General features: G+C 45.9%; 58 protein-coding genes and 1 pseudogene (1 of these 59 only partly in view). 24 read left to right on the forward strand and 35 right to left on the reverse strand.

Features of this window, described 5'->3' with window-relative positions:
- Positions 1–191, reverse strand: the start of a protein-coding gene (locus QZ938_RS11940) for an ABC transporter permease (RefSeq protein WP_325315485.1). Its footprint begins 604 nt before the window's first position; 191 of the gene's 795 nt are visible here — the first part of the coding sequence; its start codon is at positions 189–191; the stop codon falls past the left edge of the window.
- Positions 192–656: 465 nt separating this feature from the next.
- Between QZ938_RS11940 and QZ938_RS11945 the strand changes: the two genes are divergently transcribed.
- Together QZ938_RS11945 and QZ938_RS11950 are read left to right on the forward strand one after the other, a co-directional pair.
- The gene (locus QZ938_RS11945) at positions 657–1730 is read left to right on the forward strand and encodes a radical SAM protein (RefSeq protein ID WP_293142702.1); all 1074 of its coding nucleotides are present in this window, start codon (positions 657–659) and stop codon (positions 1728–1730) included.
- Between the two features lie 488 nt (positions 1731–2218).
- A complete protein-coding gene (locus QZ938_RS11950) occupies positions 2219–2422 on the forward strand; it encodes a hypothetical protein (protein ID WP_293349025.1) in 204 nt (67 codons plus the stop codon).
- Between the two features lie 232 nt (positions 2423–2654).
- Here QZ938_RS11950 and ndk read toward each other — a convergent pair whose 3' ends face one another.
- The gene (ndk, locus tag QZ938_RS11955; RefSeq protein ID WP_293142696.1) at positions 2655–3104 is read right to left on the reverse strand and encodes a nucleoside-diphosphate kinase; all 450 of its coding nucleotides are present in this window, start codon (positions 3102–3104) and stop codon (positions 2655–2657) included.
- Between the two features lie 507 nt (positions 3105–3611).
- Here ndk and QZ938_RS11960 point away from each other — a divergent pair.
- Positions 3612–4367: a hypothetical protein gene (locus tag QZ938_RS11960; RefSeq protein ID WP_293338337.1), complete on the forward strand. Its 756-nt coding sequence runs from the start codon at positions 3612–3614 to the stop codon at positions 4365–4367.
- 299 nt (positions 4368–4666) lie between these two features.
- Here the strand turns inward: QZ938_RS11960 and proB are convergent, their stop codons facing one another.
- The 8 genes from proB to QZ938_RS12000 form a co-directional block, all read right to left on the reverse strand.
- Positions 4667–5776, reverse strand: coding sequence for a glutamate 5-kinase (proB, locus tag QZ938_RS11965; RefSeq protein WP_293349022.1), 1110 nt, complete (start codon positions 5774–5776; stop codon positions 4667–4669).
- Between the two features lie 343 nt (positions 5777–6119).
- Positions 6120–6641 (reverse strand): YqeG family HAD IIIA-type phosphatase, encoded by a 522-nt coding sequence (locus QZ938_RS11970; protein WP_293142687.1) that lies wholly within the window; start codon positions 6639–6641, stop codon positions 6120–6122.
- A gap of 369 nt (positions 6642–7010) precedes the next feature.
- Positions 7011–8135: an endolytic transglycosylase MltG gene (gene mltG, locus QZ938_RS11975; RefSeq protein WP_293349407.1), complete on the reverse strand. Its 1125-nt coding sequence runs from the start codon at positions 8133–8135 to the stop codon at positions 7011–7013.
- 358 nt (positions 8136–8493) lie between these two features.
- The gene (locus QZ938_RS11980; protein WP_293142684.1) at positions 8494–9069 is read right to left on the reverse strand and encodes a DUF3727 domain-containing protein; all 576 of its coding nucleotides are present in this window, start codon (positions 9067–9069) and stop codon (positions 8494–8496) included.
- A gap of 29 nt (positions 9070–9098) precedes the next feature.
- On the reverse strand, positions 9099–9341 hold the full coding sequence (locus tag QZ938_RS11985; protein ID WP_293142681.1) for a hypothetical protein: 243 nt from the start codon (positions 9339–9341) through the stop codon (positions 9099–9101).
- Between the two features lie 36 nt (positions 9342–9377).
- Positions 9378–9839 carry a Holliday junction resolvase RuvX gene (gene ruvX, locus QZ938_RS11990; protein ID WP_293338347.1) on the reverse strand — a complete coding sequence of 154 codons (462 nt, stop codon included), beginning with the start codon at positions 9837–9839 and terminating at the stop codon, positions 9378–9380.
- 299 nt (positions 9840–10138) lie between these two features.
- A complete protein-coding gene (locus tag QZ938_RS11995; protein WP_293142675.1) occupies positions 10139–11458 on the reverse strand; it encodes a GNAT family N-acetyltransferase in 1320 nt (439 codons plus the stop codon).
- Between the two features lie 704 nt (positions 11459–12162).
- Positions 12163–13344 (reverse strand): F420-0:Gamma-glutamyl ligase, encoded by a 1182-nt coding sequence (locus QZ938_RS12000; RefSeq protein ID WP_293349019.1) that lies wholly within the window; start codon positions 13342–13344, stop codon positions 12163–12165.
- Between the two features lie 24 nt (positions 13345–13368).
- Here QZ938_RS12000 and QZ938_RS12005 point away from each other — a divergent pair, with 24 nt between their 5' ends.
- The 6 genes from QZ938_RS12005 to QZ938_RS12030 all read left to right on the forward strand — a co-directional run bounded on the left by QZ938_RS12005 (position 13369) and on the right by QZ938_RS12030 (position 19398).
- Positions 13369–13551 carry a hypothetical protein gene (locus QZ938_RS12005; RefSeq protein WP_293142669.1) on the forward strand — a complete coding sequence of 61 codons (183 nt, stop codon included), beginning with the start codon at positions 13369–13371 and terminating at the stop codon, positions 13549–13551.
- Positions 13552–13602: 51 nt separating this feature from the next.
- Positions 13603–13935: a DUF433 domain-containing protein gene (locus QZ938_RS12010; RefSeq protein WP_293142666.1), complete on the forward strand. Its 333-nt coding sequence runs from the start codon at positions 13603–13605 to the stop codon at positions 13933–13935.
- On the forward strand, positions 13932–14285 hold the full coding sequence (locus QZ938_RS12015) for a DUF5615 family PIN-like protein (protein ID WP_293142663.1): 354 nt from the start codon (positions 13932–13934) through the stop codon (positions 14283–14285). The genes QZ938_RS12010 and QZ938_RS12015 overlap by 4 nt, the downstream gene beginning before the upstream one ends.
- Positions 14286–14407: 122 nt before the next feature.
- Entirely contained in the window at positions 14408–14854 is a 447-nt protein-coding gene (locus tag QZ938_RS12020) for an SH3 domain-containing protein (RefSeq protein ID WP_293142660.1), read from the forward strand.
- Positions 14855–15321: 467 nt separating this feature from the next.
- Positions 15322–18114 (forward strand): hybrid sensor histidine kinase/response regulator, encoded by a 2793-nt coding sequence (locus QZ938_RS12025; protein ID WP_293349016.1) that lies wholly within the window; start codon positions 15322–15324, stop codon positions 18112–18114.
- 12 nt (positions 18115–18126) lie between these two features.
- Complete coding sequence (locus tag QZ938_RS12030; RefSeq protein WP_293142655.1) at positions 18127–19398, forward strand: response regulator; 1272 nt, start codon at positions 18127–18129, stop codon at positions 19396–19398.
- A 106-nt stretch (positions 19399–19504) separates the two neighbouring features.
- On the opposite strand, the gene QZ938_RS12035 is transcribed toward QZ938_RS12030, so the two are convergent.
- Complete coding sequence (locus tag QZ938_RS12035; protein ID WP_293349013.1) at positions 19505–20254, reverse strand: SIMPL domain-containing protein; 750 nt, start codon at positions 20252–20254, stop codon at positions 19505–19507.
- Positions 20255–20497: 243 nt separating this feature from the next.
- Here QZ938_RS12035 and QZ938_RS12040 point away from each other — a divergent pair, with 243 nt between their 5' ends.
- The 3 genes from QZ938_RS12040 (at position 20498) to QZ938_RS12050 (ending at position 24380) form a co-directional block, all read left to right on the forward strand.
- Positions 20498–20914, forward strand: a complete 417-nt coding sequence (locus QZ938_RS12040) for a YkvA family protein (protein WP_363318783.1) — start codon at positions 20498–20500, stop codon at positions 20912–20914.
- 317 nt (positions 20915–21231) lie between these two features.
- A complete protein-coding gene (gene pcrA / locus QZ938_RS12045) occupies positions 21232–23577 on the forward strand; it encodes a DNA helicase PcrA (protein ID WP_293349010.1) in 2346 nt (781 codons plus the stop codon).
- A 197-nt stretch (positions 23578–23774) separates the two neighbouring features.
- Positions 23775–24380 carry a hypothetical protein gene (locus QZ938_RS12050; protein ID WP_293349007.1) on the forward strand — a complete coding sequence of 202 codons (606 nt, stop codon included), beginning with the start codon at positions 23775–23777 and terminating at the stop codon, positions 24378–24380.
- Between the two features lie 133 nt (positions 24381–24513).
- Here the strand turns inward: QZ938_RS12050 and QZ938_RS12055 are convergent, their stop codons facing one another.
- The 8 genes from QZ938_RS12055 to QZ938_RS12090 all read right to left on the reverse strand — a co-directional run bounded on the left by QZ938_RS12055 (position 24514) and on the right by QZ938_RS12090 (position 32534).
- On the reverse strand, positions 24514–24714 hold the full coding sequence (locus tag QZ938_RS12055; protein WP_293182164.1) for a hypothetical protein: 201 nt from the start codon (positions 24712–24714) through the stop codon (positions 24514–24516).
- Positions 24711–25055: a hypothetical protein gene (locus QZ938_RS12060; RefSeq protein ID WP_293349004.1), complete on the reverse strand. Its 345-nt coding sequence runs from the start codon at positions 25053–25055 to the stop codon at positions 24711–24713. The genes QZ938_RS12055 and QZ938_RS12060 overlap by 4 nt, the downstream gene beginning before the upstream one ends.
- A 191-nt stretch (positions 25056–25246) precedes the next feature.
- A complete protein-coding gene (locus QZ938_RS12065) occupies positions 25247–26524 on the reverse strand; it encodes an FGGY-family carbohydrate kinase (RefSeq protein ID WP_293349001.1) in 1278 nt (425 codons plus the stop codon).
- 207 nt (positions 26525–26731) lie between these two features.
- Positions 26732–26941, reverse strand: a complete 210-nt coding sequence (locus QZ938_RS12070; RefSeq protein ID WP_293142635.1) for a type II toxin-antitoxin system HicB family antitoxin — start codon at positions 26939–26941, stop codon at positions 26732–26734.
- Positions 26941–27195 (reverse strand): type II toxin-antitoxin system HicA family toxin, encoded by a 255-nt coding sequence (locus tag QZ938_RS12075; protein WP_293338367.1) that lies wholly within the window; start codon positions 27193–27195, stop codon positions 26941–26943. Before QZ938_RS12075 ends, QZ938_RS12070 begins: the two co-directional genes overlap by 1 nt.
- 112 nt (positions 27196–27307) lie before the next feature.
- Positions 27308–28729, reverse strand: coding sequence for a serine/threonine-protein kinase (locus QZ938_RS12080; RefSeq protein ID WP_293338369.1), 1422 nt, complete (start codon positions 28727–28729; stop codon positions 27308–27310).
- A gap of 328 nt (positions 28730–29057) precedes the next feature.
- Positions 29058–30893 carry a biosynthetic-type acetolactate synthase large subunit gene (gene ilvB, locus QZ938_RS12085; protein WP_293142629.1) on the reverse strand — a complete coding sequence of 612 codons (1836 nt, stop codon included), beginning with the start codon at positions 30891–30893 and terminating at the stop codon, positions 29058–29060.
- 348 nt (positions 30894–31241) lie between these two features.
- A complete protein-coding gene (locus QZ938_RS12090; RefSeq protein WP_293142623.1) occupies positions 31242–32534 on the reverse strand; it encodes an MFS transporter in 1293 nt (430 codons plus the stop codon).
- Positions 32535–32885: 351 nt separating this feature from the next.
- Here QZ938_RS12090 and QZ938_RS12095 point away from each other — a divergent pair, with 351 nt between their 5' ends.
- Complete coding sequence (locus tag QZ938_RS12095; protein WP_006633346.1) at positions 32886–33224, forward strand: P-II family nitrogen regulator; 339 nt, start codon at positions 32886–32888, stop codon at positions 33222–33224.
- Positions 33225–33399: 175 nt separating this feature from the next.
- On the opposite strand, the gene rdgB is transcribed toward QZ938_RS12095, so the two are convergent.
- From rdgB to QZ938_RS12110, 3 genes are all read right to left on the reverse strand, one after another.
- Positions 33400–33990, reverse strand: a complete 591-nt coding sequence (gene rdgB, locus QZ938_RS12100) for an RdgB/HAM1 family non-canonical purine NTP pyrophosphatase (RefSeq protein ID WP_293142620.1) — start codon at positions 33988–33990, stop codon at positions 33400–33402.
- 55 nt (positions 33991–34045) lie between these two features.
- The gene (locus QZ938_RS12105) at positions 34046–34732 is read right to left on the reverse strand and encodes a metallophosphoesterase family protein (protein ID WP_293142617.1); all 687 of its coding nucleotides are present in this window, start codon (positions 34730–34732) and stop codon (positions 34046–34048) included.
- Positions 34733–34821: 89 nt separating this feature from the next.
- On the reverse strand, positions 34822–36249 hold the full coding sequence (locus QZ938_RS12110; protein WP_293348998.1) for a phosphoglucomutase/phosphomannomutase family protein: 1428 nt from the start codon (positions 36247–36249) through the stop codon (positions 34822–34824).
- 158 nt (positions 36250–36407) lie between these two features.
- Between QZ938_RS12110 and QZ938_RS12115 the strand changes: the two genes are divergently transcribed.
- Positions 36408–36545 carry a hypothetical protein gene (locus tag QZ938_RS12115; protein ID WP_293142611.1) on the forward strand — a complete coding sequence of 46 codons (138 nt, stop codon included), beginning with the start codon at positions 36408–36410 and terminating at the stop codon, positions 36543–36545.
- Between the two features lie 179 nt (positions 36546–36724).
- Here the strand turns inward: QZ938_RS12115 and folE are convergent, their stop codons facing one another.
- From folE to QZ938_RS12135, 4 genes are all read right to left on the reverse strand, one after another.
- Positions 36725–37459 carry a GTP cyclohydrolase I FolE gene (gene folE, locus QZ938_RS12120; RefSeq protein WP_293142608.1) on the reverse strand — a complete coding sequence of 245 codons (735 nt, stop codon included), beginning with the start codon at positions 37457–37459 and terminating at the stop codon, positions 36725–36727.
- A 157-nt stretch (positions 37460–37616) separates the two neighbouring features.
- Positions 37617–38342, reverse strand: a complete 726-nt coding sequence (locus QZ938_RS12125; RefSeq protein WP_293348995.1) for an SDR family oxidoreductase — start codon at positions 38340–38342, stop codon at positions 37617–37619.
- Positions 38343–38710: 368 nt separating this feature from the next.
- Positions 38711–39691: an acetyl-CoA carboxylase carboxyl transferase subunit alpha gene (gene accA, locus QZ938_RS12130; RefSeq protein WP_293142602.1), complete on the reverse strand. Its 981-nt coding sequence runs from the start codon at positions 39689–39691 to the stop codon at positions 38711–38713.
- A 260-nt stretch (positions 39692–39951) separates the two neighbouring features.
- Positions 39952–40113, reverse strand: coding sequence for a hypothetical protein (locus QZ938_RS12135; RefSeq protein ID WP_293142599.1), 162 nt, complete (start codon positions 40111–40113; stop codon positions 39952–39954).
- Between the two features lie 52 nt (positions 40114–40165).
- Between QZ938_RS12135 and QZ938_RS12140 the strand changes: the two genes are divergently transcribed.
- The gene (locus QZ938_RS12140) at positions 40166–40663 is read left to right on the forward strand and encodes a tellurite resistance TerB family protein (protein WP_293142596.1); all 498 of its coding nucleotides are present in this window, start codon (positions 40166–40168) and stop codon (positions 40661–40663) included.
- A gap of 206 nt (positions 40664–40869) precedes the next feature.
- Here the strand turns inward: QZ938_RS12140 and QZ938_RS12145 are convergent, their stop codons facing one another.
- Positions 40870–41892, reverse strand: coding sequence for a long-chain acyl-[acyl-carrier-protein] reductase (locus QZ938_RS12145; protein WP_293142593.1), 1023 nt, complete (start codon positions 41890–41892; stop codon positions 40870–40872).
- A 271-nt stretch (positions 41893–42163) separates the two neighbouring features.
- Complete coding sequence (locus QZ938_RS12150; protein ID WP_293142590.1) at positions 42164–42856, reverse strand: aldehyde oxygenase (deformylating); 693 nt, start codon at positions 42854–42856, stop codon at positions 42164–42166.
- Positions 42857–43035: 179 nt separating this feature from the next.
- Between QZ938_RS12150 and QZ938_RS12155 the strand changes: the two genes are divergently transcribed.
- Both QZ938_RS12155 and QZ938_RS12160 read left to right on the forward strand, forming a co-directional pair.
- Positions 43036–43854 (forward strand): carbohydrate ABC transporter permease, encoded by an 819-nt coding sequence (locus QZ938_RS12155; RefSeq protein ID WP_293142587.1) that lies wholly within the window; start codon positions 43036–43038, stop codon positions 43852–43854.
- Between the two features lie 225 nt (positions 43855–44079).
- Complete coding sequence (locus QZ938_RS12160) at positions 44080–44337, forward strand: transporter suffix domain-containing protein (protein ID WP_293348992.1); 258 nt, start codon at positions 44080–44082, stop codon at positions 44335–44337.
- 296 nt (positions 44338–44633) lie between these two features.
- On the opposite strand, the gene QZ938_RS12165 is transcribed toward QZ938_RS12160, so the two are convergent.
- Positions 44634–45662, reverse strand: coding sequence for a hypothetical protein (locus tag QZ938_RS12165; protein ID WP_293207686.1), 1029 nt, complete (start codon positions 45660–45662; stop codon positions 44634–44636).
- A 310-nt stretch (positions 45663–45972) separates the two neighbouring features.
- On the opposite strand from QZ938_RS12165, the gene QZ938_RS12170 reads away from it, so the two are divergent.
- From QZ938_RS12170 to QZ938_RS12200, 7 genes and pseudogenes are all read left to right on the forward strand, one after another.
- Positions 45973–46389: a XisH family protein gene (locus QZ938_RS12170; RefSeq protein WP_293348989.1), complete on the forward strand. Its 417-nt coding sequence runs from the start codon at positions 45973–45975 to the stop codon at positions 46387–46389.
- Positions 46377–46729: pseudogene (locus QZ938_RS33010) on the forward strand (XisI protein). Before QZ938_RS12170 ends, QZ938_RS33010 begins: the two are co-directional and overlap by 13 nt.
- Positions 46730–46822: 93 nt before the next feature.
- Positions 46823–47020, forward strand: a complete 198-nt coding sequence (locus QZ938_RS12180) for a DUF433 domain-containing protein (protein WP_293348980.1) — start codon at positions 46823–46825, stop codon at positions 47018–47020.
- Between the two features lie 9 nt (positions 47021–47029).
- Entirely contained in the window at positions 47030–47317 is a 288-nt protein-coding gene (locus QZ938_RS12185; protein WP_293142565.1) for a DUF433 domain-containing protein, read from the forward strand.
- A gap of 145 nt (positions 47318–47462) precedes the next feature.
- Positions 47463–49310 (forward strand): pentapeptide repeat-containing protein, encoded by a 1848-nt coding sequence (locus QZ938_RS12190; protein ID WP_293365522.1) that lies wholly within the window; start codon positions 47463–47465, stop codon positions 49308–49310.
- 57 nt (positions 49311–49367) lie between these two features.
- Positions 49368–49907: a hypothetical protein gene (locus QZ938_RS12195; protein WP_293348974.1), complete on the forward strand. Its 540-nt coding sequence runs from the start codon at positions 49368–49370 to the stop codon at positions 49905–49907.
- A gap of 21 nt (positions 49908–49928) precedes the next feature.
- Entirely contained in the window at positions 49929–50570 is a 642-nt protein-coding gene (locus QZ938_RS12200; RefSeq protein WP_293348971.1) for a hypothetical protein, read from the forward strand.
- 235 nt (positions 50571–50805) lie between these two features.
- Here QZ938_RS12200 and QZ938_RS12205 read toward each other — a convergent pair whose 3' ends face one another.
- The 6 genes from QZ938_RS12205 to QZ938_RS12225 all read right to left on the reverse strand — a co-directional run bounded on the left by QZ938_RS12205 (position 50806) and on the right by QZ938_RS12225 (position 57629).
- On the reverse strand, positions 50806–51075 hold the full coding sequence (locus tag QZ938_RS12205) for a hypothetical protein (protein WP_293348968.1): 270 nt from the start codon (positions 51073–51075) through the stop codon (positions 50806–50808).
- Between the two features lie 427 nt (positions 51076–51502).
- Positions 51503–52018, reverse strand: coding sequence for a DUF4112 domain-containing protein (locus tag QZ938_RS12210; RefSeq protein WP_293348965.1), 516 nt, complete (start codon positions 52016–52018; stop codon positions 51503–51505).
- 170 nt (positions 52019–52188) lie between these two features.
- Complete coding sequence (gene dnaK, locus QZ938_RS12215; protein WP_293142547.1) at positions 52189–54087, reverse strand: molecular chaperone DnaK; 1899 nt, start codon at positions 54085–54087, stop codon at positions 52189–52191.
- 130 nt (positions 54088–54217) lie between these two features.
- Positions 54218–54418, reverse strand: coding sequence for a zinc ribbon domain-containing protein (locus QZ938_RS33015; protein WP_293143285.1), 201 nt, complete (start codon positions 54416–54418; stop codon positions 54218–54220).
- A 210-nt stretch (positions 54419–54628) separates the two neighbouring features.
- Positions 54629–54850, reverse strand: coding sequence for a hypothetical protein (locus tag QZ938_RS12220; RefSeq protein ID WP_293348962.1), 222 nt, complete (start codon positions 54848–54850; stop codon positions 54629–54631).
- Positions 54851–55028: 178 nt separating this feature from the next.
- Positions 55029–57629, reverse strand: a complete 2601-nt coding sequence (locus tag QZ938_RS12225) for a CHAT domain-containing protein (protein ID WP_293348959.1) — start codon at positions 57627–57629, stop codon at positions 55029–55031.
- Between the last annotated feature and the right edge of the window lie 42 nt (positions 57630–57671).

A 57671-nucleotide genomic window follows, 5' to 3' on the forward strand; every position in this document is an offset into this window, starting at 1 on the left:
TCCCACGAATAGCCAGAAAAGCTGTAGCCAGTACGGTAAAACAGCGACAGGCCAAACCAACTACCAGCAAGGTTTCCGAGGCTGCTGAGGGTTGCGAGGACAAAGTTGATCCGGTATTCGAGCTCCGCTGCGATCGCTGCACCCCAGAACAATTTCAGTACGTGCAAATATCGTCCCATGTTTATCGCCATTTTTTGCCGTTGAAATACTTAAATTCCTTCATATTTTAAAGGTTGTGTGAAGTTAAATGCTTTATGGCCCACACACTTCATTATAACTTTAAGTTATTGGTACTGCATATTTAAGTAATTTCACTGAGAATAATTATTAAGTTATTTAACAAATCTTCAGTAAAATTTACAATTTATTAATTTAAGTCAATTTCAGGCTGATACTTTCTGCCACTTATTAAGCAGAATTCATCTTTAAACACAAATAATCACTTGATACATTTGAAATACTAATATGTTACAATGCTTCATATTATAAATTTTTTAAAATCATCTACCTATATCCAAAAGAGACGATTAGGATGGTGCATACGTATTCAAAAGTACGTACTCAAAAGAAATAGGTAACGAGGAATACGTAACCATACTTACCAAGCTCGATTTCATAACATTGACTTAAGTAACAACACCTAAGGAAACAAAAACATGGATGCTTTAACTTTATCCAGACTGGGCGTCAAACACACCAAGAGTGCAGTAGCCGAATCGCTGCGGATCAATACAGGGGTAGACATGACAACCCCAGTTACTTTTTACGGGATTGTCAACGAGCACTGCAACGTGAAATGCCGTCAATGCGAGTATTGGCGCCTCAAAGAATATAAAGACGAAATGACCATCGAAGATTGGCAAAATGCCCTGTTGAGTGTCAAAGAATTTATCGGCGAATTTTCCATCAACTTTAGCGGTGGCGAACCTTATATTAAGAAAGGTTTTCTAGACTTGCTGACATTTGCCAACAAAAATGGCATCCACGCCGGTGTCACCACAAACGGCTACTGCATGACTCGGGAAAATGCAGCGAAAACTGTAGCGGCGCGTCCTTTTAATGTGAATATGTCCGTTGACGGGCCGAACGCAGAATTGCACGATTATTTGCGCGGTCAACCCGGATTGTTTGACAGACTTTCCAAAGGAATCGGTTATCTGCGGGAAGAACAAGAAAAACAAAACGTCCTGTTTCCAATCAACGTCAAACCAACTATCAATCGGCTCAACTTCCGCCACCTAGAGGAAATTGTAACGTGGGCGAAAGGAATTGGAGCCACGACGGTGAACTTCCAACCAGTCAACCGCTGGACACCAGAAACCTATTCGGAATTGTGGGTAGAAGAAGAAGACAGGGAAGAATTTTCACAGGTAATTGAGCGCTTAATAGATATGAAGAAAAACGGCGCACCAATTATGAACAGCGATGAAGTATTGCGTTTGATGGTTCCTCACTTCCAGGAACAAAAAGCTCCTGATTCGACTCGGCCTTGTCGTGTTGGACTCCGCAATTACTGGATTGATACGCGCGGCGATGTAAAATTGTGCGATGAATATCCGGTGATTGGGAATGTGAAAGAAGCCAGTGCTCGCGAGATTTGGTACGGCGAAAAAGCTCAGGAAGTCCGCCGCGATACTTTGAATTGTGGCAAGTTGTGTCTGATTACTTGTGTGTCGCAAAAGACGATTTTTGACAAGGTGAAAATGGGCATGAAGTTATTGAAGAATTGAGGTTTGAGAGTGTTAAAATTGCTGGTGTTCATGGTAGCCGGGTTTTGGTAAAAACCCGGTTTTTTGTTTGATGAATTGTATTGAGGTTTGTAGTAAGGACTTTAGTCCTCAATTTTTTAAAGAGTTATAGTTGTAGTGTGTGTGACCGCGAAAAATCCTGATACATACCAGGGACTATGAATTGTCACGCACCCTTTTCTACCATTTTTACATAGTTTTCTGAGATTGGGTAAGTTTAATTCTCTCGCTGCGTGGCGAGAAACCGGGTTTCTGGGACAATTTTCGGTGGAGTACGAGAAATAAGGGAAGAAACCTGGTTTCTGGGATTTGGATGCGTTGAATTCTCTCGCTGGGTGGCGAGAAACCGGGTTTCTGCGACAATTTTCGGTGAAGTACGAGAGCTCGGGGAAGAAACCCGGTTTCTGGGATTTAGGTAGTTTAATTCTCTCGTTGGGTGGCGAGAAACCGGGTTTCTGCGACAATTTTCGGTGAAATACGAGAGCTCGGGGAAGAAACCTGGTTTCTGGGATTTGGATGCGTTGAATTCTCTCGTTGGGTGGCGAGAAACCGGGTTTCTGCGACAATTTTCGGTGAAGTACGAGAGCTCGGGGAAGAAACCCGGTTTCTGGGATTTGGGTAGTTTAATTCTCTGGCTGGGTGGCGAGAAACCGGGTTTCTGCGACAATTTTTGATGGAGTACGAGAGATAAGGGAAGAAACCCGGTTTCTGGGATTTGGGTAGTTTAATTCTCTGGCTGGGTGGCGAGAAACCGGGTTTCTGCGACAATTTTCAGTGAAATACGAGAGCTCGGGGAAGAAACCCGGTTTCTGGGATTTGGGTGGTCAAAAAGAATTATATAAATGCGACTTGATTATTATTAAAAACAAGAATATCTCCCGATTAACAATCGGGAGAACATCAAAACTACTCCACAGTCCAAGGACTCAAACAAGGAGTCCAAGCACTTAATTCTTCAGGTTTAAACCAGAGACTAATTTCCTGATTTGCAGTTTCCACAGCATCAGAACCGTGAATAATATTGCGGCCAACATTCACAGCCAAATCGCCGCGAATTGTTCCCGGTTCAGAATTCAGAGGATTTGTCGCGCCAATCATTTTTCTCGCCGACGCCACAACGCCGTCCCCTTCCCACACCATCGCCACCATCGGCCCGGAAGTGATGAAGTCTACCAGTCCCGCAAAAAACGGTCTTTCTTTGTGTACGGCGTAATGCTGTTCGGCTAGTTCGCGACTCGCCGTGATTAGCTTCATCCCAACTAGGGTAAAGCCTTTGGCTTCAAAACGACCGATAATTTCGCCGACGAGTCCGCGCTGTACGCCGTCGGGCTTAATCGCTAAAAAAGTCCGTTCCAAGATTAACTCCTATTGTTTTCTTAACCGATCCAAAAGACAGAGTAGCTCACAATGCACCTAAAGGCAATTCTGGGAAGAGCAAATTGTTATTTGTAGACTTACAGGACTCACGCATTAATTAGGTATTTCTGTCACGGCCAGCTACCCCTTGCGATCGCAAAATCTGTGTGTTTAATTGCAGGATCTATTTTTCATCGGTTCTGCTTAAGTCCTGACTTAGATCGTGTCCGTCTAAATACTTACCTGGGCTACGGTTATCACAGCAGAGAAAAGTAGTCTCCGATCCCTGCGATTGCTTCACTTCAATGCCTTACGTTCGCAATGACATCTTGTAATTTCACCTAATATGATGCAAATCACATTATTTTGTGACGGCAAACACGCTAAGTATACGATCTAAAATACACATATGTATGACAAGAAACACAATTACTTAGACTCACAAACATAGATAATTAATCCAGGGATCGAGATTATCTTGAGAACAGCCACTCCGAGGAAAAAGCTATGAAAGAGATTATGGCATTCATTGCACAAAAAAAAGATGAGTTTGCAAAATTGCCGTTATTTGAATTTCTAGCTAATAAACACATTCACCCGAATCAACGACTAATTTTTGCACCTGTACTCGATCCTTTGGCTATGGGCTTGAGTGATTTAAACAAGTACGTCCTCCGAGACTCTTCCAGCAATAACAAGGTTCAGGAACTGATCAACAAATATACTTACAAAGAAAACTACTACTGGTACGGGTATCTGCAACATCTAGAGACATTGGGTTTCAACAAATTAATGAGTTACGGCGACTTCAGGCTGCTTTGGGGTGAAGAAACTAAAAAAACTCGATCGCTCTGTTCCGTCCTCGAACGCTATGCTTGGAAAGCCTCTCCCATTCAGAAACTGGTGTTAGCCGAAGCCTTGGAAGGAACCGCCACAGTTTTTTGTGAGGCGGCGCTAGCAGTGATCGTGGAATTAGAGAAAATCAATAAAAAAGAATATGTTTATTTGGGAGAAAGTTATGTTGGTTTGGAAAATCATCAAATTTTAAATACACCGGAGATGTTGCAAGTTTTAGCAGAGATAAAACTTTCTGATGCGGAACGCCAAGCAGCTTTAGAGTTAGCACAAAATGTATTTGAACTATTTACTGAAGCGATGCACGAGCTATTTGGACACAGCACAACAAATTCTTGCAAAACTGTGCTGCAAGTATCCTCGATTTCTGCGTTCGATCGCACTCTTGACTGTTTAGACGTTTGTTAATATCATTTCTACAATTTATTGCTACTAACACCATATATCGCCTTTCGAGTTCCCATATGAGGTACGACTGGTCATAGGGCATAGGGCATAGGGCATAGGGCATAGGGCATAGGGCATAGGGCATAGGGCATAGGGCATAGGGCATAGGGCATAGTCATCCGTGGGCATACCTCACTTTTTTGAGAACCGCTATATCAAAAATCATGCAACAATATTTGTTGGTGCGTCGCTATGAGATTGTCGCTATTTTTTTAGGGATTGTGAATGGCGATGCACCCTACGGGTTATGTAATTAATAATTAAACAATCACTAAGTTATCTCGGTGTACTGCGGTTTCTACGCCTGCATAGCCTAAAATTTCAGCAATTTTATCTGACTTGCAGCCTTTGATTTGTCTCAACTCTAAGCTGCTATAATTCACAAGTCCCCTCGCAATTTGTTTGCCTTCTCCGTCGCACAATTGCACGGAATCATCAGCTTGAAATTCTCCTTCTACTTGAGCAATTCCCGCAGCTAACAGCGATTTTCCGCCGTGGGAAATTGCATTGACAGCACCCGCATCTAAATACAGTTTTCCGGCTGGAATTAAGACGTTGGCTATCCAGTGTTTTCTAGCGTTGACTGGGCGCGGTTGCGGCTCGAATTGAGTGCCGATCGCCTCGCCGTTCAATATTTTCTCAATATTACCAGGAAAGCAGCCGTTGGTGATGACTGTGCGTACTCCTGATGCTGTGGCGATTCTGGCGGCTTCAATTTTTGTCACCATTCCGCCGGTTCCCCAACCGCTGCGGGAATCTCCTGTTTGTACGTCCAATGCTGTGAGTTGTGCCATACTTTCTACTAGGGCGATCGGCTGTGCGTCGGGATTGCTGCGCGGATCTGCTGAATACAGTCGATCGACATCCGTGAGTACAAACAACCAATCTGCTTCTACCAAACTCGCTACTAGCGCCGAAAGCGTGTCGTTATCCCCAAATTTGAGCTCGTCTACCGCTACTGTATCGTTCTCATTGACGATCGGAATTACGCCCAATTTGAGCAGTTGCTGAAACGTATTGTAGGCATTAACATACCCGTTACGGTGTACTAAATCGCCTCTGGTGAGCAATACTTGGGCGATCGGCTGTTGTAGAGTAGTGAACAAGTCATCGTACACGCGCATCAGCCGCCCTTGTCCGACGGCGGCCACAGCCTGTTTCAGAGCGATATTTCGCGGGCGTTCCGTCAAGCCCAAGCGCGCGCAGCCCACTCCCACCGCACCGGAAGAAACCAACACTACTCGATGGCCTTGTTGCTGCAAACCGGCCAAAATCTCGACTAATGTAGCAATAGTTGAGAGAGCTAAGTTCCCGGTAGTCGATCGAGTAAGTGTCGAAGTTCCTATTTTAACAACAATAGTTTGAGTCATCGGTTATTAGTTATTAGTTATTAGTTATTAGTTATATTATCTGCGATCGGATGACCGCAATCAAATTAATTGATTTGTAGTGAAGAATGCAAGTTTTGATATAGAGCCTCTCTGTTTTGCATAGCTCGCGAGCGTCCCCGACTTTACAAAGTTTGTATGCTTGATGATGGAGTCATATCATGTCCCCTCGATTGACCCCAAATAAGTAAGGCTCGTAGTGCGGACTTCAGTCCGCTCACTTGTTGCGGACTGAAGTCCGCACTACGAACAAACCGTTTTTGTTATGGTAATTGATCGGACGTGATATGACTCTGACCAATGACTAATGACCAATGACCAATGACTAATTTCTGCTATCAAGAGAAGCACCCAAAGCTTGAGACACCCAAACTTCAAAAGAACGCACCGGATACTTGCGAAGCGCATAGCCAGCATCAACCATTGGCTCAACTAAAATAGTAAACATACCCAAACGATTTCCCGCCAAAACATCAGTAAAAAGTCGATCGCCCACCATCGCCACCTGTTCCACCGGCAAATTCATCGCCGTCACCGCTTTTCGCAACTTGCGGCGCGACGGCTTAGCCGCACCAGTGATGTAAGGTAGATTCAAAGACTCAGCAATTCGACCGATCCGAGTCTGACTTAAATTATTGCTCGCCAACCACAGGGATACTATGGGTTTAATTTCTGCCACCCACAGGCTGAGTTCCTCAGAAGCATTCATTGCTGTAATGGGAACGAGGGTTTCATCCACATCCAACACTAATCCTTTAATCTGATATTTCTCAAGAATATCAGCCGTTAAATTTACGATCGAATTGCCTAGAACTAAGTCTGGCTGTAGTAGTTTTCCCCAAGTCATAATGATTTTAGATTTTAGATTTTAGATTTTAGATTGAGAAATAAGAAGCGGGAAGTTAAACATTCAAAAAGTCAAAAGTAAAAAGTCAATAATTATGGCTTTTGCTTTGTAATATCGTTTTCGTTTGCATCCGAATCAGCATTTTCGGAGTGTAGTGTTCTCCCGCTTGCTCATGAGAAGCCTCAAACGCTCGGTATAATTCCGATGTGCCCGAATCCGATCTAACTTTTGACTTTTTACTGATGTATAGCCTTTCTTACAAAGATGAGGTATGACTAACAGCTTGTATAACCAGTTAGAACTAAGAGGGCTGAAGCCCAACAACGTACCTCATCTTTCGCTAGATCCGCTGTATTAGTCGTTGCTCATCTATTGACCCGATCGCACTTTCTGGTCAACTTGAGCCACAGCAGCATCGTGTTCCGCCTGAGTGCGGCTGAAAATGTGAGTGCCGTCGTATCGAGCCATAAAATACAGGTATTCTGTATTTTCAGGAGCCAGAGTTGCTTCGAGACTTGCGATTCCCGGAGCTGCAATAGGAGTTGGCGGCAGCCCTACATTCATATAGGTATTGTAGGGAGAAGGCGTTTCCACCTGCTTAAAAGTCAGAGGTTTCTCCTTCGTTTGTCTGATGCCGAGGGCGTATTCCACCGTCGGATCGGAACCCAATTTCATGCCCTTATTCAAGCGACTGGTAAATACCCCAGAAATGCGATGGCGCTCGGAAGCAACCACAGCTTCTTTTTCCACAATACTCGCCAGCGTCACCCACTCTTTCAATGACAGCTTAGTATTGTTCTGATTTTTTTGAAAGACTGGTAAAGCTATCCGCTCGAAACGGCCGAGCATTTGTTTGATGACAGCTTGCGGGCTGACTGCATCGCCGTCTAGCTGATAGGTATCCGGGTACAAAAACCCTTCCAGATGAGGCAAGCCGCTGGGTAGCCAAGGGTAATCAGCGTAGGGAACTTGACTCGCCGCCGCCATAAAATCCTTAGCCGGAAAAAAACCTTGGGCTTCAAAATAAGTGCTCATTTGTTGCAATGACCACCCTTCGGGAATCGTGAAACTCTGCTGTACGACTTCACCCTTCCAAATTTTTTCAGCAACCGCACTCAGAGGCTGAGTCGGTGACAGTTGGTAAGTTCCGGCTTTAAAACCTCCGTCGCGGTTTTGCATAGTCAGCCAGCGAGCCCACATATTCCATGCTCCTGCCGATCGAATTAAGCCCGCCGCTTCCAAATCCTGCCCGATTTTTTGACTGGAAGTACCGGGGGGGATTTGAATCGAAACAGCAGCATCCTTGGACGGGGAAGTTGACTCGGCGGCTGTTTTAGGAGGGGCAGAAGCCCAGCTCCACCAAGCCCAGCCCTGCCAAGCGCAAACTCCCCAAATTGCAGGCAGTAACGCCAGATAAAACAACCATTTAGAGACTTTCGGGGATTTTTTTTGGCCCTCGCGCGCGCTGCCTTTGGTCAGTTGTTCTTTACTCATAATCCGTTGTCCTCGATAAGCGGCGATTAAGTAGCGACTAATGACTGATGACTTGCGATTGATGACCGAAAAGTTACGGATACCAGCCCTTGAAAATATGCCATTCACGCTGCCCAATTCTATAGCCCGAGCTGACAGGAAGGCGCGATCGGGGAAAAAGTTCGATCGACCGAGCAGTTGACTTTTGTCTAAAATAGTCAAATATTCTGCTTTTTGCCATCATGCCTTCTGCAATTAGAGATTGCATGTCGATCGAGCATACGTCATCAACCCGAAGCGGGCGGGCACTCTTGACACCGCCCCTACTCTAAACCAGTTTCTTTGCACTTAACAAGTCCTGCACCACTGCACTTAATATCTAATCAAGCTCGTCAAAGAACTGATCTTCTAGCATCGGCAACATCGGTTCCAGCCTTTGGAACTCTTCTTCCGAGAGCAATTCAGGCTTGCCGTCATCATTCATGCGAGCCAAGATAAAAAACGGGTCGAGAGGTGTATAAATGGCATATTCCTGTTCTTCGTGATAGAAGCTGGTCAACCACATTAGTTCCTCGAACTCTGACTCCTCATCGGGATCGGCATTAGGCTCCAAATCCTCGTCAGGAAATTCCGGCAATTCACCAACTACAGTCAGTGTCACCGCCGTGCGCCGGAGTGTCAAGTTCTGCTCTTGCAGGACAACTTTAGCAGTCTCAAAAATTGTGTCTATTTCGGTCTCGTCTTCTACAGGAATTGCTGCTTCGTCGGTATCGTCTCCGTGCCAAGTAAAAATTTCTACAGGAGAGTCGATCGGCAACAGCAAGGCGTATTCTTGACCTTCTAGGTTCATCGAATATTCTATGTTGCAAGTTAGCGATCGCCCAAATTCATCCGTCAGGGTGACGGACGTTTCGTGGGAATTACCATTCTCTTTGCGGTATGGGGATGAGGACATCGCGTGTATCTTAATTTTCCGTCAATAATTCAGTAATCTTTGCTTGACAATTGGGGATTTTCGTGGCGATATTGGGCCTCTTCGGGCGATCGCCAGTCCACAAACTTAAACCGCGAGACTCGCGGCATTTTCCACAGGCGAGGATTGCAGCGTTTAAATCTCAGCCGAGTCCAGAGCGACACTGAGGGCAAATCACAATTATGTGCTGCTTCAGTACCGAGGTTCTGGGGATTTTTCTCCCATGTGTCAACGCTTACAGGTGTGCGTAGCAAACTTGCACAACTAGGATATCACGCCTCTGTTACCACCTAATCGGGATTGGGAATTGCGCCGATCTTTTGCCTCCGCTCGTCCAGCCACTGCTGCAAAATCAGGGCCGCTGCTTTGCGATCGATCAAACCCTTATTTCGCGAAGGGGACATCCCTTGGGCTTGGATCAGTTCCTCTGCACCCACAGAAGTCAGGCGCTCGTCGGCGTATTCTAGGGGGAGTTCTAAGGCGGCGGCGATGCGAGTGGCGTATTTCTGGACTTTTCGGGCTTGAGCGCCCACTTCTCCGTTGAGGGAGTAGGGCAGGCCAGCCACCAAAATTTGCACTCTTCGCTCGGACACGAGTTCTCTGAGATAAGCTACATCTCGATCGAAGGACGATCGTACCAGAGTAGTAATCCCCGTAGCGATTAAACCAGTGCCGTCACATCCGGCGATGCCGACTCGTTTGCTGCCGATATCTAATCCGAGGGCTGAAATCCATAATTTTTGGTTGGACATTAATCGATTTGAGATTTGAGATTTGAGATTTGAGATTTGAGATTTACTGCTTTCTTAGCGGAATATTTTTTTTGACGAACCGCGAAGACGCGAAGAACACGAAGGAAGAAGGGAAGAATAAGTTAAGTTTTTAGAGTTTGTAGTGAGGACTTTAGTCCGCATAAATAAGAGGAATAAAGTCTCACTACAAAATGTTAATTTAAGGTTTGTAGTGAGGACTTTAGTCCGCATAAAATAAGAGGACTAAAGTCCTCACTACAAACCTTTTATTGAGCGGACATCGTATCAGGAATTAAGTCCTATTCTTGGGCGTCTCCGTCTAGAGGCAATTCCGGCAAATTCAGAGGCAAAATGCTGCTAGCATCTGTTGCTCCAGATTCGGAGATTTGGCTGTTCAAAGGGTTAACTCGATCGGCTTGATTTTTTCCGGAGTCCAACAAAAAGGGCTTAATCTCAGACGACGCGGGCCCTGTTGTGGCTTCTCCAGCCATCGGGCCGAGCCAGGACATCCGACCCGGTACGGGTTTGCGAGTTGGCTGGAAGCTTTGCAGCATTTCTGATAGCTGGAGTCCTTCGAGGGAGACTAACTTGGACTCGCGCAATTTGTGCCACACCGATCGCGACATCAGCAAGCTGTGTTCCAAACGCACGGCTCCAAATTGCTCTAAATAAGCTTCTCGTTCCGGCTGATAGTCGGCGGAAGCCAGTTGCAGGCTTTGGACTGGGAAGTCTTGAACGAGGCGCGCCATTTGGGATAGCAGTTCGGGGTACAGCCAAGTGTAGGCCGGGTGCACTGTCAACTGGGCGACGTGCGGCTGTTGGCCGTTGCGGGATAGCTGTATCTGAAAATAGCCGATCGCGGCTTTGCGCTGCGGTTCAAATACGTAGGCGCTGACTACTTCTGTTTTGCTCAGCCATTGTTTGACACCTTCAAATAAGGCGCCGAAAAAACTGGTTTTGAAGTCTTGAATGTGCCGATCGAATACTTGACGTACTAACGGCGGCATAGACGCGGTATCGAGTTGATATAAAAATTGAGCGTCGGCGTTGCTTACGGGCAGCAGGTTGGGCAAATCTGGCGTCGCGGAGGCCATTTGTTGGAGGCGTTCCGGGGCGATCGACCAATAAGTCATCTGGGCCAACGGCTGAAACCCGTTCTGGCGGTACAATGCCAGGGAAGTTTTATCGCCGACATTCACCTCTAGCAGCCAGGTGCGTGCCTCCCACACAGCCTCGAAGCAGTACCGCATCAGCATCGAACCAATGCCTTTGCTGCGGGCTTCTGGGTCTACCCCGACGCGATCGATCCGCCAAGTGCTGCGGGTGCGGTTGAAAGGAGAAATCTGAATTACGCCCTTAACTGTCCCCTCTTCTTCGGCAACATGGGCTCGAAACATGGACTGACAAGGGTTGGGAAACAAGCTAAACAGCTTTAGCAGTCCGTACCAGCGACGAATCTGCTGAAACTTTTTACCTAGTACCAAGTCGCAGCTTGCGCCCTTGCGTTTTTCTGGTTGTTCGGCTGTTTCCGCGCACAATTGTTCCATCGCTTCGATGTCGCGGTACTGAAACGGGCGAATCACAACCTGGTTTTGGTTTTGGGAGGGAAATGAAGTCATATAGAAATTCTCAAGTAAGGTATAAATTGGTTATTCGTTATTGGTTATTGGTTGTTGGTTATTCGTTATTGGTTATTGGTTATTGGTTATTGATGTCAGCTTAATGTCAAACGTAGTGCTGGTCTTCTGTCCAGTGATTAAGGCCAGATCCCCCCTTAGCTTGCCCCCTACTCCCCCTTAAGAAGTAGGGTGGTTTTATTGTCAGGATAGGAAATCTCAAACTACCAAAATTATCGCTCAAAGGTCGGCTCGCGTTTGAGTCAAGGTACGTAGTTGCGCTTCAGCGCGCTCTTTATAATATTAGGAAAGAGGGCCCAAGCCCAACTACGTACCTAATTTGTCTGACGACAATAAAACCGCCCTGCCTAGCCCCCCTTAGGTCGGGGGGGACAGGAGCATTCTCAAAGTCCCCCGACCTAAGGGGGATTTAGGGGGATCTGGCCTCAGCGGTAAACAACATATACAAAGGCTTTTAGCTTTAAGTTGACACGCTTTTGTGGGCGAGTCCCTCACGAAAGTTGAGAACCGTAATAGCACGAAACTGCACCAGAAAAATTAAAAAATCCAATATCTTTAAGAAAGGGGAAGAGTCAGGGAAGTTTTGGGTTTTAAACTTATAACTTTTAATTCTTCACCTTTCTCGATCGATCTAAAATTAAAAATTTCAAATCATTAGTTTGATTTTTTAATTTTCAGTCTTCAACTCAAGATTTCTGTGGCAGAGGTCGAATTAACACAACCGGTGTTCGTTCGTCAGCATTCCCGGCGGGGTTGCTGCGTAAGGCTTGCTCTAAAAATGCGATCGATAAATCGGAGGTCGCTGCTAATATCTTAACTGCTTTCAAGTCATTAGCGTCTACGATCGCCGCCGCAAGTCCGGTTTCTCGTTGAATTTCTTCTACAACTTGCTGCGGATTGTCCGGGCCGAGGACAATAAATTGGTCGAAGGGAGGCAAAGTCCCGGTAACGTCGTCAATTAGTCTGGCTTGTTCCCCTGCTAGTTGGTAAAAGACTCCCGGTTTACCGAATATTTTAGCTATAGAGCCGATCGCAAATGCGGCCACTACACGCCAAGGCCCAACTACATCAACTAATGTCTGCATTCCGCAAGCCGTGGCCAAACTCGACATCGGCAAGAAAAACAAGCAGACTCGCTTAGCTACCCATCCGGGTTTGACTTCGCTGGGATGGCGGTAGCGTCCCTGCATTAAGGCTAGGGGAGTTTCTGCGAGGGCGACAATATCGCCTTTGTTGGCGCGCGGTAACACGTAACGCTTGACAATTTCGACGGGATTGTCGAGTTCGGCGAGGATGTGGGTGCGAATTGGGAAGACTTCTGCAACGCCGACATTGCGGGCTGTGGGTACGGTGTCCGAGTTGGGAAATTGCAGCGGGACTACTACGTTGCGGACTCTGGGGATGCGCCCGCTTGGGCCGTAGGTGATGAAATGTATTTGCACCCAAGCTGACTGCAATTTGGTTAAATCTTGCCCTTGAATGTCTACGGAAACTTTAATTTTCGTGGTTTTTTTGGCTTTAACAATATAGCCGAACCAGTAATCGTCTGCTCTTGCTTCTGCGTCTTCGTGGCAAGGAATGACTTTTGTCTGGGAAGTCACGCCGTCTAAACTTCCGTCTGACAGCAGTTTCACCTGAGCCCGCACATCTGGCAACATAATCTCGAACCGCTGTGTCAGATTGCGGAATTCCATTTCGCCAACCAACAGATAGCGGTTGGGTTCGTTTATAGCTAAGTGCCATTCTCCGGCTGTAAGTTCTAGTTTATTTGCACTCCCAGTCCGGCGATAGTTCAACTCTAGGCCCAATCCGCCCAATGCCAGCAGCGAACCGGCTGCTGCGATTCCTGTTGCTAAAGTCTCAATCACTTAAATCACCGCCAATAATATTTTGTGTTTACTGTAGTCGATCTCGGGCACTTCGAGATCCGATCCGGCAGTAATTGGATTGGCAGGCTTAGTTGGGGGCGATTCCTGCGTCTGTGGCGGGCTGTGGGGATGGGATGCGCGATTCCCTACGTGATAGCTTTGCTCGCGCGTACTTTGGGATGCAGCGAAGGGCGATCGCCAATCTAACTATCTCATCTAATTCGTTTAAAATCTAGATAAAAAGCAGCGATGATCCCTATGACACTAGCCATCAGTCCAACAAAGCAGTATATCGAACAACGCAACGGAGGGTATTGGATTCAAGGAACTCGCATTTCCTTCGATTCAGTCGTTTATTCCTTCTTGAATGGAGAAGCACCCGAAAGCATTGCCCAAAATTTTCCACTTCTTTCGCTAGAACAGGTTTATGGTGCGATCGCCTTTTATCTTGCCAACCGAGAAATCGTTGATGCGTACTTAGAAGAAGGTGAAGCAGAATTTAAGGAATTGCAACAGTCTTTGAGACAAAAAAGTCCACTTCTGTACCAACAATTGATAACTGCTCAAAATCGGAAAAAAGGCGCATTATGATGAAAGTTCGATTTCAGGCAGATGCCGATCTAAAGCAAGCAATTGTAGCTGGCACCATCCGCAGAGAAGCAGATATAGATTTTAAGTCAGCCAACGCAGCAGGATTTGAAGGCAAGAAAGACGAGGAAGTTTTGGCAATTACAGCGCGAGATGGCAGAGTTCTTGTAACGCACGATCGCAAGACTATGCCGATCGAGTTTGGTGAGTTCATACTGTCGCAAAACAGTTCAGGAGTTCTGATTATTTCTCAAAATCTCCCAATTAGCGAGGCTATTGATGCACTCATCTTAGTCTGGGAAGCTTCTAACGCCGAGGAGTGGGTCAATCAGATAATGTCTATTCCATTATGAGGAACGCTCGTTTGTGGCAGTGAGGTACCGGATTGGATATGCGTGCGATCGCGATTGGGATGCAGCTCCCGGGCGATCGCACTTGAGCTAAAATGTAGAATATCAAATTACCTCGCCTCGCGATGCCAGTTCAAGATATCTACCACGATGCACTCAAGCAAGCTCTGATTGTCGCTCATCTTCAACTCATGAAACCTGTAAAAATTTGCGTTTTCGTATTTGTAGAAATCGCCACTCTCACTATATTTGCTCCACAATTTACTCAAAGTGTCAGCGCTCAATCTATCACAGACAAAAGCTGCGTTGCCGATATTGTAGGTGAAGATATTGGCTCACAAGTTAATATCAGATCGGGTGCGGGAAGCATTTTTAGCGTTGTAGGCACTGTATCGGTAGGAAATCTAGTCATTGTCGCTAATGATGACCAAAATAAAAGTGCTGTCGTATCTCCACTCAGTCGCAAAGATAGTGAAGGAAATGTCTGGTATTTGACGACAAGATTGAGAGCAAGTGAGTACAAAGGTTGGATCAAAGCAGACTTTTTGAAACTCAGATGTCCTAATCCCTAGGTGTGGCGCTCAAAAAGAGGAGGCACTCTGCACGGACTTTCTCTTTTATTTTACTTTAAATATACGATCGCCCAAACAACTCTCGATCGCACTTATCCGATTCTATGTACTTAAGTATTTGCCACCAAACTTCAAGTATCAATTCGGCACAAATCCTACGAGAATTCCCTGATATTTATTTACCAGGACAGCGCGAACAACACCTCAAAAACGCGCTTACCTCATCAACCCGGTTTCTCCGAGGAACTTAGAGAAACTTCTAGAAGTGCTGCTGTGCGGGCGAGGTATTAAATTCATTGGGAAAAATATTAGCTTAAACCATTTTTGGGTTAATATCGATACATAACCACAAATTAGGTGATACTCAAATAAAGGCGATCGCCCGATCGATGTCTATAAAAAAACAGCTCGCCTAAGTGTAGTCGAGCAAAAAGAATATCCGCCTCGCTGCAATAGCGAATTGTCATATGCCATCATCCCAGGCTTCAATCTTTAACAAACTCATAGGTAGCGCGCCGCTGCGAGCTGTTTTGATTGTCCCCTTCGTGTTACAAATCATGGGGGCGGTCGGTATTGTTGGCTACTTATCTTTTCGCAACGGACAGAAAGCAGTCAACGATTTGGCGTCTCAACTGCGGACAGAAGTCAGCAGTCGCATTGACCAGCACTTAGACGGTCAACTCGACACAGCACGCCACCTTGCTCAGGTGAATGGTGATGCTTTTGACGTGGGATTGCTAGATCCCAAAGATTTAGATAATATGGCTCGTTTCTTCTGGAAACAAATGCAATTGTTTCATGTCGGCTACATCAGCTTTGGTGCTCCCGGAGGCGAGTATGCGGGTGCTGGATATCAAACAGATCAAAATATTATTTCTGGCATCAGCAATCCAAAGCAACGTGGCAATCGAGATCATTACTTTTACAATACAGATAGTCAGGGCAATCCCACTAAGCTTGCTGAGATATTTAAAAATTTTGAGTTCGAGAAAGAACCGTGGTACTCAAACACGGTTAAAGCTGGAAAACAGACATGGGTTTTATATCAGTGGACAACCACGCCTTATCCTCTGTCTGTTTCTGCAAACAGACCGATTTATGACAAGAACAATCAACTAATTGGTGTCATCGTAATCGACCAGCGTCTTTCGGAAATTAGCGATTTTTTGCGTAAATTGAAAGTCAGTAAATCGGGCAAAACGTTTATTTTGGAACGCAGCGGGCTAATTGTTGCGAGTTCCAGCACCGAGCAACCTTTTAAATTGATTGATGGCAAGCCTAAACGGTTAAACGCATCAGAAAGTAGCGATGTGCTGATCCGATCGACATCTCAATATTTAGTTAAGCATTTTGGCGATCTCAAAAATATTAAAGATAATCAACAGCTTGATTTCTTGCTGAATAAAGAACAGCAGTTTGTCCAAGTTTTACCCTGGAAAGATGAGTGGGGATTGGATTGGTTGGTAGTTGTGGCGGTTCCTGAATCGGATTTCATGGGGCAAATTAATGCTAATACTCGCACCACGATTCTATTCTGTATCGGCGCTTTAATTGTGGCGACGATTGTTGGTTTTTATACTTCCCGCCTGATTGCTGAGCCGATCGCACTATTGAGCAAAGCATCACAGGATTTCGCCTCCGGGAAATTCGATCGCACTGTGGAAGTCTCCGGTAAGAATGAACTCGGCGTGCTTTCGGAATCCTTCAACGATATGGCGCAGCAACTGCGCGACTCTTTTACAACCCTGGAAAATACCAACGCGGAACTCGAAAAGCGGGTCGAAGAACGCACTGTAGAACTCAAACAAGCAAAAGAAATGGCAGACGGTGCTAACCGCGCTAAAAGCGAATTTTTGGCTAACATGAGCCACGAATTGCGAACTCCCCTCAACGGCATTTTAGGCTACGCACAAATTCTCCAGCGCAGCGAACCCATGACGCAAAAAGGACGCGGCGGCGTTGATATCATTTATCAGTGCGGTTCGCACCTGCTAACGCTGATTAATGATGTCTTGGATTTGTCGAAAATTGAAGCCCGGAAACTCGAATTGCATCCCACAGCTTTTCACCTACCTTCATTCATCCAAGGTGTTGCCGAAATCTGCATGATTCGCGCTCATGAAAAGGCAATTACCTTTGATTTGCAGATTGATTCGCAACTCCCGACGGGGGTTTGCGGTGATGAGAAACGTTTGCGCCAAGTGCTGCTAAATTTGCTGGGAAATGCGATTAAGTTTACGGAAAAAGGTGGAGTTGTTTTTCAGGTTGATGTGATTAAAGATGCTGAGTTTTCCGATTCAATTTCTCCGTTAGATGGAATTGAAAAAATATACAAAATTAGCTTTCGAGTTGAAGATACAGGCCCGGGAATGACCGCAGTACAAGTTCAGAAAATATTCTTGCCTTTTGAGCAAGTAGGTGATGTGAAAAAACAATCGGAAGGTACTGGATTGGGACTTGCGATCAGTCAAAAGATTGTGGGTTTGATGCAGAGTGAAATTGCGATCGACAGTCGTGCAGGAGTTGGCAGTATTTTTTCCTTTGAAGTGTCACTCCCCGAGGCGCAAAATTGGGCCCAGAGTTCGAGAATTGTCGAACTGGGGGCTGTTTTGGGCTACGAAGGCGACAAACGCAAAATTTTGGTGGTGGATGACAGGTGGGAAAATCGTGCGGTGCTGGTGAACTTGCTGGAACCGATCGGCTTTAAGATGATTGAAGCGGCTGATGGTAAGGAAGGACTCGATATCGCTTTAGCCACCGCACCGGATTTAATCCTCACCGATTTAGCGATGCCGGTGATGGACGGATTCGGGTTTTTGCGCGAAATCCGCACTCATCCTCAACTGCGAGATGCGATCGTGCTAGTGTCGTCTGCAAGCGTGTTTGAGATCGATCGCCAAAAGAGCCTGGATGCAGGCGGAAATGATTTTTTGCCAAAACCAGTACAAGCAGATGTATTGCTAGGCTTACTTCAAAAATATTTGCAATTGGACTGGGTATATGACGACACAGTAACTGCGCGTAAAAAAGCGCAAAATGCGATGCCAAATGAAATGCAGATTCCGGCGATCGAGATTTTACAGTTATTAGATGAACAAGCTCAATCTGGCGATTTAGATGCGGTAATCGAGATTGCCGAGGAAATCCAAACAGCGAATCCAGAACACGCGATTTTTGCCCAAAAAATACTCGTTTTGGCAGAAGGTTTTCAAGTCAAAGAGCTGCGGGCATTGATTCAAGAACATTTATCAAAAGTTTAAGGGGGAAAAATCATGATTGAGTCTGATAAAAAATTTATTTTCATAGTAGATGACAGTTCCACCAATTTGTCTGTGCTGTCGCAAGCCTTAAAAACAGCAGGCTACAAAGTGCGGGTAGCCGTGGATGGAGAATCGGCGCTCGCTATGCTAGAAAAATGTGCGGTCAATTCGGCAAAAAACCCTTTTCCCGAACTAATTTTGCTAGATGTGCAAATGCCGGGAATCGACGGCTTTGAAACCTGTCGCCGAATTAAAGAGAACCAGCTAACAAAGGCAATTCCAGTCATTTTTATGACTGCTTTAGCAGATGCCGAAAGTAAGATGAAAGGATTGTCATTAGGTGCGGTGGATTACATCACAAAACCTTTTGAACAAGACGAAGTAATTGCGAGAGTTAACATTCACTGGCGGCTCAAAGAGTTGACCGACAATCTGGAACAGCAAGTTACAGAACGCACCTGCGCTTTACAAAAAGCCCAAGTCAAGGTAGTGCAGCAAGAAAAACTGTCCGCCCTGGGACAACTCGTGGCGGGAGTCGCCCATGAAATTAACAACCCGCTGAGTTTTATGGTCAGCAACATTGCGCCTGCAAAGGAATATCTTACTGAGATTACAGAACTTCTTAGCCTTTATCAAAAATATTATCCTGAACCTCCATCAGATATCGCTAGCAAGATTGAAGACATAGATTTGGAGTTTGTGATCGAGGATTTTTCTCACTTGTTGAATTCCATGGAAGTAGGCACTGAGCGCATTAAAGATATTTCGCTGTCGCTGCGAAACTTTGCTCGTTCGGATGGAGATAGTGTGAGCGCGATTGATCTGCACCAAACTCTAGATAGTACGCTGTTGCTGTTAAAACACCGACTCAAGGATCAAGGATGTCGCCCCGCCATTGAAGTTATCCAAAACTACGGTAATTTGCCCCTAATTAAATGCTATCCAGGCCCTATGAACCAAGTGTTTATGAATTTGCTAGCAAATGCGATCGATGCTGTGGAAGAGGGTTGGGAAAAAGACCAGCGTCCTCTAAATATTACCATTACCACGGAAGTTTTGCGCGAAAGTGCGATCGTCCGAATTGCCGATAACGGGTTGGGAATGACGGAGGAGATTCAACAACATTTGTTTGAACCTTTGTTTACCACAAAAGCGGTGGGTAAGGGCACTGGGCTGGGATTGTCGATTGCTAAGCAGATTGTGAGCGACAAGCACGGCGGTCAATTGTTCTGCAAGTCTATCCCCGGGAAAGGTACTGAATTTGCGATCGAACTTCCTATTTAAAATTAATCTTATATTCGCTCAAATTAATATCCTAAAACTGGTTCGTAGTGAGGACTTTAGTCCGCATCAAATTCTGCGGACTAAAGTCCTCACTACGAACCCTGAATTAATAGCTAATCTGCAAAGTAACAGAAGCTTCTATTTGCTGTTCCCCTCCCACTACTGGGGTTGGAAATAATCCAAAATTAGCACTACCGCGAGCTTCAACAATGTCTCTGCGATTGATGGGAGGCGGCGCGGAAGCACCGTTGACTTGAATGCTGAGAATTTCTCCCCGCTTGAAGTTGAGCGAGTTTAAGACTGCATCTGCTTGCGATTGAGCGTCTTGAGTTGCTTTTTTGAGTGCTTGTTTTTGAGCTTGGACGATCGCACTTTCGGCGGCCACAAAACTCACACCTTGAATTCGGGTTGCTCCGACTTTCACCGCATCGTCGAGCAAAGTGCCGGCAGATTGAGTATTGATGCGAAAACTAACGGTATTCGTAGCAGTATACCCTATTAAGCGCTGTTGGTTGTTTTCGTAGCTGTAATTCGGGTTGAGGGAGATGCCGGTAGTTTCGAGTTTTTCTACTTGGCGCGATCGCAGCAATTCTACCACAGCGGACGATCGCTTTGCCGCTTCCTGCTGCACCTCGGCCGCCGTTTTTCCCTGCACCTCAACTCCCAAACTAACTTGAGTTTGAGTAGTGGGAATTGTTTCTATCCCGCGCCCAGTAACTGTTAGCGTTCTGATCCGCTGTTCTTGAGCCTGTACCGGATCTAATCTCACAAAACTCACGAGAGTTAAGGTTAAACATAACGCTGTTAGCAGACTGCGAAAATTGATTCTAGTATTGCGTTGCAAATTTGAATTCATAAACTCGATGCTCCTCACATACAACAGATGATATACTTGACCTTCGCACTGGAATTGCTAAAGATTCAGCCTGTTACGTTTTTAGCAACTAAAAATTTTAGTCATTGGTCATTAGTCATTAGTCGTTAGTCATTAGTCATTAGTCATTAGTCATTAGTCATTAGTTTTTATAGCGGTTCTCAAGCGTGCCGAGGTATGCCCGGTTTTGCCTATGCCCGGTTTTGCCTATGCCCGGTTTTGCCTATGCCCTATGCCCAATTAGTCATTAGTTTTTATATGCAATCCTTAAAACAAGCTGCCCGCCAACTAAAAAAAGAAACTTACGCTGTTTATTTAGCCAGTAGAGACCAGAGAGTGCCTTGGTATGCGAGAGTTTTAGCAGGTGTTACAGTTGCCTATGCTTTTAGCCCGATCGACTTAATTCCCGACTTCATCCCAATTCTCGGTTACTTAGACGATTTAATAATTGTACCATTAGGAATTTGGCTGGTAATCAAGATGATTCCGCCACAGGTTTTAGCCGAGTGTCGGGAAAAAGCCGCCGCAGAAATAGAGCGAGGAAAACCGATAAATCGGACAGCCGCTGCTGTAATTATTGCCATATGGATCGGTTTGGGAATATTAGCTGCAATTTGGATAAAACAAATATTTAAACGTTAAAAACTAAAACTGGATAAGGTTCGTAGTGAGGACTTCAGTCCTTCTTAAGGTTCGTAGTGAGGACTTCAGTCCTTCTTAAGGTTCGTAGTGAGGACTTCAGTCCTTCTTAAGGTTCGTAGTGAGGACTTCAGTCCGCTCTCCGGTTTATAATCAAATCAGGACTAAAGTCCCGACTACAAACAAAAAAAAATGCAGATAATTAACTTAAACTGATATTATATTGTAGGGCGATCGCGCTCTACGTTAAAAAAACTCCCCGTATCAAACACTAAGTATTATTTATCCCTTAAAAAAATCCAACAACTAACTATCCAACTATGACTCAAACTACCGATCACCTCAGCCACCTCAACCCATCCCAGCGCCAAGCAGTCGTCCATTACAACGGGCCGCTGTTAGTAGTAGCAGGCGCCGGTTCTGGGAAAACCCGAGCTCTAACTTACCGCGTAGCTAACTTAGTACGCACCCACAGAGTCGATCCTGAAAATATTCTGGCGGTGACATTTACGAATAAAGCTGCTAGGGAGATGAAAGAAAGAATTGAGAAATTGCTGGCGACTCAGCAAGCTGAAGTGGAATATGGCAAACCTTTGGCAGATTTAGCGCCGGAAATACAGACGAAATTGCGATCGCAAATTTACCACAGAATTACCAAACAGATTTGGATGGGAACCTTTCACTCTCTGTGCGGCCGCATTCTCCGCTACGACATTGAGAAATATCAAGATGAAAAAGGCCGCCAGTGGAAGAAGAATTTTTCGATTTTTGACGAGTCAGATGCTCAAACTCTCGTCAAACAAATCGTCACCAAAGTCCTCAACCTCGATGATAAGAAATTTGACCCGCGAAAAGTCCGCTACGCCATCAGCAACGCTAAAAATAAAGGTTGGTCGCCTCAAGAATACTTAGCAGCAGAACCAGATTACAGAGGCCGTATCATTGCCGATGTTTACAGCCGCTACCAAGATGCTTTAGCAGCTAACAATGGCTTAGATTTTGACGATCTAATTCTCGTTCCCGTGAAACTTCTGCGCCAAAACGAGCAAGTTTTAAATTATTGGCATCAGAAGTTTCGACATATTTTAGTAGACGAATACCAAGATACTAACCGCACTCAATACGATTTGATTCGGATGTTAGTCACGAATAATGTTGACCCGAAACTGTTTGATAAATGGCAAAACCGCTCGATTTTTGTCGTGGGCGATGTCGATCAATCAATCTACAGTTTTCGGATGGCAGATTATACCATCTTGCTGGAATTTCAACAGGATTTCGGCGACGGTTTTTCGGACGAGAAGACTCAGACAATGGTAAAATTAGAAGAGAATTATCGATCGCGCGAAAACATCCTGCAAGTCGCCAACCACTTGATCGAACACAATACCGAACGCATCGAGAAGGTTCTGCGCCCGACTCGCGAACCCGGATCTCCGATTGTGGTGTGGCGCGCTGACAACGAGTTAGATGAAGGACAATTTGTGGCTGGTCAAATTCAAACGCTGAAGCGCCAAAACTCGGAATACGAACACGGCAGTAACTTTGCGATTCTCTACCGCACAAATGCTCAATCTCGCTCCTTTGAAGAAGCGTTAATGTACTTGGATATTCCCTACAATATTGTCGGCGGGCTGAAGTTTTACGATCGCAAAGAAATCAAAGATATCCTAGCATACCTGCGGACGATCGCCAATCCCGACGATAGCGTCAGCCTCAAACGCATCATCAACACTCCCCGCCGCGGCATTGGCGACACCACATTTGGTAAAATCGAAGATGCTGGAACCCAGTTGGGGATTCCGTTGTGGGAAATTCTCAGCGATGAGTCTTCTGTAAATACCCTCGCAGGGCGATCGGCAAAAGCTATTATTAAATTTGCCCAAATGATTCACCATTGGCAACAAAAACTTGAAACCACGCCCGCGTCGCAAATTGTCCAAGGAATTATCGAAGATTCTGGTTACATTGACGATTTGAAAAACCAAGGAACCGAAGAAGCCGAAAACCGGATCGAAAACGTTCGAGAATTGTACAACGCGGTGCTACAATTTGAAGAACAAAACGAAGAACCCACCCTCACATCATTCTTAGCCAAAGCATCTTTAGCATCCGATTTAGATGACTTGAAAGAAGACGATTCCCGCGTATCGCTGATGACGCTGCACTCAGCAAAAGGGTTAGAATTTCCCGTAGTATTTCTAGTCGGAATGGAACAGGGTTTATTTCCCAATTTCCGCAGTTTGGATGACCCGAAAGCGATTGAAGAAGAACGCCGTTTGTGCTACGTCGGCATCACTCGCGCCCAGGAATTGCTATTTCTCACTCACACTCGCGAACGCCGCCTCTGGGGAGGATACCGCGAACACTGTACGCCTTCGCTATTCTTGGGCGAGTTACCAACACATTTGCTGGCTGGAAGTACGAAGAAAACTAAGACTGGTAAAACGGCTGCATCCCAGGGAAAGACTAATAATTCAGCAGCTAATTCTGGAAGTTCTCCGTCAGAGTGGAAAACGGGCGAACGAGTTTTTCATCATGCTTTTGGAGTCGGAGAAATTACCCACGTTTTGGGAGTGGGTGATAAAACTAATCTGGCAATTAAGTTTACAGGTTTGGGCCGCAAAATCATCGATCCGAGAACAGCGAAGTTGCAGCGAGTGTGATAGAATACCCTGCGGTTGAAACCGCGTCTATACAGGCAAAACCCGGATGGTGCGCGGGTTGAAGAATGGGCGGTAAAAATGGCGGTAAAAATTACATTGTTTTCTTCAGTCGGCGTCCGGCGGACATCGTTTGTGTAGACGCGGTTTCAACCGCCGGATTTTCCAAGTAGAAAGCAGAAATCATAACATAAACTCTTATGCCTTACAGTCAATTTACAACGCTTGGTAAAGTTAAAGAAGCCTTCAATCTTACAGTAGTTGAAGGAATCAGATTTTTGCCGGAAATTGAGCCGATCGCACCCACGACTGTTTTGCAGACCATGCTGGAGACAAATTTGCCTTGGGCGATCGCTACCAGCACCGAAAAAGCCCGTTCAGAAGCTATTATCAACCCTGTCTTGCTGGAAGTTCGCAACATTCTGAACCAACAAATCAGCGTGTTTTCGGGTGAAGAATTTAATGTCGATGCTGCTGTTGGACTTACAGGAGTCTGCGATTTTCTGATCAGTCTTTCCCCCGAACAATTAGACGTTGAGGCCCCAGCAATTGTGATGGTAGAAGCGAAAAAAGGAGATTTGAAAGTAGGTTTGGGTCAATGTATTGCTGAAATGGTGGCCGCCCAGAGGTTTAATGAAGCGAAAGGTCGATCGATCTCAGCCATCTACGGCAGCGTTTCCAGCGGCACAGCTTGGCGGTTTCTCAAGCTGGAAGGGCAAATAGTGACGATCGATCTTACCGACTATCCCCTACCTCCCGTCGATCGAATATTGGGATTTTTAGTGTGGATAGTACGCCAAAATTAGCATCATATCAAATCTGTGCGCCCTTCTTTATTAACAGGCAAGATGCCTGTTCCACAAAAAAATTCACTCTTTGTGGAACAGGCATCTTGCCTGTTCCTAAAATACTTATTAAAATGATCCAACATTTTATATCTTATTCGACTACCTGAGATTCCACACGCCTGTATTTACCCGCCAAACGTTCTCGACGTTGGCGGCGGTTGTCAGCTTCAAATATGGCAATCGCTTCATCTAACTTCAAATTAAAAGCGTCCAACTGTCGGCAGACTTCACGGATATTTTCAACGTGTCGCTTTCTGGTTTCAGCATCGGGGATTCTAGGTTGTTGATTCATCGTAAGTTCCAATCCATTTTGATTTCTTGAATGCTTGCTGCTGAGGCATCGACAATAGCCTCTCCGTCTTCTATCGTTCCATACAAAAAGTTTAGCGTATCCGCAGTCGCAGCGGGTTGAGATTCTGTCACCTGCTGCAAAAGCCTGTACAAACGATTGTAAGAGGTTCTCAACCTTTCCTTAATATTATCCAGAGATTCTAGTTCGGGGAGTGTCGCTTCTGTCTCGCCAAACTGCTGCATGAATATATATTCTGTGGCGGTTGTTTCGTTGAGGATTTCCACTAGCCGTCGCTGTAAACTGAAAATTGTATTGAGGATGTCATCAGGTAGCTTTGCCATTGTCCTTGATTTTTAGGAATAACAACTTCACACAATATATCAGAATGTTTGAGTGCATTTAATTTGGCAAATATATTCGTAGGCGCGAAGCATTTCGGTAGTAAATCTCTGATTCTCACTAATAAATTGTCTGCCGAAATGCTTCGCCCTTGCACTCATAGAAATGCTCCCCAATCCTCCAATCAAAAATCTCAAATTGATTGACTTCCCTGCATTGCCAATAACGCACTTCCATAGGCAGCGGCAGTATGAATCGGCGTTTCAACAGGCACTTTCAAATAACGCTGACGAATCGCACTCCAAGCCGCATTTTTGGCGCCACCGCCAGCCGTATAAACCTTTGTCAAAGGAGTTGCGCCCAACTCCTGCAATAATTGATATCCCCGCGCTTCAATCCGCGCGATGCTTTCTAGCAAACCGTGCAGAAATTCCACTGAATCAGTCGGACGCGGTTCGAGTTTTGGCGGCAAATTCGGGTCATTAATTGGAAAGCGATCGCCATTTTTTAACAATGGGTAATAATCCAGCAAACTCTCTTGTTTAGCATCAATCTTTTTGCTCAAACTCTCCAACTCAGCATCAGTAAAGAAGTGTCGCAGCACCGCACCTCCCGTATTAGAAGCGCCTCCAACTAACCACAAATCGCCTAATTTGTGACTGTAAATTCCGTATCTCGAATCATCTACGCGGGTATGACTTAACAGTTTCACAGCTAAAGTTGAACCGAGAGAAGTTACTGCTTCCCCCGGTGAATTGACACCGCTTGCTAAAAATGCTGCAATGCTATCAGTTGTGCCAGCACAAACTGTACAATGGCGTGGGAATCCGAAGCGATCGCCCACTTGAGCTCTAACTTCCCCCACAGGCGTACCCGGCGCGACAACTTGCGGCAAAACAGGCATTGCAGCGCCCGAAATTCCCTCGATCAGCCAATCGGGATAGCACAAAGTATCAACATCGAAACCGAGTTTTAACGCATTGTGATAGTCGCTAATTCCTAATTTTCCGTGCAGCAAAAACGCCAGCCAATCGGCTTGATGCAGGAAAACCGTAGGGGCGGTGGATGGTGCGTGCCCGCCCAAATGCTGCCACCACAGCAGTTTTGCCAGACTCGATGTAGCGCTTAAGACTGTGTGGTTGGCTGGTGCGATCGCCCGTAACGTCTCTGTCACCGCTGCACCGCGCCCATCATTGTATAAAATCGGCTCACATACGGGTATACCATCGGTATCGCACAGCATGACAGTGGAAGATGTGCCGTCAAGGGCGATCGCCCTTACCTGACTGCGGATGGTTGGGGGGATTTGCTCGATCGTCTCCCACAGCGCGTTTTGCCACACCGAGGGCAATTCCGGCGGTTGTGCGTCGGCAAAAGTATATGCTGTCTCACAATGTATCATACCCTGGGAGTCGATGATTGTCGATCGAGCGCCCGTGGTACCGAAATCTATTCCCAAATAAAGATTCATTTATCACTCCCGCGAATTTTCCCATATCTCAGAAACCGGGTTTTTTTACGAAAATTTTTCGTTGTCACCCACAGATTATATAAAAAACCCGGTTTCTTTGGCCTTAGTGCGTAAGTTCACGGGTTAAGCATGGGGGCGAGAAACCCGGTTTCTACGAGTTTTGCGTTGAGTGACGAGAAATATAGCAAGAAACCGGGTTTCACCAGATTATCGTGTTTCTACATATTCGCATAGCGTAGTTGGTTCGGGAATTGGTAAACCTTCCTCCCGCAATCCTTCTAAGTGAAATTCTATCGCTTCTTTAATTTGCTGCTGTATTTCGGCAAGGGTTGCGCCTGTGGCTGCACATCCGGGTAAATCTGGCGCGTAAGCTGAATAGTTATTGGGTGTTTTTTCAATGACAATGGCATAACGCATTAGTTGAGATCCTCATCTTGATGATTGGTTTCGACTTCGTTAGGTTTTTGTTGCTCTTTAACTTCTTTGAATTGAGCTTGTTTGAGAATATTATTGGATGTACCAGGAGCCAAATCGTCAGATAGTTTACCGGGAACTGTAACTAAACCGGATTTGGTAGGATGTTTGTACTGGCGGTGACTTCCTCGCGTTCTAGCTAGATACCAACCGTCTGCCTCTAGTTGTTTAATGATATCTCTGACTTTTGTTGGCATTTATTATTAATGTAAGTAACAGGTATTGAAATGACTAAAAGCCGATTACTTCGTAGAAAAAGGTTCGAGAATAAATACTTAAAAAGGGGCTGAAATTGCTATAGATTACAGCTTACAGCTCTTGATGCGAAAGAAGAGAGAACCACACAACCAACCCCAACCACCCCAACACCCCAACAACCCAACCCAATCCTTCTCCCCCCCACGCAAACACACGCGCACACGACGGGAGATGACCCCGTGGTGCTTCCAGATTAAAGGTTAAATCATCGTACTCCAACCAACCTTTCCTCCCCTTTCTCCTCTTTCGCCAACCGACACGATCGCCTAGCTTGCATTCAGTATCCCAATCAACTTTACCGCCTACTTCCAACCAGATTTTTTTCTGGACGCTAAAGCCAAAGTGACCCTGACTGTATTTTACCCACAATTGGTCGAGCGTCCGCAAATCATCGCCAGGAAAATTCTCGATCGAGTTCGTATCGAACCAACCTTCCTTCTCCCGTCTAGCAGCTATTAACATCACCTTGAATGTTTCCTGATCCGCCTCTTTCCACTTTCCTGCTGCTAATAAATCCCGCAGACGAGTATAGTCAACACCCTGCGCTGATTTAAGCGAGTCTGGTGGCGGTGGAGGTGTTTGAGGTGATAATTGAGGTGATTGAGAAGCAAGATCCTGCAAAACTTCAGTAGCAGATTGATAACGTTTTTTAATAGCAGGTTGTATCATTTTATCTAAAATCTGACCCAGTTCCGAACTGACAGATGTTTTTAAGTGTTCTCGCCACACCCACTCAAACTCGCTATCATCGAATAAATCAATCGGTTCAACCTCAGTTAACAGACACAGACAAGTGACACCGAGACTATAAATATCACTCGCATGAATAGCTTTGCCCTTGGCTTGTTCTGGTGCCGTATATCCAGCCGTCCCGATCCTCGTTCCCGTTACCGCTAGAGCCGTTTGTGTCGCATATTTCGCGGCACCAAAGTCAACGAGAACCAGTTGACCATCTTGCCGAAAAATAATATTTTCTGGCTTGATATCTCGGTGAATAACTTGGCGAGAGTGAATGAACTCGAATACGGGCAGTAAGTTATTAAGCAAGTTGCGAATCTGCGTTTCGCTAAAATATCCATGAGATTTTAATGTTTGGGCTAAATTTTCACCGTCGATGAATTCTTGGACTAAATACTGCCGTTCATCTTGACTAAAATATGCTAATAATTCGGGAATTTGAGAATGTTTACCCAACTGTTCTAGGCGGACTGCTTCAAGCTCAAATAATTCAGCAGCTTTCTGGATACTAGAAGTGCCTTGAAGTTGGGGGTAGAATTGTTTAATAACGCAGGGAGGTTTTGAGGGTTTATACTCGTCAATAGCTAGAAAAGTGCGCCCAAATCCCCCTTGTCCAATAATTTTTTTGGCTGCGTAGCGATCGCCCAATAGCAGTTTATTCCCACATTTTTGACATAATTTTGTAGAGCCCGACGGGTTTTGGAATAAGCAATCAGGGTTTAGACACTGGCTCATAAAATATGCTTATAAATTACAGATTCAAGCTCTCGATGCGATGCCAGCGGACATGGTTTTAAATGTGAAACAGCAGAGCCGGGTAAGGACATCGCATTGCCGATATGTGTCAACTTAAGTCTGAAACCTTTGTATCTCTCGCTTTTATCCTCTTGCCAGATCCCCCTAAATCCCCCTTAAGAAGGGGGACTTTGAGATCGCTCCGGTTCCCCCCTTCTTAAGGGGGGCTAGGGGGGATCAGACCTCGGCGATCGTTAGCAATCTGTGACTGAGTTTGACCTTAAGTTGAGACTAATAAGCAATGCCTAAGTCCCCACTCAAAACTCACTTAAACTTTTGTCCCGCACTCAGGACAAAACTTATTAGTCGAAACATTCTTCGCGCCGCAACTCGGACAATAAATCAACTCCGCAGATTCCAACTTGCTGCGTTCCGGTAAACCAACCATTTGAGCATTGCTCTTGCCCGGAACAACCATCGGATAGCAGTTTTCGTCCCTCGTTACCTTCACGTTCATCAACACGGGGCCGTCGTGAGCGAGCATTTGACCGATCGCACTTTGCAACTCATCCGGCCGCGAAACCAGCATCCCCTTCACGCCGTAAGCTTCGGCCAGCATCACAAAATCCGGCATCCCTACAGTCATGTTCGACGACGAATAACGCTCGCCGTAGAACGCCTGCTGCCACTGCCGCACCATCCCCTGCCAACCGTTATTTACGATCGCAATCTTGACATTAATGCCATATTGTGCTAGAGTTCCCAACTCTTGAATATTCATTTGGATGCTAGCATCGCCAGCAATACAAATCACTTGCTCGTTGGGTAGCGCCATTTTCGCGCCCATCGCCGCCGGCAACCCAAAACCCATTGTTCCCAAACCAGCGCTCGAAATCCAGCGGCGCGGCCCGTTGTTTAAGAATTGAGCCGACCACATTTGATGTTGACCGACATCCGTTGTGTAGTAAGCATTCGGCGCTTGAGTCGCCAACTCCCAAATCACCTCTTGCGGAGACAAAATCTCTGGGTAATGAGGCACAACTAACGGATAATCCTGTTTCCAGCGATCGATCCTGTGCAGCCATTCCCCAGTTTGTCCGGCAGTTCCCGAAACACCAGTTTCCCGACAGCGACGCAGCATATCCATCAAAACTTGCCGGACATCTCCGACAATCGGCACGTCTGGGCCGCGATTTTTGCCGACTTCCGCCGGATCGATATCGATGTGAATCACCTTAGCGCGCGCGGCAAACTCGTCTAGTTTTCCCGTTACCCGATCGTCAAACCGAGCTCCGACAGCAATCAACAAATCGCACTCCGTAACGGCAAAATTAGCGTAAGCAGTGCCGTGCATCCCCAGCATTTTCACAGACAGAGGATGGTTTTCATCAAAGGCACCTTTGCCCATCAGCGTTGTTGTCACCGGCAGTTGGAACATCTCGGCGAGTTCCTTAATTTCCTCGTGGGCCCCGGCTGCGATCGCCCCGCCGCCCACATACAGCAAAGGACGCTTCGCTTCCGTCAGCAAATGAATCGCTTGACTGATTTGCCGGGGATTTCCCTTGACTGTCGGGCGATAGCCAGGAATTCTCACCGATCCGGGTGTCACGGGTAGATAGTCAAACTCTTCTAAACCGACATCCTTGGGCACATCAATCAACACCGGGCCCGGGCGTCCCGTACTCGCGATGTGGAAAGCTTCAGCGACAATTCGCGCCATATCTCTCGGATCGCGCACTACATAGGAATGCTTGACAATTGGCAAAGTAATGCCGTAAATATCAGTTTCCTGAAACGCATCAGTGCCGATCGCCGGACGCGGAACTTGACCGGTAACAACCACCATCGGGATAGAATCCATGTGGGCCGTCGCAATCCCCGTCACCAAATTAGTTGCACCCGGCCCGGAAGTCGCGAAACAAACCCCAACTTGTCCGGTAGCGCGGGCGTAGCCGTCAGCCGCGTGGGCTGCGCCTTGTTCGTGCCGCACCAGAATGTGTTTGATCCCGCCGCTTTCTTCAGCGCGGTAGAGCTCGTCGTAAAGCGGCAAAATTGCGCCACCGGGATAACCAAAAATATGCTTGACGCCGTGGCGGATCAAGCTGTCGATCAAAGCAAATCCACCAGTTGCACGTTTGACGGCTACTTTAGTTTTTAGTTGCACAGAATTTTCGTCCTTAAAGTAATTATGATTTTTAATGAAAGCTTGGATACTACTTTAATCTCAATAATCAAACTCTGATAATTTAACTGCTAATATTTTACAAAAAGTTTCGCGAGCGATGTGCGATCGTCCGATCGCGAAATTGTGAAACAGCAGAGGAAGGAAAGAAACAGGAAAATTGCCGAAGCAGAACAGCGGGCGGTTGGAAACCGCTGCGACACAGACAAAACCCGCCTCCGCTGGTTAAAAAACTGACGGTTAAAGTTACCTTATTTTCGACCGTTGGCGTCCGGCGGACATTGTTTGTGTAGACGCAGTTTCAACCCTACGTCGGATCTAGAGATACTCTTAAGTCTTTAATACTTTGCGGGTATGGTACCAAGCTGCCAGGCCCATCACTGGAACTAAAAAGCCCAAACTCAGCAGCACGATCCGCAAGCCGAGGTCATCCGACCCGACGGCTTTGCTGACAGCATCCGTCAGCGGGCCAGTCAGTGCTAAAGGCAAACTGAGGGCAATGTTAATCGCATTGTTCTCCAAGCCAAAAACTTTTCCCCGCATAGATTCGGGAGTTTTTTCTTGAATCAAAGCTTGCATCGGGCCGTTAATTAAGGAAGCGCCAAAACCGAACAGAGCACTCAATCCGAATCCCAGCCAAAGCTGTCTGACAAAGGCAAACATTCCCAACACAAAACCCATCATTACGAAACCAATTAATGGCAAAGGTTTGTTGTGCATTCGATCGCCCCAGTGGCCCAAAAACGCCGCGCCGAAGACCATTCCGATGCCCGCAGCAGCCAGCAAAAACCCAAATTGAGTTTCTTTGAGACCTATTTTGCCCGAAAGTGCGATCGCCAGAACTTGCAGCGCCGCAAACACCGAATACAAAATGGTCAACTGCACCATCGCGTTGCTAATCAGGCGATTGTGCTTCAAATACCGCAAACCTTCTTTAAAGTCTTGCCAAGGATGAACATTTTTGCCACTGCTACCGCCGCGATTTTCTTTAATGTGCATCAAGTAGAGCAAACCTGCTGAGATCAGGTACAACCCGCCCAGGAAAAACTCTTGAGAAGCTGGCCCGTAACTGTGTTTGAGCCAACTAAATATCGGTTCGCCGATCGTCATTCCGACAATTATCCCGCCCATTGTGGACGAGGCGAACAGAGCATTTGCCGACATCAGTCCCTCTCGCCCCACAGCCAACGGGATTGCCGCCGCCTCTGCGGGAGCAAAAAATTGCGTTACGGTAGACACTAAAAACGTGAGTACCAACAACACCACAAAAGTTTTGGGCAAAAACGGCAAAGATCCAATCAACACCGCTCGGATCGCGTTGCAGCCGATCAGCATTTGCTTTTTGGAAAAGCGGTCTACCACGATACCGGCCGCCGAACCAAAGACGATCGCCGGCAGCGTGTAGGCGATCATCACCGCTGACAGCATCGAATTTTCCGAATGTTGCCAAGAAACGGGCCAGGGTCGGTAGTCGCCTGTTTTAAGCAGAATAATCAGCAATACGTAAAAGATTTTATCCGCCACTTGGGCCAACAACTGGCCAGTCCACAAGGTGAGGAAGGGGCGATTTCTCAGTAGGGCATCAAGCCCGCTGCGGTCAGGGGGAGGGCTAGCTGGGTGCATAGGAATAGTTTAACTGACCGCTTCTGGCAATTATAGTTTTCAGCAATACGTGCAAATCTGACTTGTGCAAAGCGGAAACCGGGGAAAAATCCTGTCTCCTGCGTTCTTTTTCTGTTTTAGCAGATCGGCGACGGAGGGCTTGGGTCTTTTTCACTCTAGCGCGATCGGTCTATCCCCGAGCTCCCGCACCCCGGAAAATCCGAGAACATTGTTAAAGGTTGGCGTGCGTTCGATCGCGAGTACAACATAAGGTAGTATATTTGACAAAATACTTGCTATTGGCAGCGATCTTAAAAGATGTCACGCCGATTAAGTAATATAACGAAAGTAGTAATGTTAGGAGTGAGAAACTTGAAAAAGGTTGAAGCTATTATTCGCCCGTTTAAACTTGACGAAGTGAAAATCGCACTCGTCAATGCTGGGATTGTGGGGATGACTGTTTCTGAAGTTAGAGGTTTTGGCCGTCAAAAGGGCATGACAGAACGCTATCGTGGCTCTGAGTACACCGTTGAGTTCTTGCAAAAGCTCAAGGTCGAGATTGTTGTCGAAAACGATCAGGTTGACATGGTGGTTGATAAAATTATCGCTGCTTCCCGCACGGGCGAGATTGGCGACGGCAAGATTTTCATCTCTCCTGTAGAACAAATTATCCGCATTCGGACAGGAGAAAAGAACCTGGAAGCAATCTAATATACTGGGGCATTGGCCAAACAGGGCATTGATCGTCTGTCAATTGACCACAATAAATAAGTAAGGTTCGTAGTGCGTCCTGGCGTCCGTAGTTTCAGAGCGTCCTGGCGTCCGCACTACGAACTGTTTTTGTTATGACTTGAGTCCGCAGTCTTAGAGCGGACTGAAGTCCGCACTACGAACTAATGACTAATGACTCCATTTGTGGTAATAGAGCCTGGAATGCTCGGCCACGGTGTGAGTGCGATCGCTTAATTTCCGGTGTCATTTCCGCAAAAGTCTGTTGCTGTTGAGGCACGTAGAAAATCGGGTCATATCCGAAACCTCCCGTACCGCGAGGAGAGTGCAGGATTTCGCCGCGACAAATTCCTTCTACTTGCAGGGCAATTGTACCGTCGGGACGGGCGATCGCGATCGCACACACAAACTGCGCTCCCCGGTTTGGTTCGGTTCCCAATTCTTTGAGAAGCCGAGATATCCTGTCAGCATCGGTTTTTCCGTAGCGCGCCGAGTAAATCCCAGGTTGACCGTCGAGTGCATCTACCATTAAACCAGAATCATCGGCGATCGACCATTCACCGATCGCTTTAGCGATTTCAGAAGCTTTCAAACAAGCATTAGCAATAAAAGTCTCGCCAGTTTCCTCTATTTCCAACTCTGCCGGCTTCAGTTGCAACTCCCATCCCAAATCCTGAAGATAAACCTGCATTTCCTTAACTTTGCCGGGATTGCTGGTAGCCACAATTAGCAATTTGCGATTATTCATAATTTCGCTTAAAACTTACGCATTGATACTAACCAAGATATTGGAAAAGCTGATTTTAGCATATTAGCGCGGTCAAACTAACTTTTTCTGCTTCTGCGATCGCACGATCTTCCAAAAACTTGTAGAATTGTACAAATTGTCCGACAAAATTAATGACCAAAAAACCCTGCTCATGCCCGGGCTTTAACGTACCCGCGTTTATAATAGTTAAGTTGCCAAAATGTCGAACCATCTTATGATTTGTATGACCATTGATGACATATCTGTATTTTCCATCTCGAATTAAGTTTTGGAGATCTGTGTTTGCTTCAATCGCATACCCATAATCATCAGGCTTTAGGCGAACCATATCATTTTCCCCAAGCCCGTGACATAAAAGTGCTAAACCATGAGGTGTTGGAAATTCCCTAGTTGCAGGGAGAGAACTTAAAAATGAATGCGAAGTAACCGAAAGAGAATCTGGCTGTGTAGCATTTTTTAGATCTCGCATTTCATTTTTTAATAACCAGCGATCGTGATTCCCTGAAACTGTTAAAATTGCTTCGCGACTCAAGATATCACAGCATTGATTAGCGTCACCTAAACCATCAACAATATCTCCGACAGAAAGGATATTGTCAACATTTTGGGATCTGAGAAAATCTACGGTTTTCTCTAGCAATTGTTCCTCAGTGTGAATATCGCCGATCGCACCGATAACATTGAAGTTTTTGTTTATAATCATAGTAAAGATATCACTCATCGACGATTAAATTTTAACAGCGGACAATTAACAGCAAAAACCTAGATTGGATTTTCGTTGTCAATTGTCAACTGTCAACCATCAACTGTTTAACCTTTCTGCGCCCAATCCTTTGCCCAATTCAAGTTTTGCATCACCTCTTTCAAAGTCGCAGCTTCCGAATACAACCGCAACACCGGTTCAGTACCGCTAAACCGAATTAACAGCCAACTTCCGTCAGCTAAACGGAATTTATATCCGTCAACTTTGTTGCAATCTACTACTGCTTTGCCGGCGATTTCTGTTAATGGTTGATTTTGCAGCAGCGACAGCAAACGCGCTCTTTCTGCCATGCTTGCTAGATGCAAGTCAATGCGATCGTAAGCTGAAGTAAAATTAGTCTCTGTTTGCAGTCGGCGATAGATGTCGCTCAAATCTTCCCCGGATTTGACAACTGCTTCTAACAAATACAGCGCCGATAGCAAAGCATCTCTTTCGGGAATGTGCGTACCGTAGCCGATTCCGCCGGATTCTTCGCCGCCGACTAGGACTTGGGTGGTTAACATTCGATCGGCTATATACTTGTAACCGATCGGCGTTTCAAACAATGGTAAGCCGTAAAGTTCGGCAATTTTGGGCATGATGTCGGAACCGCTGACTGTTTTGATGACTTCCCCGGTGAAGCCGCGCCGTTTGGCTAAGTGTTCGATTAATATAGGAACTAGGATTTGCGAACTGAGGAAGTTTCCGCTAGAGTCAACGGCTGCAATCCGATCGCTATCTCCGTCAAATACAAATCCGATCGACAAACCAGATGCTTTTCGCTGGTGAGTCCGCATGACGCGGAACAATTGCGACAGGTACCGCGGCAAAGGTTCCGGTGCACCGCCTCCAAACAGCGGATCGCGATCGCTGTTGACTTCTTGCACAGTTTCTTCTAAAATTTGTGCTAATCCGCCCGCCGCCGCGCCGTGCATTACATCTACAAATACTGTAATTTTCCCGGATGCGATCGCCCCCTTAATCGCTTCAATATCCACCATTTCCCGCAAGGTTTTGCAGTAAGCCGGCCAAGGATTGAAATTTTCCAATTTTCCGGGAGTTGCTGAAAGTGCCGCCGGATTTTCGAGTTTTGCTTCTATCTGTTGCGTAACTTCGGGCGAAACTGAACCGCCAAATCCGCCCTTGACTTTTAATCCTAAATATGCACCGGGATTGTGGCTGGCTGTCAGGACGATCGCACCTAAAGCATTTAATTGTTTGGCAGCTAAACTAAAAGCCGGAGTTGGGGCGTAGGATTCGCTGAGGAGCACGTCAAATCCGGCGTTTTGGACTGCCTTAGCTGCTGCGAGGGCAAAATCTTCAGCCAGAAATCGGCGGTCGTAACCGACAATTACAGTGCCGCTACTGGCATTATTGCCGCCGGTTTGTGCGAGAACTTGTGCTGCTAGGGGAGCTACCAACGCTACGCGATCGAATGTAAAATCGTCAGCAATGATGCCGCGCCAGCCATCTGTACCGAATTTAATAGGATTCATTTAGTCACAAGCCATAAGTCACTCGTCTATTTTATGAGCTTATTTGGCGATCGTCAGTCGATTTTAGATTTTAGATTTTAGATTTTAGATTTTAGATTTACTTGCAGCCTTGAATCTGGCAGCTTGAACAACACTCTAAAATTTTGGGAGCTCCATTTATGGACTGTACGTGGTACGGTACCCGTTTTGGGGCTGGTGAAAAGTCATCATTAGTCAGCAGTCATCAGCCCAATCACAACTGTCAACTGTTAACCGACAACCGACAACTGATATCAATTCCGGCTGTACCGGAATGATTTAACCGCAGAGAACGCAGAGAACGCAGAGGAAGAGAAGAGAGAGATGAATACAGGACGACACTAACGGATTTGATATGACAACTGTCAACCGACAACTGACAACTGACAACTGTCAACCGACAACTGTCAACTGTCAACTGTCAACTGTCAACTGTCAACTGTCAACTGTCAACTGACTAAAAGAATGCCGGTTGGTGGCGGATCAAATTCAGGAATTCTTCGCGAGTTTTTTGTTCCTCCTGAAACACGCCCAACATCGCACTCGTCACTGTCCAAGCACCGGGTTTTTGCACGCCCCGCATCGTCATGCACATATGGCTAGCTTCCATTACTACAGCCACTCCCTGTGGTTCCAATATTGTCTGAACTGCTTCGGCAATTTGGCGCGTCAAACGTTCTTGTACCTGCAATCGCCGGCTGTACATTTCGACAATTCTCGCTAGTTTGCTCAGTCCCACTACTTTTTGGTTGGGAATGTAAGCTACGTGAACTCGACCCATAAATGGCAGCATATGGTGTTCGCACATACTGAAGGCGCTGATATCTCGCACCAGTACCATTTCGTTGTGACCTTCGTCAAAGATAGCGCCGTTGAGGAGTTCTTCGAGGGATTGACTGTAACCGCTGGTGAGAAACCGCATTGCTTCTGCTACCCGCTTCGGGGTTTTGAGCAATCCTTCGCGTTCGGGATCTTCTCCTATTCCCAGCAGCATTGTCCGAACGGCTTCCATCATTTCTTCCTGACCTATTTCTGAGGCTACGGGAACGTTGGATTCTTGACCGTGGGAGGAATTGCGATCGGGTCGAGTGGCGATGCGGGGCAAGTTGTTATCGGCGGTTGCGGGCTGTTTCATGGTGTCAGTTGAGATTGAGTTTGAGCCGTTCGTACCGTTATTCGATGCAATTGTCATAAAAAGTTGGTGTGAGGATGAATCTATTTTCGATTTTCGATTTTCGATTCGGCATATACCTATCGATTTTCGATTTTCGATTTTCGATTGAGGGATAGAACGAGAGATTCAAAGATTGTTGAATTCGATAAAAATCCAGCTTTCTACAATCTCAAGTTCACAAAATTCCGGCGTTGGACATGAGCGTCATTTCTTCAATGACTGCACTTGCCGGTAACTGAACTGCGTGCAGGATTGATTGGGCGACGATTTCTGGAGTTAACATCGCGCTGCGATCGAAATCGGCTTGCACGCTCTCTGTGTCCCACATGGGAGTGTTGACAGAACCCGGACAGATTGCTGTGACGCGAATTCCGCCAGCCCGTTCTTCGGCGGCTAATGTCTTGGACAAAGCCATGAGACCGAATTTGCTGACGCAGTAGGCTCCCCAGTTGGGGAAGGTTTGGGTGCCTGCGATCGAGGAAACGTTGATGATGATTCCCGATCGCCGATCGCGCATTCCCGGCAAAATTCCTAAAATACACTGCCAAACGCTAGTAAGATTGAGGTCTAGAACGTTCTGCCAGTCGGCTAGGGGCGTTTCGGTCAACGAGCCGGTGTAGCCCATGCCAGCGCTGTTGACCAGGATATCTACGGGGCCGAATTGAGCTGCGATCGCGCTGATGCCGCTTTGCACTTGCTCAATTTTTGCCAAGTCTAAGGGATAAGCTTCTGCTTTCACTCCGAATTCTCGGGCTGCGGCGGCAACGGCTTCTAGGTTTTCTGACTCTCGGCTAACTAAGGCCAGATTTATGCCAACGGCAGCGAACGCTAGAGCCGTCGCTTTGCCAATACCGCTGCTGGCTCCGGTAATCAGAGCCTGCTTTGTTGTTCGATCGTTCATTCAGTGTCCTGATAGTTCCTAATTTTACGGAAAAACACGGAAATTAGTTGTCAAGTGCTACCTTGACGCCTGCGAACTACTCAACCTTCGATCCCATTCCCAAGGTATCTGGGACTACTTTTCGCATATTTTCGATCGGCAACTACCTGTCAAGTGTTGCAGTCTGTTTCGGCAAATCAGACAACTGTCTGCTGCGGGTGATAACAATTAATTATGAGAGAAACATTAAGAACTGTTAAGCCGATCTCACCTGAGAAATTATAACACTGCTGACAGATTCGCAGAACAGTCAGGTCTGAGTTATTAGTTATGAGTGTTAAGTTAAGAAATTTGTAATTCATAACGAATAACTCAAAGGAGCGATCGGCTCAAGCAACCTTTTCAGTGAACACACCGATGTCGCGGAATTTTTGATACCGGAGATCGCGCCGCTGCTGGCCGGTGAGCTGTGTCAGTTCTGCTAAGTTTTCCAACAAAGCTCCTTTGAGCATAGCCGCAGCTTTCAGGGGATTGGAGTGCGCGCCACCAACGGGTTCGGGTACTATCTGATCGAGAACGCCGAGGTTTTTCAAATCCCAGGAAGTAATTTTGAGGGCTTCGGCGGCTAAGTTGGCTTTACCGGAGTCTTTCCAGAGGATGGCCGCACAAGCTTCGGGGGTGGCTACGGTATACACGGAATGTTCTAACATTAACAGCCGCTCGCCGACGCCGATACCTAATGCGCCGCCGGAACCGCCTTCGCCGATGACAGTGCAAATAATCGGAACGTCGAGGCGAAACATTTCTCGGAGGTTGCAGGCGATCGCCTCTCCCTGTCCGAGCTGTTCGGCTTCTAAGCCCGCCCAAGCCCCCGGAGTGTCGATAAAGGTGAAAATTGGCATACTGAAGCGATCGGCGTGTTCCATCAACCGCAGGGCTTTGCGGTAGCCGCCGGGAGCTGCCATCCCGAAGTTGCGGGCGATATTGTCTTTGGTGTCGCGTCCTTTTTGATGGCCGATGATGACTGTAGGACGCCCGTCTATGCGGGCAATTCCGCCGACGAGGGCGGGGTCGTCTCCCCCGCGCCGATCGCCGTGGAGCTCGATCCACTCGTCGCTAATTGCCTGAATGTAGTCGAGGGTGCTGGGGCGGCGCGGGTGACGGGCGAGTTGCAGGCGTTGCATGGGGGACAAGCTGCTGAAAATTTCTTGTCGCAGTTGGGCGGAACGAGCTTCGAGTTTGCGAATTTCGTCGGTGACATCGACGCTGTTTTCTGCGGCAAGTTCGCGAATCTGGTGAATTCGGGTTTCGAGTTCGGCCAGTGGCTTTTCAAAATCTAGGAGTAGTGGTTTGCGGTCTGGGTTTGCCACGCTGATAATTTCTATAGGGTTTTTAACGTGAAAGTCGATCGACTGTTTCCCGATCCTACCCTGTCAGGTGTTGCTGAAAAAGAGGGTTTATCGGAAGTTTTGAATTTTGAATTGTGCTTTGCTTCGCAACCAGAGTTGAAAACCTGAGGCTTGAGCCTCGTTTTTTGCTACACTATTTTTGCTTGATCCGAGAGTTTTACCAGAAAGAATTGGTTTAAAGCCAGAACTCTTGTAGGTAGAAATTAAAATCAGACTATTCATTAATCCAATCCTCTTGCTTCCAGGTAGCTGTCAACTGCTTTCCTGTCAACTGTCAAACGATTTTGGATTGGGGAGTGAAGATTTTTGATTGTCAACTGTCCCGGCTCAACAGTCAACTCTTCCTTCTTCCCTCTTCCTTCTTCCTTCTTCCTTCGTGACAACTGTCAACTGTCAACTGTCAACTGTCAACTGTCAACTGTTTAAGCTACCCCTATGCCCGCCCACAGCCACAAAAGACCTAACCCTGCTGAATTGTTCCAAAGCGCAAAAAGCGATACAAGTGCGATCGAACTCAGTCCGTCGGAAGCTTTGACAGCTATTTCAGTCTTAGCTGTTGCCGCCGACGGTGAAATATCCGAAGCCGAAAGACAAACCCTTGCCGCCAATCACATTCGCTTGTTCGGCTCTTATTCTGGCGAACACTTCCAAGAACTATTTAAGAAAGTTCTGAAATTGAGCAGTCAGTACACTCCGGCCGAAGTATTTGCCGCAGCTAAAAACGCATTGAATGCTCAGCTTCGAGAAACAGCTTTTGCAATTGCCACAGATTTGGTTTTGGTAGATGGAGTTTTCACAACCGAGGAAAAAGATTTCTTAGTTGAACTTTCCCAAGCTCTCGACATCTCCGAAGCAATGGGCAAAAAAATCATCGAAGTCATGACCATCAAAAACTGCGGGGACAATTTGATGCCAGCTCAATCTATTGAATAAGTTGAGCGATAGACTACTAGATCGTGTCTGTTAAATAAACGTTAGCTGTATATTTTTGACCGAGGGGCACTCTTTGTGCTGGCTGCCAAAAACTTTTCTTCGAGTTGTGCGATCGAACACAATCTTAACTCTCAACTCTCAAAAAAAAGTTACTGGTTATTGTCAGAAAAACTTTCCTCAATAACCAATAACCTCAACAAATTACATCAAAATGACATCAAAGGTCGGAAACCGTGCTTAACGGAAATTGCGCCGATTTGCTCCATCTTTTCTACAGTAATTTGATTCCGTCCCCAAGAAAAATTGGTGTACAACTTTTCAAATTCCAGCAGCATGGATTCCGCAAAACAGGCAAATAACTGCCGGCCCGGCACATCCATATTCACAATCTTCATAATCTTCCACTCAATATCGAGGGAATGCTCCACAATCCCGCCATTGAGTACGTAAATTTCGGGATGCTGAACCTGAGTTGCCAGATTTTTCGGATAACCACCGTCAATCAACAAACAGGGTTGCTTCAATGTCTTCGGGTCAATTTCTACTCCCTTTGGCATACTGGCTACCCAGACTACAATATCCGCTTGGGGGAGAGCTTCTTCCAAATCCATGATTTTGCCTCGTCCCAATTCCGATTGCAAATCTTGCAATCGTTCTTTGTCGCGGGCAATGAGCAACAATTCTGCTACATTAGTTTTAACATTCAGCCAGCGGCAGACAGCACTGCCAATATCCCCAGTAGCACCACAAACCGCCACAGTAGCTTTTGAAAGTTCAATCCCCAATTTGGGGGCTGCTTCTTCTACTTGGCGGCAGAGGATGTAAGCCGTGTGGGTGTTACCAGTGGTGAAGCGTTCAAACTCCAACTTTAGATTGCGGATTTGCTTAATTTGCTGCAAGTTGAAGGTTTCAAAAATGATCGAAGAAAAGCCGCCTAAAGCAGTGATATTAATCCCGTTTTTTTGAGCGTGTGCCATCGCGTTAATGATTTTGCGAGTGGCTGCTTTGATCCGGCGAGTGGCTAGCATTTCTGGTAGAAAACACGACTCCACATAGCGGCCTTCTATTTTTTGCCCGGTAATGCTAGTGACAGTGATATGATCGACTATCTGGGGCGGTGCGCTGCACCAAAAATCGAGCCCTTGATCGGCATATTCTGGATAGCCCAGCTCGTTAGCTACTGATTGGGCGTGTTCTAAGCTGGTTAAGTGACCGATTAGACCAAACATTAAGTTGTCAAATGAAGGAAGAAGAAAGATGTCAGTTGACAGTTGACAGTTGACAGTTGACAGTTGACAGTTGTTAGTTGTCAGTTGTTAGTTGTTAGTTGTCTGTTGTCAGTTGTTAGTTGTCAGAAGGGAAATTAATTTTTTTTAATTTAGTTCCCGTTCTTTATTTCCAACTTTATTGGGGTACAAGACCTTGTAATGCAGAAGGAAGAAGGGAAAATTAAAAGGTTTTAATTTTTAATTTTTATCCCATTCCTTATTTCCAAATTGATTAGGCTGCGAGGCCTTGTGCTGACATCCGCATGATGTCGCGGTTGTTAAACCCTATGTTACCCAGGGCTTCGCCGTAGGCAATCATGAAGTCTTCGATTAAGGCGTCTTTTTCCATTCCCAAAACGCTAGCATCGTCTGCGACAGAGTTTAGCAGCCTCCAGATGATGGGCAGGTTTTGGCGGTTGGCGGCTTCGAGTTCAGCTTTGGATTCTTCAAAGTGAGCTTGCAGCCAGACTTCCCCAAAGTTGAGGTGGCTGTATTCTTCTTTGACGACGCCTTCGGTGATTTTGCGGGCAAAGTCATCGGCGACGGGAATGTAGATGTTGTAGGCTGCGATCGCAAAACACTCGATAATTAGTGATTGAATCAGCAAGCAAGTTACAACCTTACCTTGGGCGGATGCCGTTTGGAAGTTGCTGTGCAATTCCGAAAAGAACTCCTTGGCAAATACCATATCCGGCGTGACTTTGAGATTCCGGCCGCAAGCTTGGAAGCCTTTCATGTGGCGGTTCTCCATCTTGGACAAGCCAATTAACTCACTTTTTTTGTCAGCCAACATTTCTGCCAGTTGCAGGTAATTGTCGTGAGCTTCTTGTTCGCCTTCAATCACTATGGCGTTGATGCGGCTGTAAGCGTCTTTGTAAGTTTCGGTTTGAAAGTCAATTGTTGGGCTGGCCTCAAGCTGGGGCATAGATATGTCGTCTCCTCGTATAACCTTGTAGGATGTTTGGAAACCCCTTTAAATTTTGGGGTCGCGTGCACTACACTTTACCTATTTTCGACTAAAAATTTACGGTTGTGTGGGAATCTGGAAGGCGATCGGGTTTGAGAGCCTCACAAGCTTATTATTTTAGGTTAATTCACAAGTTTATGCGTAAATCGTGGGACAGGTCTCAAGCACTGGAACTGCTGAGTTTTATTTTGTTGCTAGTGGGGGCTGGGCTGGTGCTGCTGCCGCTGGCTGCTGTTTTTTGGGTTTCTTTATCACCATCGGGTGTGGATGTCAAGGCCACAGGTCTGACTTTTGGGAACTATCAGGAGGCTTGGCGCCGGGGTAATTTTTTGTTGGCATTTCTTAATTCTACTCTAGTGGCGATCGCAGTTACTGGTTTTCAGGTAGTGACTTCTGCTTTAGCGGGTTATGCTTTGGCGAGGCTGAAGTTTTGGGGGCGAAAAGCCTTTGTTTTGGTGGTTTTAGCGACGTTAGTGATTCCGTTTCAGCTTTTGGTGATTCCAATTTTCATGGTTTTGAAGTGGGGCCATTTGCTGAATACTTACGGGGCGCTGATTTTGCCAACGGCGGTTAACGGTTTCGGAATTTTTCTGCTGCGCCAGTATTTTCTGACAATTCCGGTGGAGTTGGAGGAGGCGGCAATGCTGGATGGGGCTAACCGCTGGCAGGTGTTGTGGCAGGTGATGCTGCCTTTGGCGCGCCCTGCTTTGGTGACGCTGTTTTTGTTTACCTTTATCGGCGAGTGGAATGATTTGTTTAAGCCGCTAGTTTTTACGACACGGCCAGAGTTGCGGACTGTGCAGTTAGTGTTGGCCGAGTTTCAGGAACAGTTTACTAGCAGTTGGCAGTTGTTGATGGCGGCGGTGGTAATTGGGACTATCCCAGTGGTGTTGCTGTTTTTGGCGGGCCAGCGGCAGTTTATTCGGGGAATTGCAGCGACGGGAATTAAGAATTGAGTTGGAAATAAAAGGCAAGCCGCAGATGCTATAGCCTTTCGAGATCCCATATTAGGTACGACTGGGCATAGGCCTCCGTGGGCATACCTCACCACGCTTGAGAACCGCTATAGACAGATTAATGCAGATAATTTCCACATACTTGGAGACTTTTGCGAGACTTTCTCTATAATCTCAGTTAGGCCTACCGCCGTGCAATATAAAATTATCCAGTAAATCAAATATATGCAGAATCTGCAAAAGCTGGGTTGGTTTTTATTTATTGCATCTTTTTTGCCCTGGCTGGCAATCTTGTTTGTTATACCATTCCTACCGCTGAGCCTCGCCGAAAAAACGCAAATAGATGTTGTTTTAGCTGTGCTAGCCGAAGTATGTTTTTGGCTGAGCGTGGTAATTTTGGGAAAAGAAGTAGTTACAAAATATCGGCGTTACTTGAATCCCCGCTATCTTTGGAACAAAATCAGAAATTTTAACCGCAGATAAACAAGGATTGACGCAGATAATCAGCCTTGATGTTGGCGTTTATCTGCGGTCAAGGTTGGGAGCATCTCATTTTTGTAAAAAGCATTTTTTTTATAGTGCTGTCCCCGCTCGCGTATTGTACAATACGCGAGCGGGGACAGCACTATCAATACAAAAATGAGATGCTCCCCATCTCATTTTTGTAAAAAGCATTTTTTTTGAGTGCTGTCGGGAACTCGCGTACTGTATAACTCGCGAGTTCCCGACAGCACTACAAAATACAAAAGCAAAATTGAGATGCTTTGGTCAATGTCGAGCTATTCGCTGATAATTTGCAAGCGAATCGAACGTTCTCCATCTCCGAAATCCACTTCAATCTTTTCTCCCGAAAGACTGTCCAAGCATCCCAAAAGTAAGCGCAAATTTGGTGTGCTTGCTCCTGTATCCACGTACAATCTATCTGCCAAACTGCCTAAACGCTTCCAAACAGTGTAGAGTTTGACAACAGTTTGTTCTAGCTGTGCGGCTTGTTTGACAACATCGGCGGTGGTTCCCAAACAGCCGACTCGCAAAGATTCTTCCAAAGCCATTTCCATGTCTAGGTGAGACTGGTTGAGAGCTTGGACTTGGGCGGCAGCATCGAGATATTTCGATAAATTCTTGGCGTCGGAAGTTAGCTGTTTGACAGTATCTACATCGGGATTTTCTGCTACTTCTTTTTGAATTTCGCTTTGGTGAGATGGGGAGAGTTTCTCCATTTCCTTGACTAAAGGAGCCAGATAGCGGGAAGGAAGAGAACCGCTAGATGCTTTTTCTTTGACTTCTTCTGGCAATAAATCGGAGTTCATTGCCATCCATTCATCGGATAGTTGTTTGACTTCGCGGCGGGTAATGCGATCGCCCTTTCCTGCCGCATCTGTTACCATTTGCTGTACTTCTGGAGATGCTTTAGCCGTTTCTACAAAGGCTCTTTTGCTGAAGTTCCTAATGGATTCTGGGTCTAAATCTCCTTGTTCGATTAGAGTATCGGCACTTTTAGCTAATTCTATCAATGAATAGGCTTGACTTTTGCTGATTTCTCTTTCTTTTAGCCAATTCAAGAAGCCGGTACCGCGTCCGTCGCCGCCTTTTTTTTCTCTATCTCTGACTGTGCGGAGAATTTGTCCGCGCCAGATGTCGGTTTGTAAGTCGAAACGATCGCACACTTTCCAGGCATTGTCAACCTGATTGTCAAAATCGAAGTCTGGTATTTGTTCGTCTTCGGGATCTGGTAATTGGAAATTGATATCTGTCAAGCCTCTGAGGGCTTCGGCAAGTTCTGTGGGAGATTGGGGGACTTCAGCCATTAGGGGAAAATTGTGTAGAGCGACAGCCGGTTTAATTGGGAATTTGCACAAATTAAGATTTGAGACGCTACCCGTAGTAGTAATGCGGGCAAGGGTGACACTACTGATAGAGTGTTTGTGCAAGTCCTATCATTATTGCATGGCGGGGGGCGATCGGCGAAAAGATATAGCAGAAGCAAGTTCGGCCTTACTCGCAATGTACGGGATTTAACGCATGGGATCTCGGTAACGACGCAGGCGGCATTTAACGGATGGGAGTATGCTCGTCAAGATGACTATAATTTAGGTAGCTGAAAACTCAGATTAATGTATGCCTGCTAAAGATATCTACCACAACGAAGTTAAAAATGCCTTACTCAAAGACGGTTGGACAATTACGGCCGATCCATACTTTATTAAATATGAAGATGCCGAGTTATATGCGGATCTAGCAGCAGAAAAGCCGATTGCAGCACAACGTCATGGACAAAAGATAGTTGTTGAAATTAAGAGTTTTGTTGGGCGATCGCTAATGTATGATTTTCACGGCGCACTCGGTCAATATATGGTCTACAGAAATCTCATTCAATTCACAGATCCAGAATACAAGCTCTATTTAGCAATTGACGATGTTGTCTACAAAAACTTTTTTCAACGCAAGTCCATACAATTAATTACTAATGAAAACAAGCTTTTATTAATGGTAGTTGAGATGGAAAAGGAGGAAATTCTGCAATGGATCGACTAAAATACTATCGGAGTACGATCGAAAAAATATTGACTGAATATTATGAACTCGGCGTCAAGGGAGGGATGGCGCTAGATGAATTAGAGACAGACAGCCGCCTTGCATTTGACGAAGAACGAGATCAATATCTGTGGTTTCGCTCTGGTTGGAGGAAAAAAAACGGATCTGCCACATTACGATGTATCTTCGTATTAAAGATGGCAAAATTTGGGTTGAAGAAGATTGGACGGATTTGTGTATAGTTGATGATTTAGTGGCAGCAGGAATTCCTAAAAGCGATATTGTTTTAGGGTTTCACGCTCCTTATAAACGGAAATTTACGGAGTTTGCGGTTGGTTGATGCCATAAGTGCGATCGTCCGAGAGGAGAATCTGCGGGGCGATCGCTATCTTCTGATGCTAAAATTGAGAACAGTAGCTAAAGGGAAAATGTCATGTCAGAACAAGACATCGCTAAGATCATTACGATCGAACCGGGGAAGCGTGGTGGCAAACCCTGTATTCGTGGCATGAGAATTACGGTTTATGACGTGTTGGAATATCTGGCATCTGGGATGACTTATCAAGAAATTCTGGATGATTTTCCCTATCTCACGCAACAGGATATTTTAGCTTGTTTGAGTTTTGCTTAAGAGGTAAGTATGTCAACAACTGCGATCCACATTGGCACGCTGGTTGTCAGTACGCCTGAAACCTGTGGAGGGCGGCCCCGAATTGCGGGAACCAGAATTTCTATCGCTCAAATTGCCGTTTGGAATCAACAAGGACTGAGTGTAGAAGAAATACTCGAAGAGATTCCGTATTTAAACTTGGCGCAAGTCTATGCAGCCTTATCTTACTATCATGCTAATCGCAATGAAATAGAGGCAGATTTAGCAGCGGAATTAGCTGAATATCAGCGATTGCAAGCCGAACATAGGGCAGGCTAGCTTTAATAAAATTTACATTGGGGCTCAGAAACCGGGTTTTTTACGAAAAGACACGTTGCAGCCCGCAGATTCAGAAAAACCCGGTTTCTTTGTCGGAGTGCGTAAGTCCTGTTTGATCTGCCAGATTCGTTGTTAAAATAAAATTTTGTCAGGGTCATCGCCACAGCATCGCAATGAAAAAATAGCCACTATCTCCCTGCGTAAAGTCATGCCCCAAGACTTCTCCGGTAAAAATCTCCGAGGCCGCAACTTCAAAGGTCAAAACCTCACAGGTGCAAAATTCATCGGTGCAGACATCCGAGGCGCAAACTTCACCAATGCCATCCTCAAAGAAGCTGACTTCACCCGTGCCAAAGCAGGGCTCCAACGTCGCTGGACAATTTTTCTAGTAACTATCTCGCTATTTCTATCGGCAATATCAGGATTGATATTAATCCTTGCTAGTTTTTGGGTAGCATTTTTTTTCACCTCAGATAACATCAAACAATACACCATTTTTCCCAGTGTAGTTGTGTTGATAGTTTTGGCAATCTTATTTATAGCTACTATCCGCCAAGGTCTAGGGGCAGCGGCAGCAGCAGTGCCAGCGACAGCCGCAGGGGCAGCGGCAGTGGCAGTGGCAGCCACAGGGACAGGGACAGGGGCAGCAGTAGTGACAGGGGCAGTGGCCGGGGCCGGGGCAGCGGCAGTGACAGCGGCAATGGCAGTGGTGGCAGTAGCAGTGGCCGGGGCAGTGGCTGGGGCAGTAGCCGGAGCAGTGGCAGTGGCAGTGGCAGTCGCAATGGCAGTCGCAGTGGCAGTCGTAGGGGCAGCGGCGGTGACAGTGCCAGTCGCAGGGGCAGTCGCAGTCGCAGTCGCAGTGGCAGTGGTAGCACTAGGTATTTACGTTGCTTGGCGTGCGCTGGCGGGGGATGAGAAACAGGCCTTGATTCGCACCGTTGCCATTGTCTTTGCCGCTACGGGTGGCACTAGCTTTCGCAATGCCGATTTAACTGATGCCAATTTCACTGAAGCAACCCTCAAAAGTACAGATTTTAGAACAGCCAATCTCACTCGCACTTGCTTCCGCAATACAGAAAAACTCGATCGCGCGCGAGTCGGTAAATCGATCTTAGCTGATACCCGCATCCGAGAATTACTCGTCACTGGCAACGGCTACAAAAAATCCTATGTTGGTGCGAATCTTCAAGGCGCAAACCTGACAGGCGTTAATCTCAACGAGGCTAATCTCAAGCAGGCTAATCTCAACGAAGCAACTTTGTATCTAGCTAATGTGGAATTCGCAAACCTCACGGAAACTCAAGCCTTGGCAACCGATTTTACAGCAGCTAGTTTTACAGGTGCTTGTTTGGAAGCTTGGAACATTGACGGTAATACAAAGCTCGATCGCGTTGACTGTCGGTTTGTTTATCTTCTAGAATATCCCAAACCGGGAACTGACGATCGCGAACGCCGTCCCAGCAGTGGCGAATTTGCATCGGGAGAATTTACCAAACTGTTTGATGAGGTTTTGAATACCATCGATCTAATTTTTCGTAACGGCATTGACTGGAAAGCTTTTGTTGCTGCCTTCAAAAAAGTGCAAGTGGAAAATGAAGGAACGGAACTGACTATCCAGAGTATTGAAAATAAAGGCGATGGAGTGATTGTTGTCAAAGTTAACGTACCACCTGATACTAATAAGGAGGATATTCATAGAAGTTTTACACAAAGTTATGAACTAATGGCTGCAAGATTGGAAGATAAAGATAAGCAGATAACTTTTCTTGAAGGAATCGTTACCCAACTGTCTGCTAAACCTGTTACCATAGAAGTGAAAGCTACAGCAGAGAATAAAATCGGAAGCGACAACATCGACCAAAGTCGCAAAGTTGAAATTTCAGGCGGAACGGTTAACGCTACCGGTGCCGGATCGTTAAGTTTAGGAGATATTGACGGTACAACAGCCAACACAATCCAGAATTTGCCTGATTCAGCCGATCGCCCTTCCTGACAAAGTGAGTAATGCTATAATTTTAATCAAACTCTGGTAACAGCGGAAATCAAAGCTATGAGCGTATCAGTAAGTTCAGAAAAACCGGAATTCAAAGAATTACTGCTGCAATTGCAAGCTGCGATTGCGAATGAAAACACAGAATTATCAATTCAGAGTATAGAAAATCCTGAAAAGGGAGTAATTGCCATCTTTGTCAAAACTCTGACAGATGAGAAGCAATCTATAATTTATCACGATTTAAAGCAAAACTACGAACTGCTATTAAAGGCTATTGAAGATAAATATCAAGCTGAATTACGAGCCAAAGATTGCGAAATTGCCATGTACCGTCAAGCGATAGCTATTTCCGACGCAGTTTCGGAAAGTTCAACAGAACTTGAAACCGTTGCTAATCCTAGTGAAGAAGATCCGTCTATCGCCGAATCGGAAGATGTGGAGTCACTAAGAGCGATCGCCGACAAATACAAAGCCGAATTAAAATACAAAGAGGAGGAAATCACATGGTGTCGCGAGCAAATAGCTGAACTGAGAGAACTCAATTTGATGTTAGCTAAACAACCGCTATCGATTAATATTATTCAGAAGGAGAAGTAAGCATGAACTCTGAGCCAAATCATGCAAAATGACGAAAGTCTTACTAGAATCATCCAGGCATACGAGCAAATTATCAAAGATTTAGAAGCCAAGCACAAATCCGAACTGCAAGCTAAAGATAGAGAAATAGCGTTTTACCGTCAGAAAAGTTCGGAGCTAAATGAACTTCTAAAATTGTTGGCTAACCGACCTGTTAATGTTAAGATTACTAATGAAGTGAAATCTCGATCGGAGAGTAAAGCTATGAGTGACCAAATTGACCAAAGTCGCAAAATAGAAATTACAGGCGGAACCGTTAATGCTAGCGGTGCAGGAGCTTTAAGTTTAGGTGATATCAGCGGTACTGTTGCCAATACAATTAATCAATTATCTGATTCTGCTAAACCAGGTGAACCGGGAATCAAAGAATTGTTGACTGAGTTACAAAGCGCGATCGAAGCTGACACTAATTTATCTGATGATGATAAAGCTGAAGCCTTGGAACAGGTAAAAACTTTGGCAGAAGTAGGGCAAAATCCTCAAGAAAGCACAATGCAAAAGGCGGGGAAAACCGCTATGAAAATTTTGAAAGGGACTATTGCTAGTTTACCTAGTGCGGCGACGTTGGTGGAAGCTTGCAGTAAATTGTTGCCCGCGATCGCCAGTCTCTTACTTTTACCCTAAAATTATTCATAAATTCAGACATAAGTTACACACTTCGACCAAAGAAACCGGGTTTTTTCCCAAATCTGCGCGTTTCAACGCGTATTCTCGTAAAAACCCGGTTTTTGACGACTCGGGCGCGCTGGGACTAAAGAAACCGGGTTTTTTGCCAAATCTGCGAATCACAACGCGTCTTCTCGAAAAAACCCGGTTTCTAGGCCTCATGCAAGCCCTAAAAAGGACTTAACCTTGCAACTTACCGCCCAGATTTTCTCGGCTGTGTACCGTCAGCCCGCTTCCGACGAATCAGTACACTCATCACCTGGCCAGGATTTGCCGCGCGCTGTACGGGACTCCAATCGCCAACTTCGGCAAATCCCAATCGGTACAAAGTGAGAATCGTTTCCCTGACACCCTGGGGCGAACCTACAACCGTTACCAGCACAATATCCTGCTCGGATATGGCTGCTGAGTCGGAATTTGGACAATCGGATTCGTTTTCGTCGGGCACGAATTCTTGTGACATATTATTTTTCTCCTGACTTTGGGTTTTCTAAGGAAACCCAAAAATCCAGCCGCCCCGCTTTTCAACGCATAGCAGGGCGGCCGCAGAGAATGTTAAGATACTCCGAGCCTCCAGACTGCTTGTATCAGTTTGGCGGTTATGCTGTCCATTGCTGCTTGCTACAGCTTTGGGCAGTGCAACTAGATTTTTGGGCGACGCCGGCTGCTTCCTCTTCAAGCAAAGCAACCTCTTATTTCACAGCGTAGCGGCAGATGGGGGCCGCCGTCAACCAATTTTGAGATTTTAGATTTTGGATTTTAGATTGAGGCGCAGGATATTATTGAACCGCGAAGACGCAAAGGGCGCTAAGGAAGAATTAGGAAGGAAGGGAGTCAGTAAGTTGTTGCTGGCGATCGCAAATCTCTAATTTTTACCCTAAAATCCAACATCAACCCCCCGTAAATACTCGGAATAACCACCCGAAAAGCATAACGCTTAAGAAAATAATGCCTCCGACAATTAACGTCAAACCTAACAGCAAAGCAGCGACAAATAACCAGTCAGCTTTTTTGCCAGCAGGTTCGGGGCTACCTAAATGAGCATCCAGTAATTCTATATTCTTGACATTAGCCTTCCAAGCAACATCCAACAAGTCTCCGGCAACTGGTACAGTGCCTGCAACTGTATCAAATACGATGTTAGCGGCCATCTTGACTAAGGTCTCTTGTGGCACTCCCATTTGAGCAGATTTAAACACAACATAACCTGCAAAAATTGAGCCGACTAAATCGCCGCCGCCCGGGATTAGTCCCAAGATTGGATCGAGTCCGATGCGGTATTTTGTGCCGGGAATTGGAATTGCGTTGTCGAGTAAATGGCTGATGCGGCGGAGTCGGCGCAAGGATGCAGCCTGAGATTTGTTGGCAGTATTTATGGATGAATTTTGTATAGGAGGACGAGACATTTAGATTACTCCTGACTTTATTTCTTAGTCCGCGGAGGCGGACTTCGTTTTTGTAGAAGCGATTTCAATCGCCGAATCATGAAGGTGTTAACTTTTATCATACAGAGAAACCCGGTCTCTATTCAAAACCGGGTTTCTTGCTTCTAGCTGCTGGCTGTTAGTTTAGCCTGCTATTTGTTGCCTTCTGTGAAGTCGGCGTCAATTACGTCGTCGCCGCCGCCAGTCGGGCCGCCGTCTCCAGGGCCGCCGGGGCCGTCAGTGGGGCCGCCTGCTTGTTGGTACAGGTTGCTGCTGACTGCGTAGAATGCTTGCTGCAACTCTGTTGTTAGGGTTTTGATGCGATCGTCATCTTCACTCTCGATCGCAGCCCGCAAGTCTTTTAGCAAGCCTTCAATCTTGGTTTTGTCATCAGCAGGAACTTTATCGCCCAATTCTGCCAACTGCTTCTCGATTTGGTAGGCTTGAGAATCGGCTTGGTTTTTGCGATCGATCCTTTCGCGACGTTCTTTGTCAGCAGAAGCATTCGATTCGGCTTCCCGAACCATCCGATCGACTTCGTTGCTAGGCAAAGTAGAAGCACCGGTAATGCTGATAGATTGCTCTTTACCAGTACCTTTATCCTTAGCAGCTACATTCAAAATACCGTTAGCATCGATATCAAATGTAACTTCAATTTGAGGTACGCCGCGGGGGGCTGGAGGAACTCCATCTAAGCGGAAGGTTCCCAAATCTTTGTTGTCGTTTGCCATTTCCCGTTCGCCTTGCAAAACGTGAATTTCCACGTTTGTTTGGCCGTCTACAGCAGTCGAGAAAGTTTCCGACTTCTTGGTAGGAATTGTGGTGTTGCGGGGAATGATTTTTGTCATCACGCCGCCCAAGGTTTCGACGCCGAGTGACAGCGGGGTAACGTCGAGCAACAGGATGTCTTTGACTTCGCCTGCGAGCACGCCGGCTTGAATTGCTGCACCGACTGCGACCACTTCATCCGGGTTTACCGTTTGGTTGGGGTCTTTGCCGAGGATTTTTTTGACGAGTTCTTGCACGGCTGGGATGCGTGTAGAACCACCAACTAAGACAACTTCATTAATTGCAGATTTGTCGAGTTTGGCGTCGCGGATTGCGTTTTCTACGGGAATGCGAGAGCGATCGATCAAATCAGAACAAAGCTCTTCAAACTTGCCCCGAGTCAAGGTGGTGTCCAAGTGTTTTGGCCCGTCTTGAGTCGCGGTAATAAACGGCAAGTTGATTTCTGCTTGAGTAACGCTCGAAAGTTCAATCTTGGCTTTTTCTGCTGCTTCCGTCAGGCGTTGCAGTGCTTGTTTATCTTTGCGGAGGTCAATTCCTTCGGCTCTTTGGAATTCTCCGGCGATGAAATCAACAATCTTTTTGTCGAAGTCGTCACCGCCGAGGTGAGTGTCTCCTGAAGTTGCGAGCACTTCAAATACGCCGTCGCCTACTTCGAGAATCGATACGTCGAAAGTACCGCCGCCCAAGTCAAATACGAGGATGGTTTCGTTGCTCTTTTTATCTAATCCGTAGGCTAAAGCTGCTGCTGTAGGTTCGTTAATAATCCGCAGAACTTCAATACCGGCAATTTTTCCCGCGTCTTTAGTAGCTTGGCGCTGGGAATCGTTGAAGTAAGCGGGCACTGTAATTACCGCTTGGGTAACAGTTTCGCCGAGGTATTTGCTGGCATCTTCTACGAGTTTACGCAACACTTGCGCGGAAATTTCTTCGGGAGCAAATTGCTTGCCGCGGGCGGGACAGTCTAGTTTGAGGCTGTTCCCAACTTTCAGGACTTTGTAGGAAACTTCTGTGGTTTCGTGGGTTACTTCGTCAACCCGACGCCCGATAAACCGTTTTACTGAGTAAAAGGTGTTTTCGGCGTTCATCACGGCTTGACGCTTGGCGATTTGTCCGACGAGTTGATCGCCATTTTTAGCATATGCTACTACGGAAGGTGTGGTGCGACCCCCTTCGGCGTTGGCTATGACGGTGGGTTTGCCGCCTTCCATAACTGCGACGCAGGAGTTTGTCGTACCTAAGTCAATTCCAACTACTTTTCCCATAGGGGTGTTCCGGCTCCAATCTCTACAAAATTTTGGTTTTCTATCTGTGTGATAGTCTGGTTATTCAGAACTGCGATTCTACTTCGCGGTTTACGGGTAGTCAGATACATTTAACCCGGTAAATCCAGGACTAAGCCAGAATTAGCCGTGTATGGCAAGACGGGTGAAAGCAGCAAGCTCTCCCGTCAAGGAGGTATCTCTCAAAGCTTTCAACGAAATATTGAAAGCGCCATTTAATTCTCTGTCCACACTTTGAACAGGTTTTTGATGTGTATTCTTTCGTTATGTCTACTACAAAACTGCTATATTTAGCAGCTTGATGCTTCAACACTCGATCGACACTACCAGCTTTTACCTGATTATTCAAGAAGTTTCTAGAAAATCATTTACTTTGCATCAACAGTCTTCGATAGGGTGCTTATCTCTATACTGCGGGCGGTTAGACCTTGCGATGAAGGTGTATTTACCGAACCTGTTGGGGGACGGTTGCATCGGTGAGGCTTTTACTGCTACAGCTTTGGACTGCTTTTCTTTACTCTTCCTAATGTAGGGCGTGCGATCGATTCGGGCATTGTGGCAAACCGTATACGTTGTGTTGTATTTGCCGTCTTGGGTGTATAAATTTAGTTGGGCCGGTTTGGGCGATTGGTTGTGCGATCGCATCTTTTGGATGCCAAATAGAAAATTTTATAGATGCAGACGGCGGTTGAAACCGCATCTGCACAGAAGATTTTATAGATGCAGACGGCGGTTGAAACCGCATCTACACAAACGATGTCCGCCTCCGCGGACTGAAGATTGTGTAATTTTAACTGTGTACTAATTTTAACTGTCTACTCTTCAACCCGCGAAGGCGGGTTTTGTTTGTGTAGACGCGGTTTCCAACCGCCGGATTTCAACCGCCTAGTTTCAACCGAATTTCAACCACCGCTGAATTGCAACTACCGCGGATCGCCAATTAAAATAAACGGCGACCAATAAAACGGATGGAAATTATCCTTTATTAGACTCAACTTAGCTTGTTGCAAAGCTTCATTTTTACTCATCCCTTTATTGATATTCTGATAAAACTGAACCATCAAATCTTTAGTAGCTGAATCCGAAACACTCCACAAACTCGCCATCACAGCTCGTGCACCCGCACGCTCAAATACATAGGCAACTCCCGATATTTCTTCATCGTTATAGTTGGTTTTTAGGGCAGTTTGACACGCGCTTAATGTCAGGAGTCTCGTGTTTTCCAATCTCAATAAGGCGGCATCGCCAATATTAAATTCTTCATTATTCGCAAACAGGATAGTATTCGGCTTTAAATCAACTCTGTCGGGTTGCTTACAATTGGGAGATTTAAGCAAGCAGCAGCCTTTCGGTTGAAAACAGCCGTGAGTTGCTAGGTGCAAAAAGGGAAAGTGGCGTGCTTGATCTTTGAATTCTTTGAGGGTTGCTGCATTGCCGGTACGGGGTAGACTATTGGGAATAATTTGGGTGATTCTCTCAACTTCCCGTTTTGAATTTGGTAAATTGTAGGGGGCACGAGTGACGGGATTTCCTAATGCTAAGACTGGGCCTCGTAAAGTTGAATCCGGTATTGTCATTTTGGAAATACGGGTGAGATAGTTGATGGGATATTTCTGGATCAGGAATTGATTTTTTTTTGTGTCATACAGCGTTTCAAATGGGATATAACGCAATTTTCCTGTGGCGATAATGCTCAATTGTTTGGGAGACAATGCCTGTATTTTTTCTTCTACAGGGCGAATTAGGAAGTCGTATAGTTTGCCGCCAGTTTCTTTGTACTTTTTTGCGGAGGATAAAAAGTTTGATATTTCTTCGCGGTGTTCGGTGAGTAGTTTGTCGAATTGTTCGGGTTTAATCTGAACTTTTTGGACACTTAGACTGTCCTTTGTCAAGACAAATAAGGCGATCGTATTGGGGACACCTCTGACATTTTCCAGCAAGACGGGTTGAATGACAACGGTATCTCGTGCGATACTTGCTTTCAGTTGGTCGATGTCTTTGGGTGTGGTTTCAAATAGTTCGGCGACTTCTGGGAATAGGGCACGACTGTGTTCAGCTTCCTTGTTAAATTCTGCTTCTAATTTCCGTATTTTTTCGGGGATATCTTTTGAGAGATTTTCTGACAAATTGCCTTGAAGTTGGCTGCGAAGGTATTGGAGTTCTTTATTTTTTTTATCCAACTCGTCAATGGCTTTTTGTGCTTCGTGATCTTTAACTTTGGCGCCAATTAAACGGGTGTAGTCGGCGAGATCGGCTGTGGTGGCGATGTTGATCCATTGGAAAGCGCGATAGTCTTGGTTTTGGTCGTTTTGGTCGATGAGAAGGGAGGTAAGGGCGATCGCTGGCCCGCTTTCAGCTTCTAGAAACTTTCGTCTATTTTCTCGCCGTAAGTCTCTCCGAATTTCTAAAGTAATTTTGACAGATTTCTCCCAATTGTCGATCGCTTTATCCGGTTGTTTCATATCTCGGTATACTTCAGCAATATTACTAAAAGTATCTGCTGCCCCGGCACGATAGCCAATTTCATTCGTAATTGCTAAAGATCGTTCCAAATATTCTAATGCTTTTTGGGGCTGGGACATGATTTTGTGCGCTATACCCATCTGATTCAAAGTAACAGCTTTCCCGGCGCGATAGGGAAATGCCTCCGTAATTGTTAAAGCTTTTTCCAAAAATTTTAATGCTTTTAGTGGTTGGTTTTTGTTATTATAAACTTCACCAATATTAGATAAGATAGTCGCTTTTTCTGGGCTATTATCTCCTTCTCCTCTGATTTCTAAAGCTTTTTCAAAACTTTTTAATGCTTTGTCTAGGGATGTTATTTTTGCAATTTTTTTTTCTTCTTTTCCTTTGGACATGATTTTGTATGCTACACCTATATCATTCAACGTAACAGCTTTCCCAGCAAGATTTTTTGTTTCCTCCATAATTAGTGAAGCATCATGAAAATTTTTTAATGCTTTTTCCTGTTGGTAAATGCTATTGTATACTTGACCGATAACAATCAAAATACGAGCTTGCTCCTCGCGATTGTTCGCTCTTTCTGTTATTAGTAAATCTTTATTCTCTATATTTTTTGTCATTTGTAAAGCCCGATCTAAGTATTTTAATGCTTCTGTCTGCTGAGAAATACTGTTGTACAGCATACCAATATTCTTCAAAGTACCAGCTTTCGCCGCACTATCCCCTTCTGGTGGCAGAATTGATAAAGCTTTTTTAAAAGATTCCAATGCTTCTGTCATCTTGGAGAGCCTGTTGTAGGCTTCACCAATGCCATTGAGTGCTACGGCTTGATTGTCTATATCTGGAATTTGTCGCGCAATGGCTTGAACTTCCTCCCATGTTGCTAGCGCTTGTTCGGGTTGTTTTTGTGTCTCTTCTGTTGCTTTGTGTCTAAGTGACTTTAATTTTGCATATTGTGAATCTTGACTTTGCACCGAACTAGGTTGAACCATCATTGGCACAGTCAGAGGAGTTAGACAGACACCCAAAACCAAAACACTAGGGATAAGTCGTTTCATCATTTTCATAATTCACCAAATTTGATTAATAGGATAGGCATCAAA

Origin of the sequence: Microcoleus sp. CAWBG27 (assembly GCF_020883145.1) — a bacterium.
GTDB lineage: Bacteria > Cyanobacteriota > Cyanobacteriia > Cyanobacteriales > Microcoleaceae > Microcoleus.

What these genes read in the sequence shown, in the direction of transcription:
- QZ938_RS12185 (WP_293142565.1), top strand. Translation starts at nt 47,030, where the DNA reads ATGTCAACAACTGCGATCCACATTGGCACGCTGGTTGTCAGTACGCCT.
- QZ938_RS11970 (WP_293142687.1), bottom strand. Translation starts at nt 6,641, where the DNA reads ATGACTTGGGGAAAACTACTACAGCCAGACTTAGTTCTAGGCAATTCG.
- folE (WP_293142608.1), bottom strand. Translation starts at nt 37,459, where the DNA reads ATGACAATTGCATCGAATAACGGTACGAACGGCTCAAACTCAATCTCA.
- QZ938_RS12115 (WP_293142611.1), top strand. Translation starts at nt 36,408, where the DNA reads ATGGACTGTACGTGGTACGGTACCCGTTTTGGGGCTGGTGAAAAGTCA.
- QZ938_RS12145 (WP_293142593.1), bottom strand. Translation starts at nt 41,892, where the DNA reads ATGTTTGGTCTAATCGGTCACTTAACCAGCTTAGAACACGCCCAATCA.
- QZ938_RS12200 (WP_293348971.1), top strand. Translation starts at nt 49,929, where the DNA reads ATGCAAAATGACGAAAGTCTTACTAGAATCATCCAGGCATACGAGCAA.
- QZ938_RS12180 (WP_293348980.1), top strand. Translation starts at nt 46,823, where the DNA reads ATGTCAGAACAAGACATCGCTAAGATCATTACGATCGAACCGGGGAAG.
- QZ938_RS12065 (WP_293349001.1), bottom strand. Translation starts at nt 26,524, where the DNA reads ATGAATCTTTATTTGGGAATAGATTTCGGTACCACGGGCGCTCGATCG.
- dnaK (WP_293142547.1), bottom strand. Translation starts at nt 54,087, where the DNA reads ATGGGAAAAGTAGTTGGAATTGACTTAGGTACGACAAACTCCTGCGTC.
- QZ938_RS12060 (WP_293349004.1), bottom strand. Translation starts at nt 25,055, where the DNA reads ATGGCAAAGCTACCTGATGACATCCTCAATACAATTTTCAGTTTACAG.
- QZ938_RS12025 (WP_293349016.1), top strand. Translation starts at nt 15,322, where the DNA reads ATGCCATCATCCCAGGCTTCAATCTTTAACAAACTCATAGGTAGCGCG.
- mltG (WP_293349407.1), bottom strand. Translation starts at nt 8,135, where the DNA reads ATGAGTAAAGAACAACTGACCAAAGGCAGCGCGCGCGAGGGCCAAAAA.
- proB (WP_293349022.1), bottom strand. Translation starts at nt 5,776, where the DNA reads ATGACTCAAACTATTGTTGTTAAAATAGGAACTTCGACACTTACTCGA.
- QZ938_RS12150 (WP_293142590.1), bottom strand. Translation starts at nt 42,856, where the DNA reads ATGCCCCAGCTTGAGGCCAGCCCAACAATTGACTTTCAAACCGAAACT.
- QZ938_RS12080 (WP_293338369.1), bottom strand. Translation starts at nt 28,729, where the DNA reads ATGAGCCAGTGTCTAAACCCTGATTGCTTATTCCAAAACCCGTCGGGC.
- QZ938_RS12040 (WP_363318783.1), top strand. Translation starts at nt 20,498, where the DNA reads ATGCCCTATGCCCAATTAGTCATTAGTTTTTATATGCAATCCTTAAAA.
- QZ938_RS12140 (WP_293142596.1), top strand. Translation starts at nt 40,166, where the DNA reads ATGCCCGCCCACAGCCACAAAAGACCTAACCCTGCTGAATTGTTCCAA.
- QZ938_RS11995 (WP_293142675.1), bottom strand. Translation starts at nt 11,458, where the DNA reads ATGACTTCATTTCCCTCCCAAAACCAAAACCAGGTTGTGATTCGCCCG.
- QZ938_RS12210 (WP_293348965.1), bottom strand. Translation starts at nt 52,018, where the DNA reads ATGTCTCGTCCTCCTATACAAAATTCATCCATAAATACTGCCAACAAA.
- QZ938_RS12160 (WP_293348992.1), top strand. Translation starts at nt 44,080, where the DNA reads ATGCAGAATCTGCAAAAGCTGGGTTGGTTTTTATTTATTGCATCTTTT.
- QZ938_RS12010 (WP_293142666.1), top strand. Translation starts at nt 13,603, where the DNA reads ATGACACTAGCCATCAGTCCAACAAAGCAGTATATCGAACAACGCAAC.
- QZ938_RS12205 (WP_293348968.1), bottom strand. Translation starts at nt 51,075, where the DNA reads ATGTCACAAGAATTCGTGCCCGACGAAAACGAATCCGATTGTCCAAAT.
- QZ938_RS12015 (WP_293142663.1), top strand. Translation starts at nt 13,932, where the DNA reads ATGATGAAAGTTCGATTTCAGGCAGATGCCGATCTAAAGCAAGCAATT.
- QZ938_RS12110 (WP_293348998.1), bottom strand. Translation starts at nt 36,249, where the DNA reads ATGAATCCTATTAAATTCGGTACAGATGGCTGGCGCGGCATCATTGCT.
- QZ938_RS12220 (WP_293348962.1), bottom strand. Translation starts at nt 54,850, where the DNA reads ATGCGGTTTCAACCGCCGTCTGCATCTATAAAATCTTCTGTGCAGATG.
- QZ938_RS12105 (WP_293142617.1), bottom strand. Translation starts at nt 34,732, where the DNA reads ATGAGTGATATCTTTACTATGATTATAAACAAAAACTTCAATGTTATC.
- pcrA (WP_293349010.1), top strand. Translation starts at nt 21,232, where the DNA reads ATGACTCAAACTACCGATCACCTCAGCCACCTCAACCCATCCCAGCGC.
- QZ938_RS12165 (WP_293207686.1), bottom strand. Translation starts at nt 45,662, where the DNA reads ATGGCTGAAGTCCCCCAATCTCCCACAGAACTTGCCGAAGCCCTCAGA.
- QZ938_RS12125 (WP_293348995.1), bottom strand. Translation starts at nt 38,342, where the DNA reads ATGAACGATCGAACAACAAAGCAGGCTCTGATTACCGGAGCCAGCAGC.
- QZ938_RS12195 (WP_293348974.1), top strand. Translation starts at nt 49,368, where the DNA reads ATGAGCGTATCAGTAAGTTCAGAAAAACCGGAATTCAAAGAATTACTG.
- rdgB (WP_293142620.1), bottom strand. Translation starts at nt 33,990, where the DNA reads ATGAATAATCGCAAATTGCTAATTGTGGCTACCAGCAATCCCGGCAAA.
- QZ938_RS12170 (WP_293348989.1), top strand. Translation starts at nt 45,973, where the DNA reads ATGCCTGCTAAAGATATCTACCACAACGAAGTTAAAAATGCCTTACTC.
- ruvX (WP_293338347.1), bottom strand. Translation starts at nt 9,839, where the DNA reads ATGTCCAACCAAAAATTATGGATTTCAGCCCTCGGATTAGATATCGGC.
- QZ938_RS12030 (WP_293142655.1), top strand. Translation starts at nt 18,127, where the DNA reads ATGATTGAGTCTGATAAAAAATTTATTTTCATAGTAGATGACAGTTCC.
- QZ938_RS11960 (WP_293338337.1), top strand. Translation starts at nt 3,612, where the DNA reads ATGAAAGAGATTATGGCATTCATTGCACAAAAAAAAGATGAGTTTGCA.
- QZ938_RS12050 (WP_293349007.1), top strand. Translation starts at nt 23,775, where the DNA reads ATGCCTTACAGTCAATTTACAACGCTTGGTAAAGTTAAAGAAGCCTTC.
- QZ938_RS12035 (WP_293349013.1), bottom strand. Translation starts at nt 20,254, where the DNA reads ATGAATTCAAATTTGCAACGCAATACTAGAATCAATTTTCGCAGTCTG.
- QZ938_RS12155 (WP_293142587.1), top strand. Translation starts at nt 43,036, where the DNA reads ATGCGTAAATCGTGGGACAGGTCTCAAGCACTGGAACTGCTGAGTTTT.
- QZ938_RS12020 (WP_293142660.1), top strand. Translation starts at nt 14,408, where the DNA reads ATGCCAGTTCAAGATATCTACCACGATGCACTCAAGCAAGCTCTGATT.
- QZ938_RS12225 (WP_293348959.1), bottom strand. Translation starts at nt 57,629, where the DNA reads ATGATGAAACGACTTATCCCTAGTGTTTTGGTTTTGGGTGTCTGTCTA.
- QZ938_RS12075 (WP_293338367.1), bottom strand. Translation starts at nt 27,195, where the DNA reads ATGCCAACAAAAGTCAGAGATATCATTAAACAACTAGAGGCAGACGGT.
- QZ938_RS12090 (WP_293142623.1), bottom strand. Translation starts at nt 32,534, where the DNA reads ATGCACCCAGCTAGCCCTCCCCCTGACCGCAGCGGGCTTGATGCCCTA.
- QZ938_RS11945 (WP_293142702.1), top strand. Translation starts at nt 657, where the DNA reads ATGGATGCTTTAACTTTATCCAGACTGGGCGTCAAACACACCAAGAGT.
- QZ938_RS12070 (WP_293142635.1), bottom strand. Translation starts at nt 26,941, where the DNA reads ATGCGTTATGCCATTGTCATTGAAAAAACACCCAATAACTATTCAGCT.
- QZ938_RS12055 (WP_293182164.1), bottom strand. Translation starts at nt 24,714, where the DNA reads ATGAATCAACAACCTAGAATCCCCGATGCTGAAACCAGAAAGCGACAC.
- QZ938_RS11980 (WP_293142684.1), bottom strand. Translation starts at nt 9,069, where the DNA reads ATGTCCTCATCCCCATACCGCAAAGAGAATGGTAATTCCCACGAAACG.